Genomic DNA, 54,133 nt, shown 5'->3' on the forward strand with positions numbered 1-54,133 from the left:
GAGACAGCTTGAAAGCCGACTGCGCCGAGCCCGGCAGGGACGGGCTCGGGGACGAGCACCGCGACCGCGCCGAGCCCGGCGAGGACGGGCTCTGTGTGAAACACCCCCGAGCCGAACGATCGATCCGCGTGCCAGCGGATCGATCTAGGCGATCGCTCCCCGCTCTGCGAAACGTGGCCACCCTCTCCGGCCGACCGCGCCGAGCCCGGCGGGGACGGGCTCGAAGGAAGATCAGCCGAGGCTCGCGACCCACTCCGAGCTGCCGTCGACGAAGGACTGCTCCTTCCAGATCGGCACCGACGCCTTGATGTCGTCGACCAGTGCCGCGCAGGCTTCGAAGGCCGCCGCTCGGTGGGCCGAGGCCACGGCGCAGGCGAGGGCGAGGTCGCCGACCACGAGGTCGCCGACCCGGTGCACGGCGGCGATCCGGACGTCGGGCCAGCGCTCGGCGATGCGGCGGGCGGAGGCGAGGAGTGCGGCGGGGGCGTCCGGGTGCGCCTCGTAGGACAGCCGGAGCACGCCGCGGCCCTCGTCGTGGTCGCGGACGACGCCCGCGAAGGTCACGACGGCGCCGTGCGTCGGGGAGTCGACCGCCTGCTCGCACTCGTCGACGGTGATGGCCTCGGCCGCGAGCCGGGCGAGGGCGACCGGCTCAGCGGGCATGGTCGCCGCCTCCGAGCTGGTCGAGCAGGTGCCCGATCACCGGGTCGAGCACGTCGATCCCGTCGCGGACGCCGCCGGGGGAGCCGGGGAGGTTCACCACGACGGTGCGGCCGCTGACGCCGGCGAGCCCGCGGCTGAGCACGGCGGTCGGGACGTGGGCGGCGCCCTTGGCGCGCACCGCCTCGGCGAGGCCGGGCAGGGGCCGCTCCAGGAGGGGGGCGGTCTGCTCCGGGGTGACGTCGCTCGGGGCGACGCCCGTCCCGCCGGTGGTCACGACCACGTCGACTCCGCTGCCGATCGCGTCGGCGATCGCCTCGCCCACCGCGTCGCCGTCGGCCACGACGACCACCCGGGACTCCCAGCCGCGGGTGGTGAACCAGGCCTCGAGCGCCGGTCCCGTCCGGTCCTCGTACACGCCGGAGGCGGCACGGGTGGAGGCGACGACCGCCACCGCCCGCCGCGTCACGGGGTTCCTCCGCTCGTCCACGAGCCGCTCCTCCCGCCCGCCTTCGCGAGCACACGGATACCGGTGATCGCGGCACCGCGATCGACCGCCTTGATCATGTCGTAGACCGTGAGGGCGGCCACGCTGACCGCGGTCAGCGCCTCCATCTCGACGCCGGTACGCCCGGTCGTGCGCACGCGCGCCTCGATCCGGACGCGGCCGTCCTGCGGCTCGAGGTCCACGTCGACGCCGTCCAGCGCCAGCGGGTGGCAGAGCGGGATGAGGGTCGAGGTCGCCTTCGCGCCGAGGATCCCGGCGATCCGCGCCACGCCGAGCGCTTCGCCCTTGGGCAGCTCGCCCTGCTCGAGGAGCCGCACCACCTCGGGCGAGGTCTCGACGTAGCCCTCGGCGACGGCGGTGCGCGCCGTGACCTCCTTCGCGCTCACATCGACCATGTGCACGGCTCCGTCGCCGCGCACATGGGTGAGCCGATCGCTCTCAGTCATCGATCCTCCAGATCTCGACCGTGTCGCCGGTCGCTGCGTGGTCCGTCCCGACGGGGACGTGGATGAGCACGGTGGAGCGGGCGTAGGACGCCAGCAGGTGCGAGCCGGGCCCGCCCACCGGGTGCACGAGGCCCTCGTCGTCGAGGACTCCGCGGCGGATCTGGTGCAGGTGCGCGGGCGAGTCGAGCGCCGTGCCGAGGCGCGCACGGAGCCGCGGCCGCTCGGCGGGCGTCCGTCCCGCGAGCGAGCGCAGCACGGGCCGGAGGAACACCTCGAACGAGACCAGGGCGCTCACCGGGTTCCCGGGAAGCGAGACGACCGGCAGGTGCAGCCCCTCGGCCACGCGCACGAGACCGAGGCCCTGCGGGCCGCCCGGCTGCATCTCGACGTGGCCGAACTCCGAGCCCGCCGGGCCGAGCGCGTCGCGGACGACCTCGTAGGCGCCCGCGCTGACACCGCCGACCGTGATCACCAGGTCGGCCGCGCCCGCGTGCTCCTCGAGCAGCGCCAGGAGGTCCTCGGCCCGATCGCTCGTGCAGGCGGCGACGACGGGCAGCGCGCCCGCTTCGCGGACGGCCTCGGCCAGCAGGGCGCCGTTCGCGTCGTGGATCTGCGCCTCCTCGAGGACGGCGCCTGCGGGACGGATCTCGTTGCCGGTGGGGACGACGAGCACCCGGAGTCGCGGCAGCACCTCCGCTTCGGTCAACCCGAGGGAGGCGAGGAGTCCGTAGTGGGCCGCGCGGAGGACCGTGCCGGCCGGGAGGGCGAGCTCGCCGCGGCGGGCGTCGCTGCCCCGGGCGCGGACGAAGGTCGCCGGCACCACCGGATGCGCGAAGGCGACGCTGCCCGCCGCGGGGAAGCGCGGAGGATCGACGCGCTCGACCGGGACGACGGCGTCGGCTCCCTCCGGCAGCGGCGAGCCGGTCATGATCGGTGTCGCCGTGCCGGGCTCGTGCCGCGGCGCCCGGTCGCCCGCCGGGATCGGCGCCGAGACGGGCAGGGCGACGGGATGCTCCGGCGCCGCCGCGTCGAGGTCGGCCGCCCGCACCGCGAAGCCGTCCATCTGCGAGTTGTCGAAGCGCGGAAGGTCGAGCGGGGAGTCGACGGAGCGGGCGAGGACCCGCCGGTCGTACGCGCCCGGATCGGCGGCGACGGCGGCCGGCTCCAGGCTCAGCGTCTCGCGGGCGCCCCGCGTGGCCAGCGGCGCGAGCAGCGCCCGCACCCGGGCGGCGTGCAGGTCGATCGAGGTCATCGTGTCCTCTCGCGAGCGGCGGAGCCCGACCGGCGGCGGGACCGAGTCCATCTTGCCGGGTCGCGCCCGGTTCCGCGGCGTAGTGTGAGCGGATGAGCACAGCACTGGGGATCCCGGGCTTCCGGCCCCGACAGCGCAGCGCGGTCCTCCCGGCCGACCGCCCCGCCACCCCGCTCCTCCTGGACACCTACGGGCGCGTCGCGGACGATCTGCGGATCTCGCTGACGGACAAGTGCAATCTGCGCTGCACCTACTGCATGCCGGCGGAGGGCCTGCCGTTCCAGCCGCCCGCGTCCCTCCTCAGCCGCGAGGAGATCCTCCGCCTCGCGCGCATCGCCGTGGAGCAGTTCGGCGTCCGCCAGATCCGCTTCACCGGCGGCGAGCCGCTCCTGCGCAAGGACCTCGTCGACATCATCCGCGACGTCGCCTCCCTCGACCCGCGCCCCGAGATCTCGCTCACCACGAACGCGATCGGCCTGTCGGGTCGGGCGGCGGCGCTCGCCGACGCGGGTCTGAACCGCGTCAACGTCTCGCTCGACTCGATCTGCGCCGAGACCTTCGCGAAGGTCACCCGTCGCCCGTTCCTCGACCGCGTGCTCGCGGGCATCGACGCGCTCGGTCCCGCCGGCCTGGACCAGACCAAGATCAACGCGGTGCTCCTGCCCGGAATCAACGACCACGAGGCCCCGGAGCTGCTCGCCTGGGCCCTCGCGGGAGGCCACCAGCTCCGCTTCATCGAGCAGATGGCGCTCGACGCCGACCACGGCTGGGACCGCGCGACCATGATCACCGCCGCGGACATCCGGGCGCTGCTCTCGGAGCGCTTCTCGCTCAGCCCGCACGCGGCCCCCCGTGACGGCGCCCCCGCCGAGCTCTTCGACGTCCGCGAGGCCGGGGGGTCCGAGGTGCTCGGCCAGGTGGGGATCATCGCGTCCGTCACCGAGAACTTCTGCGACGACTGCCGCCGCACCCGGCTCACCGCCGAGGGAGGTGTCCGCAGCTGCCTCTTCTCGAACGAGGAGACGGACCTGCTCGGCCCGATGCGCGCGGGCGCGGACGACCACGAGGTCGCCCAGCTCTGGCGCGGGGCGATGTGGGCCAAGCCCGCGGGACACGAGATGAACAGGGCGGGCTTCGTGCAGCCCGAGCGCACGATGAGCGCGATCGGCGGATGAGCATGCGGGTCCGCTACTTCGCGGCGGCCAAGGCCGCCCTCGGCCGTGGTTCCGACGAGCTCGACGAGGTGCCCGACCTGGGCGCTCTCGAGGAGAGACTCGTCGCCTCCGCGCCCTCGGCCGCCGACGTGCTCGCACGGTGCACCTACCTGGTCGACGGCGTGTCGACCGCGGACAGGGCCACGCCGCTGCGTCCCGATGCCGCGGTCGACGTCCTGCCGCCGTTCGCCGGCGGCTGACCCCGAAGAGCCCTCCGTGACGAGCCGTCCTCGACCGGACCGGTGCGTCCGCTCCGGGCGGTCCGCAGCAGGTGCGTCCGCGCTTCTGGAGGACGCTGCATCCCGAGGACGGACTGGTCCTGTCCCGCAGCACAGGGACCCGCGGGACGCCTCCCTCGGACCCGCGCGCGACGGGGCAGGACCGGATCAGCGGCCGATCCCGTGCGTCACGGGCACAGGACGTTGGTCATCGTGTCGAGCACGTTGCGGTTCTGCACGTCGAGGAATCCGAACGCCGAGGAGACTCCGGTGGCGACCAGCACGCCGCTGACGAAGGCCCGGCCGTCCCGGGTCACGTAGGCGTCCGGCGCGAAGATGGTGGCGTCGGAGGGCACACCGGAGGCGACGCGGATCTGCGGCTGCGTCTTGTCCGCGAACGCGCCGTACCGGACGAGAGCGCCGTTCTGGATCACGTCCACGACGTCACGGTTCTGTCGATCGCGGTAGGCGTCGGCACTGGTCACCCCGGTGGCGACCAGGATGCTGCTGTTGAAGAGGCGCCCGTCCGGCGTCAGGTGGTACGAGGGCGCCAAGGCCGTCGATCCTGCCGGAACGTTCCTGGCGTAGACCTGGTTCTTCGTGGAGGAGATGTAGCGGACGAGCTCCGAGCCGACGATCACGTCGATGACGTCGTTGTTGCTCTGGTCGCGGAAGGAGTCCGCGCTCGTCACTCCGGTGGTCACGAGGGCTCCGCCGGCGCGCCGCAGCTCGCCGTTCGGTGTGACGTAGAAGGCGGGCGCAAGGACCGTCGATCCGGCCGGCACGCCGCTCCCGATGGCCTTCGGCGCGGCCTCTCCGGTGACGAAGCGGTAGAAGACGCCGTCGACGACGAAGTCGGCGACGTCGCGGTTCTGCTCGTCGCGGAAGCCCTGGACGCTGGTGACGCCGCGCGCGATCCGCCCCCCGCCGTGGTAGAGCTCGCCCGACTCCGTCAGGTAGTACCGGGGTCCGACGGCCTTGGCTCCCGAGGGCACGTTGCCGTTCGACTCCGTCGTCGTCCGTCCGCCGTCGGTGACGTACCGGACGGCGGTCCCCGTGGTCGCGGTGGTGCTCGCGGTCGCCGTCGCGCCCGCGGCGCCGGAGACGGCGGAGAGGGTGATGCCGTTCTGCGCCACGTTCCCGGCCGTGACCGGGATGCTCACGCGTCCGTCCGCGCCGGTCGTCGCCCTGACGGTCTGCGCGCCGCCGCTGGTCAGGCCGGCGGGGAGAGTGATGGTGACCGTGTCGCCGGCAGCGGGAGCGCCGTTGGTCGTGGCGAGGACGGAGACCGTTCTCGTGGTGCAGGCGGGGAAGGAGTACGCCGGGGCGTCGAAGGCGAGGGTGAGGCCGGTGGACGCGGCGGCCGCGGGGGTCGCGACCGCCGCGGCGACGACGGGGACGGACCAGGCCGCACCCGTCATGATCGTCCGCCGGGCGGGCCCCCCGCGGGTCGAGTCGATCCGCGGGGGGAGGGAGCGCGAGTGCGCTGCCGTCGGGTCCAGGGAGTTGGTGTCCGTCATGGTGTTCCTTTTCTTTCTTACGTGCGAGGGGTGGTGGACGCGCCGATCCTGCCGAACGTCCGGCCTCCGGTCGACGCGGAACGGGCCGCGACGAGGTTCCATGCCCGACCGTGGACGTTCCGTCGCGCCGCCGGACCGGGGGAGCCGCTCAGGCCGTTTCCTCTCCGGGAGCCCGTCCGGCGCGGGGGATGCGGCGGCGCACGTCAGCCCGCGTCGTCGATCCGGCGGAGGGTCCGCTGCATGTGGATCCGCGAGCTGAATCCGGCCGACCGCGCCACGCGGTCCAGGTCCGTCGCCGCCCGCGGGCCGAGCTCGTCGAGGAGGCGCTGCGCCTCGAAGGCCCGCGCGCGCTCGATCCGCTGACGAGGGGTGGTGCCGGCGGCCGAGAACGCCCGGTGCAGGTGGCTGACCGACACGCCGAGACTCTCCGCGAGCGTCTCCACCGTGAAGGAGCGGTCGCGGTAGTGCCGCTCGATCAGGCGCGTGCCGTTCGCATACACGGCGGCGGGGGACCGGTCCTCCCGGTCGGAGGAGGGCAGCAGCGCCGAGAAGGCCGAGGCCAGGAGGTGCTCGCTCGCGATCTCGAAGTGCTCGAAGGCCGCGTCCGAGGGCTCGACGCCGAAAGTGAGGACGGTGTTCGCCGCACCGGTGAGTGCGCGCCAGTAGGCCTCGGGGAGGGCGAGGACCCGGTCCGTGAGCGAGGCGAACTCGCTCGCGCGGAGCACCGAGGGGCGCAGCTGCCACTCGAAGCGCGCCCACGGACTGAGCGCCGCCGCGTACTGCACCGTCGAGGCGCGGGTCACGAGAGCGCTGCCGGCCGGGAGCCGGTGGTCGCGGCCCCGGGCGGAGAGGCGGCCGGTCCCGTCGAGGCTGAAGAGCACGCGGAGCCTTCCGGGATGGGGGAGGACCTCGAACTCCCCGGTCTGCAGCCAGGCGCGGCTGAGGCTGAGGCGCGGCGAGACGATCGCGTCGCAGACGGCACCTCGCGGCAGGGGGCGCCGCGGAATCCAGCCGAGCCGACGCAGCCGCCTCTCGGCGGGACTCCAGACCTCGGGCATCACGCCTCCGCGCCGGGGTCGAGCGGGTCGGGAGGATCGAGCAGCGCCGCCTGCCGCGCGGAGTGCGGTGAAGGCGTCGGCATGGGTGCTCTCCTCGGAACGGTGGCCGCGAGCACGCCACCGCCGATCAGCTTCGGACACTGCTCCGCCCTGATCCGCGGAGAAGGACGGATCCTCTCCGCTGCGAGCACCGAACATCCCGGGTCGCCGATCGGCAGGGCGCTGGGTGCGCCTCACCCCACCCGTTCCGCGGCGCACGCGGCCGCGGCACGGGTCACCGCTCCCGCCACGACGCCATCCCGCCGTCGAGCGAGTCGGACGCCACGCCCGCCGCCGCCGCGCGCTCCGCCGCGAGACGCGATCGGACCCCGGAGGCGCAGTGCAGCACGAGCGGACCGGCCGGCAGAGCGACGGGGTCGAAGCGCGACATCGGCATCCGCACGGCACCGGGCACCGCGACGGACCGGTCCTCGTCGTCCTCGCGGAGGTCGACGACGGTCGGGGGCGTCGGCCCGGCCAGCCGCTCCCGCAGCTCGGCCGCCGTGATCGAGCCCGCCGCGGCCCGCCGCTCCGGGACCGGCGGCACCCGCCGCTCGAGAGGGAGCTCGGCCCAGGAGGAGTCGAGAGCGTCGTGCACGAGCACGCGACCGAACAGCGGCTCGCCCGCCCCGGTCACGAGCTTGACGACCTCGGCCGCCATGGCCGAGCCGATCAGCGCGCAGAGCGCGCCCAGCACGCCCACCGTCGAGCAGCTGTCGCCCGCGTCCTCGGCCTCGGGGTGCAGCGCGCGCAGGGTCACCCCTCCGCCCGGGGCGCCGGCCCAGAAGGTCGAGAGCTGCCCGTCGAAGCCGAGTGCCGATCCCCACACGTGCGGGATCCCGGCGCGCGTCGTCGCGTCCGAGGCGAGGTAGCGCGCGCCGAAGGTGTCGAAGCCGTCGACCACGACGTCCCAGCCCGCCACCAGGGCGTCGACGTTGGCCGAGGTCAGCGACACCGGGAAGGCCCGGGCGTCGATGCCGGGGGAGAGCCGCCGCGCGGTCGCCGCCGCCGACTCCGCCTTCGACCGGCCCACCGAGGAGTCGTCGTGCGCCGTCTGCCGCGCCAGGTTCGAGAGCTCGACGACGTCGCCGTCCACGATGCCGAGCCGCCCGATCCCGGCCGCGGCGAGCGCCGTGATCACCGGCGAGCCGATGCCGCCCGCGCCGAGGATCAGCACGCGCGCGTTCCGGAGGCGCCGCTGTCCGAGCTCCCCGAGGGGCGCCAGGCGGATCTGCCGGGCGAACCGCTCGCGCTCGGCGGCGGTCAGCGGCGGTCCGGGCTCGACGAGCGGGGTCATGAGAGCTCCTTCCTCCACTGGCCCTCGTGGGCGACGGGGGTGAAGCCGACGGCCTCGTTCACGGCGAGCATCGGTCGGTTCTCCTCGGCGTTCCAGGTGTAGACGGCCCGGCAGTCCGGGGCGGTCCCCACCGCATCGCCGATCGCGGTCAGGGCGAGGAAGTCGCTCCAGCCGTCGGCGCCCACGGCCTCGGGGATCGCGAGCTCGCGGATCCGGAGCGCCGGGTCGGAGGTGCGGTTCACCACCCCAGTGTGCACGTCCCGGCGCCCGCGGCGGCCTCCTGCGCCTGTTCCGGTGCGGGATCGCGGCGGTCCGTCGGCCGGTCGGGGCTCCGCCTCCCGGCCCGGCCGCGGCCGTCGGCTACCGTGGAGGCGTTGTGGACGGGAGCGAGGCGGCCGGGTGTACCTGAAGAGCCTGACCCTCAAGGGGTTCAAGTCCTTCGCTCAGCCGACCACGTTCGCCTTCGAGCCGGGGGTCACCTGCGTCGTCGGCCCCAACGGCTCGGGCAAGAGCAACGTCGTCGACGCGCTCGCCTGGGTGATGGGGGAGCAGGGGGCGAAGACGCTCCGCGGCGGCAAGATGGAGGACGTCATCTTCGCGGGCACCTCCACCCGCGGACCCCTCGGCCGCGCCGAGGTCGCGCTCACCATCGACAACTCGGACGGCGCCCTGCCGATCGAGTACACCGAGGTGACGATCACCCGGACCCTCTTCCGCAACGGCGGCAGCGAGTACGCGATCAACGGACGCGGCTGCCGGCTGCTCGACGTGCAGGAGCTTCTGAGCGACTCCGGTCTCGGGCGCGAGATGCACGTCATCGTGGGGCAGGGACAGCTCGACGCCGTGCTGCACGCGACCCCCGAGGAGCGGCGCGGGTTCATCGAGGAGGCCGCCGGGATCCTCAAGCACCGCCGCCGCAAGGAGAAGACGCTCCGCAAGCTCGAGGCGATGCAGGCGAACCTGACCCGCCTCTCCGACCTCGCGGGCGAGATCCGGCGCCAGCTCAAGCCCCTCGGGCGCCAGGCCGAGGTCGCACGGCAGGCGCAGACGATCGCCGCCGTGGTGCGCGACGCCCGGGCGCGCCTGCTCGCGGACGACGTGGTCGCGCTCCGGACCGCTCTGGACGGCTTCGCCCGCACCGAGAGCGAGCGGCACAGCGAGCGGGTGGTCCTGCAGCAGCGGCTCGAGCAGGCGACGCTCCGGCGAGCGCGGATCGAGGCGGAGGCGGTCGGCGACGCGGTCGACGACGCCCGGCGCACCTCGTTCGAGCTGGAGTCGGTGCAGGAGCGGCTGCGCAACCTCTCGGCCCTCGCCGGGCAGCGGCTCGCGATGCTCGAGCTCGAGTCCGAGCAGCCGCAGATCCAGCCGCGCGTGACGCCGGCGCAGGTGGAGGAGGCGCGGGTCGAGCTGGAGCGCCTGCGGCAGGCCGTCCTCGACGCGGAGACGGCGTGGGTCCAGGCGCAGCGCACGACCGTCGCCGCCCGCTCCGCCCTCGACGCGGTCGACGAGGAGATCGCCGCGCAGGCGGCCCTCGTCTCGCGCTACGACCTCGAGCTCTCCACCCTCTCGGGGCAGGCCGACACCGCCGCCTCCCGTCTCGCGTCCGTCCGGGGCGAGGTCCTGCGCGCGCAGAACACCCTCGACGCGGCCGACCGGCGGAAGGAGGCGGCGCGGCGGGCGCTCGACGCTCTGGAGGCCGAGCTGGACGACGCGGGCCGCGGCCCCGACGGCGGCCTCGATGAGGGCTACGAGCTCGCCCAGTCCGCGGTCTCGGCCGCCGAGGGCGGGATCGAGCGGCTGCGCGAGGAGCTGCACGCCCTGGAGCGCGAGCGCGAGGCGCTGGCCGCCCGCACGGGTGCCCTGTCGCTGGCCCTCGACGTCTCGGACGGCTCGGCCGAGCTGATCGCCGCCCGGATCGAGGGGGTGCGCGGCCGGGTCGCCGAGCGGATCCAGGTGCGGCCGGGCTCCGAGGCCGCGATCGCCGCCGCCCTCGGCGCGGTCGCCGACGCCGTGCTGGTCGAGTCGACCGCCCGGGCCGACGCGGCACTGGACGCCGCGCTGGAGCGCGACCTCGGACGCGTCGAGCTGCTGGTCGCCGACGCCGCCCGGCCGCACGTCGCTCTCACCGTTCCCGAGGGGGCGGAACGCGCGGGCGACCTCGTCACGGCGCCGGCCGGGGTCCTCTCGCTCCTCGAGCGCGTGCTCGTGGTCGAGGACCTCGCCGCGGCGCGGCGCCTGAGGGAGCGCATCGATCCGGGCACCGTCCTGGTCACCCGCGACGGCGCGACCGTCTCCGACGCCGTGCAGAGCGCCGGCTCCGGCGGGCAGCGCAGCCGGATCGAGCTCGTCTCCGAGCGCGACTCGGCCGCCGCCCGGCTGGAGGAGGTCGAGGGTGGGATCGACCGGCTCCGCTTCGAGCTCGCCGAGCAGACCGGTGCGCTCCGCGGCGCGAAGGAGCAGGCCGCGAGCGCGCTCTCGGCCCTCCGCGAGCACGACGCCGCCCGTGCCGCCCACACCGAGCGGCTCGGCGGCGTGCGCGCCCAGCTCGAGGCGGCCACCGCCGAGCACGGCCGGGGCTCGAGGGCGCTGGCCGTCGCCTCGGACCGGGTCGGCGACGCCGAGCGCGCGGCCCAGGAGGCGAGGTCGGCGCTCGACGCCGCGCGCGCCCGGCCTCGGCCGGTGCTCGACGCGAGCGCCCGCGACGGTCTGCAGCGCGACGTCGACACCGCACGCGAGCGCGAGATCGAGGCGCGGCTCGGCGTCGAGACCGCCAAGGAGCGGGTGCGGGCGGAGCAGTCCCGCGGGGAGGCGCTGGCCCGCCAGCTGGCCGCCGACCGCGCCGCCGCCGACGAGGCCGCGCGCCGCGCCGTGATCCGCCGTCGCCAGCGCGACGCCGCGGCCGAGGTGACCGCCGCGCTCCCCGCCGTCCTCGCCTCCGTCGACCGCTCCGTCCAGCAGGCCCGGGCCGAGCTCGTCGCGGCCGAGGCGGTGCGCTCGCAGCAGAACGCCGAGCTGCAGGGGCTCCGCCGCGAGGAGGGGAGCGTGCGCGACCGGCTCCAGTCCGTCACCGAGAGCGTCCACGGCCTCGAGCTGCAGATCTACGAGAAGAGGCTGCAGCTCACCGGTCTGCTCGAGCGCGCCGCGTCCGAGCTCGGGCTCGCCGAGGACGTGCTGGTGGAGGAGTACGGTCCCGGAGTCGGCGTCCCCGACGAGACGGACGAGGAGCAGGAGCCGCGGCCCTACGTCCGCGAGGAGCAGCGCCGCCGCCTCGAGAAGGCCGAGAAGCAGCTCGGGCAGCTGGGCCGCGTCAATCCGCTCGCGCTGGAGGAGTTCGCCGCGCTGGAGCAGCGGCACGCGTTCCTGACAGAGCAGCTGGCCGACCTCACCGGGACCCGGCGCGACCTGCTCACCATCATCGAGGAGCTCGACGAGACGATGCAGACCGTGTTCGCCTCCGCGTTCGACGACACGCAGGCGGCGTTCGCGGACGTGTTCCCCGTCCTCTTCCCCGGCGGCACCGGCAGCATCCGCCTGACCGACCCGGAGAACCTGCTCACCACCGGCATCGAGGTCGCGGTGCGGCCGGCCGGCAAGAAGATCGAGCGGCTGTCGCTCCTCTCCGGAGGGGAGCGCTCGCTCGCGGCCGTGGCGTTCATGGTCGCCATCTTCAAGTCGCGGCCGAGCCCCTTCTACATCATGGACGAGGTGGAGGCCGCTCTCGACGACGCGAATCTCGGCCGACTGCTCAGCATCTTCGAGGACCTGCGCACCTCGAGCCAGCTGATCGTCATCACCCACCAGAAGCGGACCATGGAGATCGCGGACGCCCTCTACGGCGTGTCGATGCGGCAGGACGGCGTCTCGGCCGTCGTCGGCCAGCGCGTCGCCGCGCCCCCGGCCTGAACCCGCCTCCCCGACCGCTCGGAGGCGCGCCCGCCGGTAGCCTGGACCCATGGCAGAACGCACCTCCTGGTCGCTCGGCCGCGCACTGCGCGGCCTGTTCGAGAAGCGCACGATCGACGACCAGACCTGGGACGACCTCGAGACGGCGCTGATCACCGCCGACTTCGGCCCCGACATCACGGAGGAGATCGTCGACGACCTCCGCGCCAAGGTGGCCCGATACTCCACCACCGACCCGCGCGACCTCCAGCGGATGCTCCGCGAGTCCCTCGAGGAGCGCCTGTCGAAGTACGACACCACCCTCAAGCTCAGCGAGCGCCCCGCCGTGATCCTCGTGGTCGGCGTGAACGGCGTCGGCAAGACCACGACCATCGGCAAGTTCGCCAAGTTCCTCCGCAACTACGGCCGGAGCGTCGTGGTCGGCGCGGCCGACACCTTCCGCGCGGCGGCGGTCGACCAGCTCGCCACCTGGGCGCAGCGCGCCGACGCCCAGATCGTCCGCCCGCAGCAGGAGCGCCAGGATCCGGCGTCCGTCGCCTTCCAGACCGTGCAGTTCGCGAAGGACACCGGCGTCGAGATGGTCATCATCGACACGGCCGGCCGCCTGCACACCAAGGGCGGGCTGATGGACGAGCTCACGAAGATCAAGCGCGTCATCGAGAAGCAGGCCCCGATCTCCGAGATCCTGCTCGTGCTCGACGCGACGACCGGTCAGAACGGGCTGAGCCAGGCCGAGGCGTTCATCGAGCACGCGGGCGTCACCGGCCTGGTCATCACCAAGCTCGACGGCTCCGCGAAGGGCGGCTTCGTCCTCGCGGTCCAGGAGCGCACCGGCATCCCGATCAAGCTCGTCGGCCAGGGCGAGGGCATCGGCGACCTCACCGGCTTCACCCCGCACGTCTTCGCCCAGCAGCTCGTCAGCTGAGCGGCCCCGCCCGGGACGACGCGCCGGCGCCGTCCCGGTGGCGGGCTACACGGCCTGCGAGAAGCCCAGTGCCGCGTCGGCGAGGTGGCGCAGGTGCTCCGGGACCGGCAGCCCCTTCGACTCCATCGAGCGCGCCCAGAGCCGGCCGGCCCGGTAGGAGGAGCGGACCAGGGGCCCGGCGAGGACGCCGAGGAAGCCGATGTCCTCGGCCTCCTCCTTGATCGCCACGAACTCCTCCGGGTGCACCCAGCGGTCCACCGGCAGATGCCGCGGCGTCGGGCGGAGGTACTGCGTGATGGTCACGATGTCGGTGCCGGCGTCGTGGAGGTCCTGCAGCGCCTGCGAGATCTCCTCCCGCTCCTCGCCCATGCCGAGGATGAGGTTCGACTTCGTGATCAGCCCCGCCTCCCGGCCCTGGGTGAGCACGTCGAGCGAGCGCTCGTAGCGGAAGGCCGGCCGGATGCGCTTGAAGATCCGCGGCACCGTCTCGACGTTGTGGGCGAACACCTCCGGCTCCGCGTCGAACACCCTCTGCAGGTGCTCGGCGCGGCCCGTGAAGTCCGGGACCAGGATCTCGACCCCCGTGCCCGGAGCCTGGGCGTGGATCTGGCGGATGGTCTCGGCGTAGAGCCAGGAGCCCTCGTCCGGCAGGTCGTCGCGGGCGACTCCGGTGACGGTCGCGTAGCGGAGGTTCATCCGCGCCACGGACTCGCCGACGCGCCGGGGCTCGTCCGCGTCGTAGTCCGCGGGCTTCCCGGTGTCGATCTGGCAGAAGTCGCAGCGGCGGGTGCACTGGGCGCCCCCGATGAGGAAGGTCGCCTCGCGGTCCTCCCAGCACTCGAAGATGTTGGGGCAGCCCGCCTCCTGGCAGACGGTGTGCAGCTCCTCGCTCTTCACCAGCGACTGCAGCTGCAGGTACTCCGGGCCCATCGAGGCCTTCGTGCGGATCCACTCGGGCTTGCGCTCGATCGGCGTCTCGGCGTTGCGGATCTCCAGCCGCAGGAGCTTGCGGCCGCCGGCCTCGGCGCTCACGCGGCGACCTCCTCGATGCGGGCGGAGAAGGCGGGGGCCGCCTCCGAGAAGCGCGCCGCCACCCGCGCCCGCACCGCCTCCATGGGCGGAGCCTCGCCGCGCTCGCGCTCGAGCGTGGTCACTCCGGCGTCGGCGATGCCGCAGGCGACGATGCGGGCGTAGGGCTCGAGGCTGTTCGAGACGTTGAGGGCGAAGCCGTGCATCGTCACGCCCGAGGCGACGCGGATGCCGATCGCGGCGATCTTGTCGGCACCGCCGTCCCTCGGGATCCACACTCCCGAGCGCCCGTCGACGCGCCGCCCCTGCACGCCCAGGTCGTCGAGAGCGGCGATCAGCACGCCCTCCAGCGAGCGGACGTAGGCGACCACGTCGACGGGCTCGCCGAGCCGCACGATCGGGTAGCCGACGAGCTGGCCCGGGCCGTGCCAGGTGATCCGCCCTCCGCGGTCGACGTCGACCACGGGCGAGCCGTCGTCCGGGCGCTCGTGCGCCTCGGTGCGCTTGCCGGCGGTGTAGACGGAGGAGTGCTCGCAGAGCACGAGGGTGTCCGGCCTCGAGCCCGCCACCACCTCGGCGTGCAGGCGGCGCTGCAGCTCCCAGCCGTCGGAGTAGTCCAGGGGGTCCGCGGAGTCGCCCGCCACCAGTGTCTCGATCACCGGGCCACCCTAACCCTGTTCTTGGACCCGGACCAGTTAATCCGCTCCGCGGTGATCGCGTCGATCGCGAGCCGATCGGCGGCCGCGCCCGCCGACCCTCCGGGCCTCCGGTAGAATTCCGGGCATCATGGCTACTTTCGGCACCCTCTCCGATCGACTCGTCGAGACCTTCAAGAACCTCCGCACGAAGGGCAAGCTCTCCGCGTCGGACGTCGACGGCACCGTCCGCGAGATCCGGCGGGCCCTCCTCGACGCCGACGTGGCGCTGGAGGTCGTGAAGGAGTTCACCGGCAAGGTGCGCGAGCGCGCCCTCGGCGACGAGGTCAACAAGGCGCTCAACCCGGCCCAGCAGGTCGTCCAGATCGTCAACGAGGAGCTCGTCGCGATCCTCGGCGGACAGTCGCGCCGGCTCGAGTTCGCCAAGCGCCCGCCGACCGTCATCATGCTCGCCGGCCTCCAGGGCGCGGGCAAGACGACCCTCGCGGGCAAGCTCGGCAAGTACCTCGGCAAGGACGGCCACACCCCGCTGCTCGTCGCGGCCGACCTCCAGCGCCCCAACGCCGTTCAGCAGCTGCAGGTCGTCGGCGAGCAGGCCGGAGTCGCGGTCTACGCGCCGGAGCCGGGCAACGGCGTCGGCAACCCGGTCAAGGTCGCCCAGAACGCGATCCGCTTCGCGACCGACAAGCAGTACGACACGGTCATCATCGACACGGCCGGACGCCTCGGCGTCGACGCCGACATGATGAAGCAGGCCGCCGACATCCGCCGCGTCACGAACCCCGACGAGGTCCTGTTCGTCATCGACGCGATGATCGGCCAGGACGCGGTCGCGACCGCCAAGGCCTTCCAGGAGGGCGTCGACTTCACCGGCGTCGTCCTCTCCAAGCTCGACGGCGACGCCCGCGGAGGCGCGGCGCTCTCGGTCGCCTCGCTCACCGGCCGCCCGATCCTCTTCGCCTCCACGGGTGAGTCGCTCGACGACTTCGAGCAGTTCCACCCCGACCGCATGGCGAGCCGCATCCTCGACCTCGGCGACGTGCTGACGCTCATCGAGCAGGCCCAGTCCGCGTTCGACGAGGACGAGGCGCGCAAGATCGCCGAGAAGATCATGGGGGACACGTTCACCCTCGACGACTTCCTCGGCCAGATGCAGCAGCTGCGCAACATGGGCTCGATCAAGAAGATGATCGGCATGCTGCCCGGCGCGAAGGGCATGCGAGAGCAGCTCGACCAGTTCGACGAGCGCGAGATCGTGCGCACCGAGGCGATCATCCAGTCGATGACGAAGGCGGAGCGGGTCAACCCGAAGCTGCTCAACGGCTCGCGGCGCCTGCGCATCGCCCGCGGCTCCGGCATGACGGTCACGGACGTCAACCAGCTCGTCCAGCGCTTCGAGCAGGCCGCCAAGATGATGAAGACGGTCGCCAAGGGCGGCATGCCCTCGGTCCCCGGGATGGGCCCGGTGCCCGGCGCCGGCTACCAGGGCCGCCCGAAGCCGCAGAAGAAGAAGAGCAGCAAGTCCGGCAACCCCGCGAAGCGCGCGGCCGAGAACGCGGCGATCACCTCCGGGCCCCGCCCGGGCGATGCGGGCGGCTCCGGCTTCGGCCTGGGCGGCGGCGCCGGCAAGGGCGCCCAGCCCACGCCGGAGGAGCTCGAGCAGCTGCAGAAGCTCCTCGGGCGATGAGGCGGGTCGCGGCCGGACGCGCGGGCGGGATCCTCGTCCTCGCGGCCGTGCTCGGGCTCACCGGCTGCGCCGAGGGCTCCGGGGTCGCCGCGATGACGGCGCCCTCCCCGGAGGACCTGGTCGGCCGCTGGGTGACGGGCGTCTCCTACGACGCGCCCGACGTTCCGTTCCTCCTGATCGCGGAGGACGGGACCTGGACGGGCTCCGACGGCTGCAACGGCGCGCAGGGCGAGTGGTCGATCGACCAGGAGGGCGCCCTCACCGTCTCGGCCGGGCCGAGCACGCTGATCGCCTGCGACGGCGTCGCACTGCCGATGATCTTCTCGGAGGCGGCGATGGCCTCGATCGACGGCGGACGGCTCCGCCTGTTCGACGACGAGGGGGCCACCGTCGTCAAGCTCGCCCGCTCCACGAGCGACGAGGCGCCCTCGGCGTCGCCGGACCCGGCGGGGGAGTAGCGCGCCGTCCCTCCGGGGGCCGCAGCGGGGATCCCCGTGAGGCGCACCGCTCGCTAGCGTGAGGGCATGACAACCGCACACGCGCGCCCCGTCCGCATCGGCGTCCAGATCGCACCGCAGCACGTCCCCTACGAGGTCATCCGCGACACGCTCGCCGAGCTCGAGGACCTCGGCGTCGACATCGCCTTCAACTGGGACCACTTCTTCCCGCTCTCGGGAGAGCCGAACGGCCTGCACTTCGAGGGCTGGAGCATGCTCGCGGCCTGGGCCGAGCAGACCAGCCGCATCGAGTTCGGCCCGCTGGTCACCTGCAACAGCTACCGGAACCCCGACCTCCTCGCCGACATGGCGCGTACGGTCGACCACATCAGCGCCAAGGGCGCCGAGGGCCGTCTGATCTTCGGCATCGGCTCGGGCTGGTTCGAGCGCGACTACGAGGAGTACGGCTACGAGTTCGGCACTCCCGGCTCCCGCCTCGACGAGCTCTCCGAGGCGATGCCGCGCATCCGCAGCCGGTGGTCGATGCTCAACCCGGCGCCCACCCGCGACATCCCGGTGATGATCGGCGGCGGCGGCGAGAAGAAGACGCTGCGGATCGTCGCCGAGCACGCCGACATCTGGCACAGCTTCTCGGACGTCCCGACGCTCGAGCGCAAGCTCGGCGTGCTCTCGGAGTGGTGCGGCCGCGTCGACCGCGACCCGGCCGCGATCGAGATCTCGACCGGCGCGAGCGTGCGCGGCGGTGTCGGCGACGCCTCCTTCGACGTGCTCGACCAGCAGTACGACCTGGGCGCCCGCCTGTTCACGCTCGGCATCACCGGTCCGGACATCGACCTCGCGCCCGTGCGCGACCTGCTCGGCTGGCGCGACGGCCGGAACAGCACCGCGCGCTGACCCGGTGGGGCGCCGTCAGGGCGGCGCCCCGCGTCGGAGTCAGGCCGCCGGCGCGTCCGTCGCCTTCTGGCAGGTCGGCACCGCCCGGGCGAGGCCGGACTTCTCGGCCGCCACCTCGAACGCGTCAGCCAGGGCGCGCTGGCCCTCGACGGTGGGATGCACGCCGTCCTCGCCGAGCAGCCCGTCCTCGCGGAGGGGGTCCGGGTACTCGAGCGCACCGCCGCCGGCGGCCGTCACGGCCTCGACCAGCGCCGCGTCGTAGTCGTCGAGATCGGAGGGGCGCGGGTCGGGGCCCCAGACCGAGTCGAGCGCGATGAGCCGGGCCGAGGGCGAGGCGGACACGATCGCGTCCACTGCCGGCCCGATCGCGGCGTCCACGTCCTCCGGATCCCAGCCGAGATCATTGCTGCTGGCGATCAGCACGATCGCGTCGGGCCGAGTGTCGGCGATCTCCTCCGCGCGGTCGCCGATCGCGACGCCGCAGTCGCCCGGCTCGATGAAGCCGCCGCCGTCGCAGCCCAGGTTCGTGACCTCCCAGCCGAGGTCGTCGCCGACGAGTGCGGGCCAGGCCTGCTCCGGGTCGACCGTCAGACCGCGCACGATGCTGTCGCCGACGATCGTCACCCGGGAGCCGACGGGAAGAGAGCCGCCGATCGAGAGCGGCAGCGGATCGGCGGTGACGGTCGGGAGGGGAGTGGCGGTGCCGGCGGGGGACGCGGTCGCCGGGCCGGTCGTCGTCGAGGACGAGCAGCCGGCGAGACCGAGGGCCAGTGCGCCGATCGCGGCTGCGGCGAGGAGGGCGGGACGCGTCATGAGCGGGGATCCCGGAGCCCGTCGCGCAGCTCGCCCGCGAGTGCCCGGACCACCGCCTTCAGGTCGCCGTCGTTCGCCGCGGCCGTCCGCAGCTGGCGCTGGTAGCTCGCTCCCGCGACCAGGATCAGCTCGACGTCGCCGAGCTCCTTCACGCAGTCGAGACGCTCGGCGACCGGTGCGAGGGTGACGAGCAGGTCCCGGATGTCGTCGGTGACCAGCCGCTCCGCTCCGGCGGCGTCGAGGATGATCTCGGCGTCGAGTCCGTAGCGGGCCGCGCGCCACTTGTTCTCGCGCACGTACCAGGGCTGCATCGTCGGAAGGTCCTCGCCCGCGTCCAGCCGCGACGAGAGGTGCTCGACGAGGCACTGGATCAGCGCGGCGACCGCTCCGATCTCCTCCGCGGAGGAGAGGCCGTCGCACGCGCGCATCTCGAGAGTGCCCCACTGCGGCGAGGGGCGGATGTCCCAGCGGACCTCCGTGTGGTCGTCGATGACGCCGGTGCGCATCATGTCGTCGACGTACTCCTCGTAGTTCGCCCAGGCACCGAACTGCGGAGGCAGGCCCGCCGTCGGCAGCTGCTGGAACATCAGCGCGCGGTTCGAGGCGTAGCCCGTGTCGACTCCGCCCCAGAACGGGCTCGACGCCGAGAGCGCCTGCAGGTGCGGGTAGTAGTCGAGCAGGGAGTTGAGGATCGGCAGCACCTTGTCGCGGTGCTCGATGCCGACGTGCACGTGGATGCCCCAGATCATCATGTTCCGGCCCCACCACTGGGTCCGGTCGATCAGGCGGTGGTACCGCTCCTTGTCCGTGATGGCCTGGTCGAACCACTGCGCGAACGGGTGCGTGCCCGAGCACACGAGGTCGAGTCCCATGGGGTCGGTGATCTCGCGCACCTGCCGCAGCTGATCCTGCAGGTCGGCGACCGCGTCGCGGACGGAGGTGTGCACGCCGGAGACCAGCTCGACCGTGTTGCGCAGGAGCTCGCCGGTGATGTGCGCGTGCGGGGCGCCGTCGTCGCTGCGGAGCGCCTCCAGCACCACATCGGCGACGTTGGCGAGATCGCCCGTCTGCCGGTCGACGATCGCGACCTCCCACTCAATCCCGAGCGTGGAGCGGTCTGATGCGGCGAAGCTGATCTCCATGGCGTGGTCCTCATCGGATCCGGGCGTCCGCCGATCGGGACGCGCCTCGCCATCCTGCCACCTGCGGCCGGGGCGGACGCAGAGCCCCGGCGGCGGCCTTCGGGGTCCCGCGCGGCCCGCTCCCGCGAGGGTGCCGCTGGTCGGCGGCGTGCCGGGCCCGCACCGGGGCGGTTTTTCTGGCAGAATGATCCGTCGGGTCCGAGGCGGTCGACCCTCTACTCACCGCCGACGAAACCCCCTCGAGCTTCCGCCGGGTGTGCCCCCACGCTCACGGCTCAGTTCATCCATCATCGACCGGACACCGGTCAACGACCACACAGGAGAATTGTGGCTGTCAAGATTCGTCTGAAGCGCCTCGGCAAGATCCGGGCGCCCTACTACCGCATCGTCGTCGCCGACTCGCGCACCAAGCGCGACGGCCGCGTGATCGAGGAGATCGGCAAGTACCACCCGACCGAGCAGCCCTCGTTCATCCAGGTCGACTCGGAGCGCGCGCAGTACTGGCTCGGAGTCGGCGCGCAGCCGACCGAGCAGGTCGCCGCGATCCTCAAGCTGACCGGCGACTGGGGCCGCTTCAAGGGCGACGCCGACGCCGTCAGCACCGTCCAGGTGAAGGAGCCCAAGGCTCCGTTCGTCGTCGACGCGAAGAAGAAGCCCGTCCTCAAGCCGAAGTCCGAGGCTCCGGCCAAGGCCGCCCCGGTCGAGGACACCGCCGACGAGACCTCCACCGAGGCGTAGTCAGTGCTCGCTCCCGCCGTCGAACACCTCGTCAAGGGGATCGTCGAGAACCCCGATGAGGTCAGTGTCGTGGCCACGAGCTCCCCGCGCGGAGAGGTCCTCGAGGTGCGCGTGCACCCCGAGGACCTCGGCCGCGTGATCGGACGCTCCGGTCGCACCGCCAAGGCCGTCCGCACTCTCGTCGCCGCGCTCGCCGACGGGCGCCGCGTGCGCGTCGACGTCGTCGACACCGATAAGTAGAGGTGTCGGTCACCGGACCGGGCACGACGCAGCTCCGCGTCGCCCGACTCACCAAGGCACACGGGCTCAAGGGCGCCATCAAGCTCGAGCTCTACACGGACGAGCCCGACAAGCGCTTCACCCCCGGATCCACGTTCACGCTGCAGGTCCCGCGCACCTCCGAGTGGCACGGCAAGAAGCTCGAGCTCGTCGAGCTTCGCTGGTACAACAGCCACCCCGTCGCATTCTTCCGAGGCGTCGACGACCGCAACGCCGCTGAGACCCTCCTGAAGGCGATCCTCTGGATCGACGAGGAGGTGCAGACCCAGCCGGGCGAGGACGACTCCTGGTACGACTACCAGCTGGTCGGCATGAAGGTCGTCCGCGACGGCGTCGAGGTCGGCACCGTCCGCCGCGTCGACCACTTCCCCGCGCAGGACCTGCTCATCGTCGGCACCCCCTCCGGCGAGGTGATGGTGCCGTTCGTGAACGCGATCGTCCCCTCCGTCGACGCCGCGGCCGGGATCGTCACGGTCACGCCTCCGATCGGCCTGTTCGAGGAGGCCCCCGAGGAGGAGCCCGCCGCGGTCGACCTCAGCGGTGTCGACCTCGCGGACCCGGCGCTGAGCGCGCCTGCGGACGCCGACGCGCCGGACGCGTCCGCTGACGCGGACGCCGCTCTCGAGGAGCCCGCCGACGACGAGACCTCGGCCGCCTCCGACGCCGCCTCCGAGGAGGAGCCCCGGTCGTGAGGATCGACATCGTCACGATCTTCCCGGAGTTCTTCGGCGTGCTCGACATCAGCCTGCTCGGCCGTGCTCGGCAGAGCGGGCTGATCGAGCTCGGCGTGCACGACCTGCGGGACTTCACCCACGACCGCCACCGCACCGTCGACGACACGCCCTACGGCGGCGGCGCCGGCATGGTGATGCGACCGGAGCCGTGGGGCGAGGCGCTCGACACGATCCTCGACGGCGCGGACGACCCCGTCGTGATCTTCCCGTCGCCCGCGGGCGAGCTGTTCACCCAGGCGACCGCCCGCGAGCTCGCGGAGGAGTCCACCCTCGTCTTCGGCTGCGGCCGCTACGAGGGCATCGACCAGCGCGTCGTGGACCACACCGCCGAGCGCGCGCGGGTCCGGCTGATCAGCCTCGGCGACTACGTCCTCAACGGAGGAGAGGTCGCCGTGATGGCGATGATCGAGGCCGTCGGACGCCTGGTCCCGGGCGTGGTCGGCAATCCGGCGAGCCTGGTCGAGGAGAGCCACTCCGACGGGCTGCTCGAGTACCCGAGCTACACCAAGCCGGCCTCCTGGCGCGGCCTCGACGTCCCTCCGGTGCTCCTCAGCGGCAACCACGGGGCGATCGCCGCCTGGCGCCACGAGCAGAGCGTCGAGCGCACGCGCCGCGTCCGCCCCGAACTGCTTCCCTAGCCCCTCGCCGCACGGTCACCGGGCCGCGAGGGCCAGGTGCCGGTCGCGGAGGGCGAGGAAGAGGGGGAACGCGAACGCGAGGGCGATGAGCGGCGCGAGCAGCACCAGGATCCACACGCGGCGCATCCCGATCCGGCGGCCCTCCACCACCATGAAGGCGACGGCCGCGATCGCGACGACCAGCAGGTCGGTCGAGAACGACGACACCCACGGCCCGCCTGCGGCGAGGCCGGCGAGTAGGTCCGCGCCCTCCTGCATAGCCCTCACGTTCCAGGTCCAGGTCCCGATCAGCCCGGCGAGGGCGAGGACGAGGTAGACGATCCCGAGCGGCGTCCAGCCGCGGTGCAGCCGGCTCATGCGCGGGCCTCCGTTCGTGCGAGGGTGAGGATCGTCCCTCCGGCGAGGGCGACCACGGCCACAGTAGCGACGGCGAGGGTCAGCGCGTCCGGTGCGGTCAGCGCCTGACCGCGCAGCGCCTGCCAGCAGGTGAGGGCGACCGCGGCCGCCCAGCCCGCCGAGGCCAGCGCGACGAGCCGCAGCCGGGTGGATCCGGGGCGCAGGACGGGGATCCGGGCTGCCAGCCCTCCGAGCAGCAGCGCGAGCAGCGGGAGCCCCTGCAGAGCGTGCATCCCGACGAAGTGCGGGATGCGCAGATCGCCCCCCGTGGTGCTCCAGCCCAGGAGGGGGAGGCCGGGTCCGCCGTCCGCGACTCCGACGGCGTGCGCACCGACGACGCCCTGGTAGTCGCTGATCTGGCCGGGCGAGGGCCCCGTCATCAGGAACGCGAGGGCCATCCCGACGAGCCCGATCACGAGTCCGGCGCGGACGGCGAGCGTCAGCGCAGGGTCGCCGAGCGGCACCCGCGCCAGGAGGGCGGCGAGGACCAGCGTCGCCAGCCAGACCACCATGATCGAGACGGCCATCGAGGCCCAGAGCGCGGCGTGCAGGGGAGTGGAGACGTCGAAGTGGCTGCGCTCGCCGACCAGGGCGGCGCCTCCGATCACGACCATCTCGACCGCCAGACCGACCGCCGCGACCGTGCCCAGCGCTCGGGCGAGGCGGCGCCGGCGGGGCACGAGCCCGATCAGCCAGGCGAGCGTCACGGCGTACAGCGCGATCGAGAGGCAGAACTTCAGCGGCTTGCCCCAGAGCGGCTGTCCGCCGAGCTCGCGGGGATCGACGACCAGCGCGATCGCGCAGAGGAGGGCGCCGACCGCCATCGCGCCAGCGAGCACCAGGAGCGGCCGGTGCGGAGCAGCTGAGGCCGTGCGCGCGGGCGTCTCGGTCGCGGCGCTCATCGGGGCACCTCCGTCGAGCCGAAGCGGCTCTGCGTCTCGCGCGCCTGGGCGACGCGCCGGAGCGACTGCAGCACCACGTCTCCGAGCGCGGTGCCGACGGCGGCGACGGCAGCCTGCTCGCTCACGCTCTCACGGGCCTGCAGTTCGTCGAGGTCGGCGGAGGCGACGAGGGCGGCGGCGCGGGCGTAGGCCTCGAGCCAGCCGGCGCTCATCGGTCCGGTGGAGAGCTCGAGCGCGTCGAGCGCCCGTGCCGCCGTCGCGACGGCAGGGTGGCCGCAGTGGTCGGAGCCCGCGGCCTCGGCGATCCGCCGCGTCGACGCCTCGGTGGCGGACGCGGTCGAGTCGGTGCTCACGGAGACCACGTCCTGCGCCACCTCGAACGCTGCTGTCGGACCGACGCCCGCGTCGAGCGCGGCCGTGATCCGCTTCGCGCCGGCGATGCCGACGCCGCCGCTCTCGATGAGCGCCCGGAGCAGCGTCAGGCGGGCGACATGGGCGTCCCCGTACTCCGCCCGCTGGGGGCCGGCGGCGTCGCCCGGCGGCAGCAGCCCCTCCCGGATGTAGTACTTGATCGTGGGCAGGCTGACGCCGCTGCTGCGGCTGAGCTCCGAGATTCTCACGTGGACAGTATCGCTATCGGATAGCTGTACTGTCCATCATTCGGTCAGTCCCGCGCGGAGAGGACGATGTTCCCCGTCTCGGTGATGGCGATCGTGTGCTCCATGTGGGCGCCGCGAGAGCCGTCACGGCTGCGGAGGGTCCAGCCGTCCTTGTCCGTGTAGATCTCGTCGGTCGTCTGCAGGAACCACGGCTCGATCGCGATGACGAGGCCCGGGCGGAGCGGGTAGCCGCGGCCGGCGCGTCCGTCGTTGGGGATGTGCGGATCGCCGTGCATCGTGCGGCCGACGCCGTGGCCGCCGAAGTCGGTGTTGATGGACAGGCCCTCGGCGTGTGCGACGGCCGCGATGGCCGCGGAGATGTCGCCGATCTTCTTCCCGGGCTGCGCGGCGGCGATGCCGGCCTCGAGCGCGCGGGTGGTGGTGTCGATGAGGGCGAGGTCCTCCTCGCGCGGCGTCCCGACCACGACGCTGATGGCCGAGTCGGCGACCCAGCCGTTCACGGAGGCGGCGAAGTCGAGGGTCAGCAGGTCGCCGTCCTTCAGCCGGTAGTCGAAGGGCAGGCCGTGCAGCACCGCGTCGTTGACGGAGGTGCAGATGACCTTGCCGAAGGGGCTGGCGCCGAAGGAGGGGTGGTAGTCGATGTAGCAGGACTCGGCGCCGGCCGTGCGGATCATGTCGTGGGCGAGCCGGTCGAGCTCCAGCAGGTTCACGCCGACCGCGGCGGCGGCGGAGGTGGCCTTCAGTACCTCGCCGACGAAGCGGCCGGCGGGACGCATCTCCTCGATCTCGGCGGGGGTGCGTAGCTCGATCATCCTGATCCTCTCGGGGTCCGCTGAGCCGTCGCTCAGAGGTGGTGGGTACGGTCGGTGCATGCGCACGCGACGGGCATTCGGTTCCTGGCAGTTCCCGGCGGCGATCGTGCTGCCCTTGTGGATCCTCCTCGGCTACGGGGTCTTCGGAGGATCGAGCGGCTGGACCGTGCTCGGCCTGGTGATCGCCCTCCCCATTCTGGCGGTCGCGCTGGCGGCTGTGGCCGCGATCGTCGCATTCCGGGTGACCGTTCGGCCCACGCGCACTCCCGCGTGGGGCGACGTGGCCGTGGTCGGCGCCTGGCACCTCTCCCTGATCGCCTTCGGCTTCTTCCCGCCCGGCGCCTGGGCGCTGGGTCTGCTCTCGGTGGTCCTCGGAGTGGCGGCCTTCTGGCACTCGGCGTGGCGGTTCCTCGCCGACGCGAGGGCCACTCTCCTCGCCTTCTCGGAGGCGGCGTCCGTGCAGGCCGAGGGCGCTCACCGCCCCGTCGCCGGCGAGGGCTTCGACCCGGAGCGCCCGCAGAACGGGCAGACCATCGTCCTCTGAGGGTCGGGCGTCCCGAGAGGCGCTGTCCCCTGCGAGGCCCCGCCCTGCTCCACAGCTCGGCCCTCTCGACGGATCCGCCCTCTGCGCAGCTCTGGCCTCCGGGCGACTCTGCCCTCCTGACGACTCTGCCCTCCTGACGACTCTGCCCTCCTCATGACTCTGCCCTCCTAACGAGCCTGCTTTGACTCGGATCGACGCGGCATGGCAGAATGAGCGCTTGTGCCTCGCGCAGGCTCTGCCACAGGGGAGCCGCGACGACGTGGGCACGACCGACTTCCATCAACGAAACGGTGTTCGACCTGTGGCGGGCACGGAGAGCGATACAGCATGCACATCCTCGATTCCGTCGATGCGGCGTCCCTCCGCAGCGATGTCCCGGACTTCCGCGCCGGCGACACCGTCAAGGTCCACGTCAACATCGTCGAGGGCTCCCGCTCGCGCATCCAGGTCTTCCAGGGCGTCGTCATCGGCCGCTCCAACGAGGGCGTCCGCGAGACCTTCACCGTCCGCAAGGTGAGCTTCCAGGTCGGCGTCGAGCGCACGTTCCCCGTGCACTCGCCGGTCATCGACCACATCGAGGTCGTCACCCGCGGTGACGTCCGTCGCGCGAAGCTCTACTACCTGCGCAACCTGCGCGGCAAGAAGGCGAAGATCAAGGAGAAGCGCGACGCCTGAGCGGCATCCGCACGACTTCTCGGGAACCCCGGTCCACCTATGATGGACCGGGGTTCCTCCCTTTCTCGGGGGCGATTCGTCCGGGGAGTCCACCCGGTGATGCACAGTAGGGGCGACGGTGAGCGATGACAGACAGCACGGCCCCGGTCCGCCTCCCCGGAGGCGAGGACCACGCCCGCCACTCGGCGGATCCGTCCGAGAAGCGCCCGCGCAAGCGCCGGGGAGTCCTGCTCTTCCTCCGCGACGTGCTGATCATCTTCGTGGTCGCGGTGCTCGTCTCCTTCCTCGTGAAGACCTTCCTGATCCGCTCCTTCTACATCCCCTCCTCCTCGATGGAGCAGACGCTCGTCGAGAACGACCGGATCCTCGTGAACGAGCTCGTACCCGGAGTGGTGAAGATCTCGCGCGGCGACGTCGTCGTCTTCCGCGATCCCGGCGGATGGCTCTCGCCGAGCTCCGAGCCCTCCGTGCCGCCGTTCCAGGCCGCGGTCGACTCCGCCCTCGCACTCGTCGGCCTCACCGCTCCCGACAGCAACGACCACCTCATCAAGCGCGTCATCGGCCTGCCCGGCGACCACGTGACCTGCTGCACGCCGCTCGGCCAGGTCGAGATCAACGGCAACCCGATCGACGAGCCCTACGTGAAGCTGCCCGACGGGGTGCAGGCCGTCTCGGCCACCCCCTTCGACGTCGTCGTGCCCGAGGGCTCGCTCTGGGTGATGGGCGACAACCGCTACAACTCCGCCGACTCCCGCTACAACACCGACAAGCCGGGCGGCGGCTTCGTGCCGATCGACAACGTCGTGGGCCGCGCGATCCTCGTGACCTGGCCCGTGCAGCAGTGGGCGTGGCTCGACGACTACCCGTCGGTGTTCCGCGGAGTCGACACCGAGGCCTCCGAGGAGGGCTCGGACGACGCGCAGAGCGGGCAGGGCTAGGTGGTCGTCGCCGAGCCGACGCTGACGCAGGAGCGGCGCCTCTTCCGGCAGGGCTACGAGACGGTCATCGGCTGCGACGAGGTCGGCCGCGGCGCTATCGCCGGCCCGGTGTCGGTCGGTGTCGTGTCGATCGGCAGCCGTTGCGGGCGCTTCCCCGAGGGGCTCCGCGACTCCAAGATGCTCGCTCCCGCCCGCCGCGAGGCGCTCCTGCCGGGAGTCGCGAAGTGGGTCTCGGCCTGGGCGATCGGCGAGTCCTCGGCGGACGAGATCGACGAGACCGGGATCATCGCGGGCCTCGGCCGCGCTGCGTCGAGGGGCATCGAGCGCCTCGCCGACCAGGGCGTCGACCTCGCCACCGCCGTCGTCCTCCTCGACGGCGCCCACGACTGGCTGACGCCCGCGCTGGGCGAGTGGGCGGCCGAGCTGACGATCGTCACCCGCGTGAAGGCCGACCGCGACTGCGCCGCCGTCTCCGCCGCCTCCGTGCTCGCGAAGGTGGGCCGGGACGGTCAGATGGTGCGCCACCACGACGACTTCGCCGACTACGCCTGGGACAGCAACAAGGGCTACGGCAGCGCCGCGCACTGGGCGGGGATCGAGCGGGTCGGCCCGTCCCCGCTCCACCGGGTGACCTGGCTGTCGAAGTCGCGGGAGAGCGTCGAGGAGCCGCTCCCGGCGCTCGGGCCCGTCGGCTCGGCGTAGGATTGTCCAACGATGGATGAGGACGAATTCGAGGACTACGACCGCGAGGTCGAGCTGGCACTGTACCGGGAGTACCGCGACGTCGTCTCGCAGTTCTCGTACGTCGTCGAGACCGAGCGCCGGTTCTACCTGGCGAACGAGGTCGACCTGGTCCGCCGCGACACCGAGCACGACTTCTACTTCGAGCTGACCATGCGCGACGTGTGGGTCTGGGACGTCTACCGCTCCGACCGCTTCGTGAAGTCGGTGCGCGTGCTGACCTTCAAGGACGTCAACGTCGAGGAGCTCTCCCGCAAGGAGTTCGAGCTCCCCAAGGAGCTCGCGCTCGACGAGTAGCCCTCTGTCGCGGCAGGCTCCGGACCCCTTGCTGGTCGAGTAGCCGCTTCCGACGGCGCATCGAGATCCGGTGCCCGGAGCCCCACCCCGCTCCGGAGCTCTCTCGGATCCTCGGCTCCGCGGGTCTCGTCTTCACGCGGCGCGCATTCCTCCTGCTGGTCGCGTAGCGGTCCCGGCGCCGTATCCAGACCCCGGACCGACGTCCCTCCCCACGCACCTCCTCGGCCGTCTTCTCCCCGGATCCCCCTCCCGGCCGTCCGACGCTCCTCTCTGCTCCTGCACGCTTCCGGCAGGAGGACGCATGGACAAGGACGAACTGGGGCGGCGCGGCGAGGAGATCGCGGCGGCGCACCTGAGAGACAACGGATTCGAGATCCTCGACCGCAACTGGCGGGTCCGCGAGGGCGAGCTCGACATCGTGGCCCGCGACGGGTCGGCACTGGTCGTGGTGGAGGTGAAGACGCGCTCGTCGACGCGCTTCGGACTGCCGGTCGAGGCCATCACGCGGGCCAAGGCGCAGCGCCTGCGCCGACTCGCCTACGCATGGGCCGACGAGCACCACGAGCGCTCCCGGCATCTGCGGATCGACGCGGTCGGCATCGTCGCTCCCGGGGGAGTCCCGTCGCAGATCCGGCACCTGCGGGCGGTGGCTTGATGGGCCTGGGGAGGACCTCCGCGGTCGGTCTCGTCGGCTTCGCGGGAGCCGTGGTCGGGGTGGAGGCCCACTCGGCCGACGGCACCCCGGGCATGGTGATCATCGGCCTGCCCGACGCCGCGCTCGCGCAGGCGAAGGAGCGGGTGCGCTCGGCGGCGATCAACTCCGGCAGCACCATCGCCGAGTACAAGATCACCGTGAACCTCTCGCCGGCCGCGATGCCCAAGCACGGCTCCGCCTTCGATCTCGCCATCGGGCTGGCCGCGCTCGCGTCGCTCCGTGAGGTCGATGCGGAGTCGGTCGCCGCGGTCGTCCATATCGGGGAGCTCGGGCTGGACGGCCGGCTGCGCTCCGTCCCGGGCGTGCTGCCCGCGGTGCTCGCGGCCGCCCGCGAGGGCAGGCGCCGCGTGATGGTCCCCGTCGAGGACCGCCTCGAGGCGGAGCTGGTCGACGGCGTCGAGGTGATCGCGGTCTCCTCGCTGGCGGCGGCCGCCGTCTGGCACGGAGCCGAGTGGGAAGTGCCGGTGCTCCCCGAGGCCGCGCCGCCGTCTGCGACGGTGTCCGAGCCGGAGGCCCGCCTCGACCTCTCCGACGTGGTGGGGAACGAGGAGGCGGCCGAGGCGATGGTCGTCGCGGCGGCCGGCGGGCACCACGTGTTCCTGCTCGGGCCTCCCGGCGCCGGGAAGACGATGCTCGCCTCGCGCTTGCCGGGCATCCTCCCCGACCTCGATGACGACGCAGCGCTGGAGGCCACCTGCATGCGCTCGCTGGTCGGAGCGCCGACCGGTGGCGCGCTGGTGCGCAGACCGCCGTTCGAGAGTCCGCACCACTCCGCCTCGTCCGCAGCGATCGTCGGCGGGGGCAGCGGCCGCATCCGGCCCGGCGCGGTCGCCCGCGCCACCCGGGGAGTGCTGTTCCTCGACGAGGCCCCCGAGTTCTCGTCCGTCGCCCTCGATGCGTTGCGCCAGCCGCTCGAATCCGGCGTGATCCGCATCCACCGCGCGAACGCCGTCGCCGAGTTCCCCGCGCGGGTGCAGCTCGTCCTCGCGGCGAACCCGTGCCCGTGCGGCCGCTTCGGCATCCCCGGAGAGACCTGCACCTGTGCTCCCTCGGTCCGCCGCCGCTACCTCGCGCGGCTCAGCGGACCGCTGCTCGACCGCGTCGACATCCGCCTGACGGTCCGCCGCATCAGCGCGGCTCAGCTGGCCGCACGTCGAGACACGTCCGGCATGTCGACGGCTGAGGCCCGCGCCCGTGTCGCCGCGGCGCGGTCCCTGGCAGCGGCTCGCCTCGCCTCCACTCCGTGGACGCTCAACTCGGAGGTCTCCGGCGCCTGGCTGCGCTCGGACCCGGTGCGCCCGACCAGTGCCGAGTCCCGCACGCTCGACCGGGCTCTGGAGCGAGGTCTGGTGACCATGCGCGGCTACGACCGGGTCCTGCGCCTGGCCTGGACGCTCGCGGACCTCGACGCAGCCGACCGGCCGTCAGCAGCCCACCTCGCGCGCGCGCTCGTCCTCCGTGGGGGTGCCGCGTGATCCGGCCCGACGCGCTCTTCGACGCCGCGGAGCTCGATGCTGTTCGCCGACTGCTGCCGAGCGGCGCAGCCGATCCGGACTCGGCTGCCGACGGCGAGCCTTCGGGTGAGTCCGGCTGCGCTCGGAGCGCACTCGTCGACGCTGCTGCCCGGTGCGGCTGGAACTCTCTGACCGAGCCCGGCGACTCCGTCGCCGCCCTCCTCATCGCGAGGGCCGGCGCGGCCGAGGCCTTCGCCCACGTCGTGTCCTCGTCGTCCGCGGAGGAGATCCTCGCGCCCCCGCATCGCGCTCCCTCCGACGAAGGAGGCGCGGCGCTCGCGCCCCTCGACTCCGAGGTCGCCGCCCTCCAGTCGGGGCTGGCGCGCTGGCGACCGCGCCTGGACCGCAGGCTCCTGTTCCGCCGTCTCGAGATCGCCGAGCGCCTGGGCGCCCGGCTGCTCCTGCCCGGGGCTCCCGTGTGGCCCGAGTCGCTCGACGACCTCGGGCCGCACGCGCCCCTCCTGCTCTGGCTGCGCGGTGATCCCGCCGCCTTCGATCCGCCGCACCGCCTCGCCCTCGTCGGCGCCCGCGCTGCGACCGGTTACGGCGAGCACGTGGCCGCCGAGCTCGCCGCGGGCGTCGCGGCGCGAGGCGTCTCCGTCGTCTCGGGCGGTGCCTTCGGGATCGACGCGGTCGCCCACCGCGCCGCCCTCGGCTCCGGAGGCCGGACGGTCGCCTTCCTCGCCGGGGGAGCGGACCGCCTCTACCCGACGGCTCACGCCGACCTCCTCCACCGCATCATCGCCACCCCCGGTTGCGCCGTCGCGACGGAGGTCCCGCCCGGCACCACGCCCACCCGCTGGCGCTTCCTGCAGCGCAACCGCCTCATCGCCGCTTCGACGTCCGCCACCGTCGTCGTCGAGGCCGGCGCCCGCTCCGGCTCCCTCAACACCGCAGGCCACGCCGCCGCCCTGGGGCGCCCCCTCGGTGCGGTCCCGGGCCCGGTCACCAGCGCCTCCTCCGCCGGCTGCCACCGGCTCCTCCGCGAGTACGCGGCGACCTGTGTCACGTCGCCGCCGGACGTGCTCGAACTGCTCGGAATCGGCGAGCCGAAAGTCGAACCTTCGGAGCGCTCCGCCGCTCAGAGCAGGGTTCTCGATGCCCTACTGAGCCCCTGCGCTCACCAAGCCATCGACGTCGCGCGTGAGATTGGCCTCTCGATCGGAGAAACCATTGCGATCCTGGGCTCCCTCCTCGTTGAAGGCATCGTCGATCGCACCGAGGACGGCGGATGGAAGCTCTCGTCTACTTGAGCCCACTTAAGGGGAGTGGCGTCGCCGATCTGTTAGCTGTCGCGGCGGTGGGCGGGCACCATGTGTTCCTGCTCGGGCCTCCCGGTGCCGGGAAGACGATGCTCGCCTCGCGCCTGCCGGGCATCCTCCCCGACCTCGATGACGAGGCGGCGCTGGAGGCGACCTGCATGCGCTCGCTCGTCGGAGCGCCGACCGGTGGCGCTCTGGTGCGCCGGCCGCCTTTCGAGAGTCCGCACCACTCCGCTTCGTCCGCGGCGATCGTCGGCGGCGGCAGCGGCCGCATCCGTCCCGGCGCGGTCGCCCGCGCCACCCGCGGAGTGCTGTTCCTCGAAGACGTAAGAAGTAGCAAAGCACACCACGCCCTGAGTGGGTCGGAGACGCCCGAAAAGGGTCGTCGTGGGGTGGGTGCCGCTCGGATGTTCCGCGACGTCAGGCAGCTAAGAGACGATTTCGGTGCGCCGCGACGCCACCATGGTCGCGGCAGAGGTGATCACTGCTTGATCCTCGACCTTAAACGGGACTCCGCTTGCGCGGGTGGAATCGTCGATAAAGGTGCTGAGGTCAAACTGGTCTTGCATGTACTTCTAGTATCTCAAACGGGGGTAGTTAAGTCTGTTGTAATTTCTGCGGTTTACGTTCTACTCCCCATGCTTCTTACTAATGCGCAGGCCGACACATCCCGTGCAGGTCACCAACTAGAAGGAGTGTGATCCCAATGGGATTCCGCCAAATTCGCGTCAGCGACCTCACTGGTGCGGAAGCAACCGAGGACGAGATCGTCACGATCGTCGTCCGCAGCCACCCCGATCTCGATGAGCCGAAGCAGTTCGACGCTCTCCCGATCGAGGTCAAGGATCTCAAGCCCGCCGCCAACCTGGTGTCGCTGGAGATCCGCAACGGGCAGACGACCGAGATGGTCGTCACCCTGGCCGAGTTCAACAAGCTCGCGCCGAACATCAACGCCGTGCTGGAGAACGCCGATGGCCTCAAGGGCCGTCGCAAGGGCTACAAGCCCAGCTCCTGACCGGTCCACCGACGCCCGTATCTCCCGCTTGAGCGACCCGACTGCTCGCGGGGGGTACGTGCCCTTTCAATTCCTGACGAAGATGCGGATCAAATTGACAACGGCACCGCCGATAGTCGCGACCACCCCCACTCGTCGCCAGGCCTCGTTGTTGCGCTCTTTGTCGAACTCGTTCGTGGACATGGTTTCCTTCCCTCAGCGACCATCGAGCCGTACTTGTGTGGACGTCTCGTTTCTGCCCTCTTCCCTGTAATCACAATACCGAGCGTTCAAGCAGCACCCCGGGCCAGGACGAATCAACTTGACTTCGCCTTCCGCCGCTAACAGGCCCTATAGGCCCCTATAGTGCGCTGTGGTATGCAGGGGTCGTCGTCGAAAGATCTCGCACCTTGTCCTGGCATGTCTTAATCCCGGGCGTGTCGCAAAGAAGAAGCCCCGCTGGCTGCGGGGCTCTTCACGTTCAGGGGAGCGGACGTACTCGGGTTCGCTCGACCTCCGGCCAGCGCTCCTTCAGGCTCAGCACGGACTGGTACGCGGACTTCCAGGTGTCGAACGGCATGTTCATGTCCTTCCAGTCGGTCGCGTCCTTCAGCCACACCTCGGCGGTGAACCGCGAGCCTCGGATGACGAGGTCGACGAAGTACTCATCCACGTCGCTCAGGCCGTCCTCGTTAGTGCGGGTGAGTCCAGTGAGGACGATCGAGCCGCGGAGGAACGGGCTGGTGCTCACGTTGGGCGAGTGGGCCAGGAGCAGCCACATCGCGTGCTGGTTGAAGGGCTTGTTGTTGAGCGCGGCCTCGTCGTTGATCCAGAGGGTCGCTCCGGGTTCGATGAGGTCGAGGATCTCGAACCAGCCGTCGACGAGTGAGTGGATCTGCTCTGCGCTGGTGAGGTCGCAGAGGTAGGGGTCTTCGGTTGCCGGTAGTACGAGCGCGGTCGTCATGACGCCTCCCTGATCGTGGATGTTCAGCGCGACCGGTCGGTCACGCAGTCGCACAAGCGATCAGGCGGTCTTTGACCACCTCAGTTGATCCGTCTCCTCGATGTGGTGGGTCCGGCACAGGTAGCGGAGGTTGCTCACCACGAACTTCAGCTCCGGGTGGGAGCCGCGCTTCTGGATGTGGTCCACGTCGAGGTTGGTCGTGACAGTGCAGCCTTCCCGGCTGCAGACGCGTCCGAAGTTCTTATCGAGGTACGGGCGCGCCACTTCATCGCGGAACGTCGCCCAGAGCCGAGCCTGCTTCCCCTGCTGGGGTATGGGTTTCGCTCGTGCGATCGTGCAGCTTCGACAGCGATTCTGGATCGCGTTGTAGACGGTGATCGCCGTACCGCATCCCTTGCACTTCCTCACTACAGATCCGGTTGACTCACGCATGGAGCGCTCCGTCACCCTGCTTCCGACTACGCAGGAGCAGCGTGCGATCTGTCAGACCAGCGAGGGAGAGCTGAGCGAGTGCAGCGTGCGCGTGGAGCCCGAGCGACCGGATCAGCTCGTCGAGCGCCTGGTCGGTCGTGTCTTCGTTCTCCTCAGCCCAGGCCCAGAAATCTGGACTGGCCTCAGCTTCGTCTAGACCGATGCTCCGGTCCTCACGCAGGAGGTTCACCCAGCCCACGCGCTCAACGAGTTCAGCGTGATGCTCCTGGATGCGGGTGACGTGCTCAGCGCGTGTCTCGGCCGGCTGCACGGCGTAGAGCGTCTCCAGCCCGAATAGAGCAGGGTCTCTTGGGTGTGAGGGAGTGGTTCGTTCGATGATTGTGTCCTCCTAGTTCCGCGCACCTGCGAGGTATGCGCGGAACTAGGAGGTCGACGGATCGGTGGGTACCCGTCGACCAAGACTGGAACGTACGACAAGGGGAACTTAGATCGCACGTCCATCCGGACCGTCCGGTCCCCGCCCCTCAACACGGGCGGCGACGATGAACGAGCCGGATGGATCAACGACTGCATCGCGGGGCGACGATTCGAACGTCGCAGTTGGGAGAGCTATTGGAGAGGAAAATCCCCACGCAGGACCTCTCGGTCACCGCTCTCATCGGCCTAAACTTTGGCCTAGCGTTCTTCCTTCACGCTTCCCATGTGCATTATCTGTCGTTGAATTGGTTGTGAAAGGTGCGAGACGGCTGTTCTATTATCGTTGCGAGCACTAAACGTCTGCCACGGTATTGACGCTCACCGCCTAAATAGTGCGTCGAAACACACTTTGATATTCGCACTTCTACTCAGTGTGGTCAATACTGATTTGGCCTGCTCTTACAATCTGGTCGGTCGCCGAGAACACCTGGCGCACGTCGACTTCACTGGGCTCACCGCCTCGTAGCCAGTGCTGCACGTACGCGCGACTCTCGCTCGCGTCCATGTGGCTCTCAGCACCTAGCTGGTGCAGCGTGAGGTAGGCGGTGGACTCTGCCTGGAACTCATTGATGCCCTGATGCATCGCCTCACGGTCGTCCTCGTCGTCCGACGCGTCCTCGGCGTGACCCGCGACCACGTGGCCGAGTTCGTGCACCTTGGTCTTGAACGGATATGGAGCAACGGGGGAGACCGCGATCGTGCGGTCGTAGGCGTAGCCCATGACGTTGCCGTTGTAGAGGCGGAACGGTTCCTCCGTGATGTCCAGCGTCTCGAGGGCTCGTGCTTCGTCCCAGTTCGGTGGCACGTACGGAGGCAGCTCGCCCTCGCCGGCCACCTGTGCATAGTGGAAGAGCGCACGCACAACCTTGAAGCGGCGCATCATCTTCGGTTTGTCAGGTTCGGAATCGTGAGCTGGCTCAGCCTGCTCGTCACCCTTCAACTTGATGGTGATGGGTCGGAGGATCGAGTACGCCCGCTCGCCCTTCTTCACGTGGTAGCCAAGCTCCTGCCACCGCTTGAAGGTGGCGACGGGCTCCGGTGGGCAGCCCTGTATGGCTAGGAAGCCGATGTTGCGCACGGAGTACGGGTGGAATCGGCTGTAGCTGTCTCCGAACGATCCCTCGACGGTGAGGATCGACTCCAGCAGCTCAGCATTGCTCGGGACGTCAATGGGCGGCTGACGCTCGCTCATGCGTCCCACCCGCAGCGCTCACCGCCGTCGCATGGGTGGTGTGCTCGTTGGCGTGGGCAGCGTCCGATGTCGTGGAGGACGCGGTGGAGGAGCGCGATCATCGCGCGGCTCGTGGTTGTAGTTGGTAGTTGTGGTTCATGTCACCTCCTTCGGAGTCGTTGATGCGGGTTGTCAGCCCTATTGTGTGACCGTGGACTGGATTCAGGACGTACTTAATCGCACGAGCTGGCTAGAACTCGTTGCTGCATTCGTCAGCGTCGTGGTCTCGGTGATGATCGCCCTGCGGCTCCAACGGCGCGACTTCCTGAAGAGAGAGCACGAGTCTCGAATCGCAGAGGACGCGAGGATCGCGGAGCGAGCAAGAGAACGTCGACGGGAGTTGATGGCGCGAGCCTTTGATCTCACAACTCGTGCTACGGAACTCTCTCTAATGGGTCATCTCGGGCGCGATGTCACGCTCGATCGCGAGGTCTTCATAACCCAGGTCCGGAACGTCTCACGACTCATTGAGGCGGAGGGTGATTATGTGGACAGGGCGGTCGGGGACAAGTTTCAGAAGTGGGTCGTGAAGCTCGCGTCTTACCAGGTCGGTCTCAGTACACGACCGGATGATGAGCGCCTCGCAAACCTGTCATACCACTTGGAAAAGTCATCCTCCGGTGTCTGCGCGAAGATGCTGGACTGGTACAGGGGAACTGCGACGCCTTGGGAGTGGAAGAAGCCATACTAGGTTCGCGACCCGTACCAAACGGCGGGCGTACGACACGTGTTAGTGCCCCGCCGCTCGATGCGAGTCGCGACCTGTGGAAAAGTGGTCGGGCCCATCGTAGTTGACGGCGTCGCCCGATCCTGCTGTGCGATGCATACAAGGCCACGAACGCGTGTTGCTGTCCAACTTTTGAACTAATTGACAAGGTGCAGTTCTGTGGTCTGGCTAACGTCGCTCCTGCGACCCCTGGTGCGAACGTCGCAGAAGATATGTTGGGCGACTCGACGCTATTCCGACTAAATCTTTCTCTCGACCCAGTCGTCGATCTCAATCTCATCATTGCGGATGAAGGTCAGGTCGTTCGTTGAGGGCATCTCGTCCTCAAGTTCGGCAGCATATGTCTCGGGATCATCGTCACCAATTTCCCGCTCGATTTCTCCATATATTGTCATCTTCACCTGAAATGCGTATGTGGCCATACGACCTCCTTGTGTTTAAATGGTTCTATCTATGCACGACCGCTACGACATCGAGGAGATCCTCTACTACGCCCAGAAGGGCATGTCAGCTCGCTTCATCAGGGAGGAGCTGGGGCTCTCGATCTCGGAGCGTCAGGTGCAGCGTCTGGTCGCAACCCGTCTGGGCCGACGACCGACGCGTCAGGCGATACAGCGGCCTGACTCGCTTCGTGACCGTGTGGTTGCCTACATGGAGTCGCAGGGACTCGATCGGTACTACTGCACTGCGTGTGAACGGCGCCGGCTGGAGCCTGGCTTCATCCGCGCGCTGAACGCTGACCGATCCCTCGACGTCCTGGTGTTCGTGTGCCGCCACTGCTCTGTGGCGAGTGACGTCTAGGCGGCGGTACTCTTCCGGCGTCGCGACCTCGCTCCACCGATCCGGCCCGCCACTCTCGCCAGCTCACGGTTGGCCGCGAAGCCTCCTGTGTTGCCGTTGCGTCCGCCTTTGCTGCCGATCCGCTTGTAGAAGTCCGGATCGTTCGCGAGGTTCTTCGCAGCGGCTTTCTGGCCGCCCGCCTTGGGCCCCGCCATCAGCGGTTACCCCAAGGCCAGGTGCGCTTGTTCTTCTTCGCCATGATCATGTGCCGCTGGGCGTCGAGGCGGTCGTTGAGATCGCTCACCGCATCTTCGAACTCTGATCGTGGGACGTACTTCTCGTTCATCTGGAGGTCGACGCCGAGCTGTGCTTCAGCGGGGTCGACGACGGCAGTCTTCACGCCACGCGAGCGGGAGACGGGCTTGAGGCCGGCCTTCTGCGCGTCGTGGAACTTCCGGTCCTTCGCGTTGGCGATGAAGGAAGTGCGCTGCTGCTTCGCGAGGACGAACCCTGGCCACGTCTTCGTCCGCTTCACTGTGCGGATGGTCTGGGTCGAGACGTGGTGGAACTCCGCCATCTCAGCGACGCTCCTGCGTCCGTCTCGTATGTCTCGTGCGATCGAATGGAACTTGATCTTGGTTAGCTTCTTACTCACTTGGTGGTTCCTTGGGCTGTGCCCGTTAGTTGTCTTGGTGCCAGCAGTTTGAGCAACTCGGCTCGTGCTGGTTGGTGCTCGCAGTCGGCGCAGAGGCCGTCACTGTCGAGCGTGGTGCTGCGGTTGAGACACGCACGGCAGGTGCCCACCGTCTGTGCCGCGCGCTCCAGGATCTCCCCCTCAGAGTGCATCTCCCGCTCACGGTCGCTGAAGTACCCGAAGACCTGCATCACTGCGCGTCCTCTACGTCTGAATCGGACCGCGCGTCAATCTGGTCGGCGATGGCTTCGATGCTTTGCCGCGACAGCAGGGCCATACTGACCCAGTTGCCTTCAACCTGTAGCTCTACCTTGTAGAGGCCGTATGGTCCTGACGGCGATGCGTCATCTAAACGGCTCACTGCGCGTCCTCTAGCTCACCAAGCTTGTCGATGATCGCTGAGGCGTCAGCGCTGCTCTTGACCTTCTCGAGGGTGTTCGCCACCCACTCTTGGTCCTTGCCCTTGCGTTTCGCCAGCGTCTCGATGAGACCGATCTGTTTCTCGCTGGCGGCCTTCGTCATTGACGGGGTCCGGGTGGTGGGTAGCTTCGCCTCCTTGCCCGCGTCTCCGTCATCGTCCTCGCCTTCGACAGCGATGCCGAGGGCGGCGCTGAACGCATAGCGACGGTAGTAGGTGATAACGGACCCGACGTCTTGAGGGGAGACCCCTTCGATTGGAACGGGGATGCGAGTCTCCTCACGCTCACCTGACTCGTGGCGGATGATCGTCTTGAGGTAGGTCGAGCCGTTGTCGGCCTCGTCGATTGGTTGCGTGACTGAGAGCTTGTTCTTTTTCAGGTGTGGCTGTGCCGTGGCCTCTACGGTGGCAAGGTCCGCGTACTTGTACTTGCGGCTCCCTGCTTGACCGGAGGATGTGCGCTTGACCACAGGCATATCGCCGCGAAATGCGACGAGCGCTGCGGCTAGCTGATTACCTTCGTTGGTCCCTTCTGCCATGAGTATTCTCCTTCTTCAGTTGTATTAGTATCTGTCGCAGCTCCTTCCTCTTCTCGATCGCGAATGAGCCGTTCCGGACGCTGAGGTTGGCGAGCAGTGTGACGACCGAGATCTTCTGTCCGGTTCGTTCTGTCTCTCGCTGTCCTAGCTTCTTGAGTGCCGCTCGCATGAGTGGATCCCATTGATCTGTTGCTTTGACTTTTGTTGCTCCGCTGCCGTAGCTAGCGCGGTCGATTTTCCAGGTGCCTTCTTCCATGTAGTCGTTTCCTAATGATGTCCCCCTTGTTTGATGTGTTGAGCTTATGGTGCCGGTAGCAAGTTCATGTAGGCAGAGGCTCTACTCTCTTACCACTTGACGAAACGTCTTCTGCCGTAGAGGTAGCAACACTATTACTACCAGCACTACTACGCTCAAATGTTGATGTACACGGATGATCGGCTGTCGGACTCACTTGATGTCCCGCGTTCTTCCTGTGTCTCATTATGCGCTTATGTTCCGAATAGTCAATACTTATACTAGACGGAATGGTATGGGGTTATCCACAGTTCAAAGGAGTCGCTTTAGAGTCGCTTCCCGAGGTGTGGGGATGGCCGTGGCGGAGATGTGCGCTTCGGCTCACGTAGGATCTGCGTCCTGGCAGGGATCCGCGCCTTGTTGACAGGCGTACTGTCGTGTCTCATAGTCACTTCCATGATTCTCCTCGACCGCGACCGCCAAATCGTCCTGTCAGTTGGACGTTTCGGCCAGCTTGCGGCAGGACACATACGAACGATGCACTTCCTGGTTCGTCTGACACGCCCATGTACCGGGCGCTCAACCGGCTCGTCGAGACGAAGTTCCTGGCACGCCTGGAGCGCCGCATGATCGGCGGCACGGGAGCGGGGAGCGGCCAGTACGTCTACCAGCAGGGCGGCAGGGGTGGGCGCTGTGCGGGCGTGAGGGTGCTTACTGGCCTTTCAGGGCGGTCAAGCTGCACACGATGGCGATTGCAGACGCCTACGCGGCCCTCCTGGAGTATCAGCAGAGGGGCCGGCTACGGATCGACAACTTCGAGACGGAGCCCGACAGTCACCGGAAGGTCGGCAACGTCGTCGTGCGCCCGGACCTCTTCATCGACATCGCGGACATCATGAAGCGCCGCAACCTGTCGTTCTGGGTGGAGATCGACATGGGAACCGAGCGCCAGGCTCAGATCAACGAGAAGCTCGCGGGCTACATGGCGGCGCTGGAGGCTGCTGAGTCGTTCGTGCCATACGTGCTGTTTATCGCACCGGAAGAGGAGCGAGCGGCGAAGCTGCGGTACTGGATCAAGCAGTTCGGCGCGGGGGAGTCGGAGATGTTCCTCGTCTCAACGACGCACGCTTTCGCACCTTTGATCTTCGGCTAAGTGGCTTTAATAGTATTGACTATTTCTCGGGGTGAGCGCATAATCAGAGTATAACTAAACAGGGACTAATCTTATGCAACACAACCACAAAGCGAGTACAAGAACCGGCGTAGTGCGTTACTTCTATTCAGAGTCGGTCGAGCCAAGACCTTTCAGCATGTTTAGCACCGACGCGGCTAAACGGTCGGCGAACGCGGCGTGGGCCGATCGAGCCCTGGTCTGGGGTGCGTCTCGTGTCGACCCTTGGGGAAACCTAATTCCCATAAAAGTGGAAGTATGATCGTCAACCCGAAGACCGGTGATATCTTGGATTTGTCGCCACTCAAGCGAACGCCATCCGGTCCGGCCACTAGGCGAGTTGATCAGCGACACGGTCGTCGGAGCAAGATTGTTGAGGCGTACGTGGCGGTCTCAGGTTTTGCTGTCGCCTCTAGCGTCTTCTGGTTCAGCCTCATCGGGTGAGTGTGAGGGGCTCTTACTTCCGTGAGTCCGTCTGAAGCCCCAGTTCTTCGCGTGTAACTGCGACTGGTATCGCTTTCGCTTCAACCCTTCGGCACGCTCGGCATCTATGGCGCTCTGCGGACGCGGCACACTCGGTGGCACTGTGTACCACTTGATCGCGCCTTTCATGTTTTCGCCCGCCTTCATGTAGCGCATTATGGCGTAAGTGAGGCGGAATGACCATAGCGATCTTGACTTAGTCGGCGCGGTGATTCAGAGTAAGGAACACGAAGCTCTCAGTTCAAGATTGCTTCGTCCTAAGTTTAGCCTGTAGGGGGTTGCAATCTAAACGCGTTCCTTCATAATAGAACGTGAACTGAGAGCTAACCGTCCTACCAAGGGCGGTTCTTTTGTAGTCTTGGGAGTCCCTGACTGTTGGCTTCCGTGCAGACGTAAAATGGCACGGTAAAACAGCTCAACGTTTTCGGCTATCGTAAAGCCTGCTTTGTACTGATGGGATCAAAGAGAAACAACCTGCGTACCTTCACAATCCGGTTTCGTGTCAAGGTTCCCGAAAATATCTTCGGGAACCTAAGCGGGGGAGTTGCTACTCAAGCTATCCCTGATGAACCGACCGACTGCACCCCACTCAGGGAATGCTTCAGTACTAACTCCCCGAGCCTGTTTCGCGCTCGACAGGGGGCCTATTTGCTTTGCTTGCTTTTTCCACGCGCTTGATTCGCCTCAGGCGCCTTCGTGCGGTCCTTCTCGCCGTTTGCCTTCGCATCCCACGTACTTCGCTGTCCACGTACGCGCGATAAGCGTCGCCATTCATCAGGTGAGAGGTGCGTCCGGTGAACGCACCGAGGGTAGCTGCAAAAGCGATGAGGAAACCCACGGCGGTCAGGAGGTTCTCTGCGATCGAAAAGTATTGGAAGTCCGTCCATTTCAGAAGAAGAACCGTGGCGAGAGCTACAAAGAGAGGGACAGCCAGCCAGGTGAAGATCTTCTCGTGCACTGGGATTAGCTCGTGGTAATCGTTTAGACGCTTCGCCTGAAAGTCGACCCGACGCTCAAATCTGGTCCTCTGCTCGCCGTCCGGAAGATCCTTCAGCAGCGCAAGGTCGTTCTTCAGTCGTCGATTCCATCGAATTGTTGGGATCGCGAAGGGGACGAGGGCGATGACGGCCGCGGTGAAGAGCGGGAGTGACAGGAAGGACGCAACTGCCTTGATCGTCTCCACCGTTGTCATGCGACCACCGTAGGTCACGCCGCGTCTCCTCGCGCTCGAACATACGTTCGACTACGGTCTGACGCTATGGGATCGAACCGACGCTACGAGGACCACTACGACCGCCTGACGCAGCAGCGCGTGGCGGAGGCCGCAGTACGTCCCGTACCGGTGTCCCTCACCAGCGAGGAGCTCGACGTTGCCAACCACCCCGTGCAGCGGGGGCCGGCGGTGCCTGTACAAGCGTGGGTGCGCTTCAAGGAGCAGCCCGTCATCACGGACGCCTTCGCCGTCGAGCGGAACGACCGGGCCGTGCACGTGGAGTGGAGCATGTCGGACGGGACGAAGCTCGATGCGTGGGTGTGGGCGAACGCCGTGCGGAGAGTGTGAGCGCTAGATTCAAGCCGTGAAGCTGAGTGCGAGCGCATACACGGTGCTGATTCTGTCCCTCGTCAGCGCAGCGTTGACCGGGTGCGCTGCGGACGATCAGGGGTCTACGGAGACGACCTACTCGGGGCCCAGTCAGTTGGACGAGCCATACACGCCGCCAACTGCGTCGTCGAATCTGAGCGTGGATCCCTATGCGTTCCAGCCGTCGCAGTCCACCCCGGAGTGTGATCTCGCTTTCTACAACGTGACCGACAAGGTTTATGGGTCGGCTGATGCCGACAGCGCCTTGGTCGGAACTGCCTTCGCGTGCGAGTCTCTCGACGATTGGGCCACGTCAGCTCGTTCGAATTCTGAGGCCTACGGTGTAAACGAAGAGGCTATGGATGACGAGTTCCTCACTTGGGCAGTGGTCGCGCTTTGCGAGCCCTCAGATTCCGCGCCAGCAGTTCGAACGTTGAAGGTCTGCGCTCAGGCGCTCGAGAAGGGTATTATCCGTGGCTAACCGTGAGTTCGGAACTTTCCCTTTTGTTGCTTGCTGCGTGTTTGCTCTGACTCTTTCGGGTTGCTCAGTCGGGGTGCCTGAGTCTGAGGCGTCACCGAGAAGTACTGCCGTGACCGAGACTAAGGAGCCAGCGATCATCTACGGTGAAGCGCCTATTGACAATAGCTGCGGTGATGCGATGCTTGCCGCGGCCGTCGTCGGCAGTGATGCCGGGAACACCGAGGAACTTATATCTACGGTAGCCATCTGCTACTCACCGATCTACTGGGTCAACGCAGCAAGGGCTTATCCTGAAGCGCTCGGTCTCGCAGAGCCCACGGATGAAGCGCTTGTTCAAGCGTTCTATGACATCTGTATTGAGTCAAAGAAGGAATATGTGATCGGTGCCTGCTATTCCGACGGGGCTGATAAGCTTTTCGAGGCAATGGGCGTCGACTTTTAGGACAGAATAGTATTGACTATTCATAACGTTCGTGCTTAACTTAAGGCAGTCAAATAAACAGGAACACAAACATGACTGACCTAATAGCAATAACAGACTATCGAACGCCGACCAAGATCACGTTCGTCACAGTCAAGTAAGCATAACTAAACAGGAACTACCAATATGAGCAACACGCAACACGAAGACAAGTTCATTCCATCAAAGCAACCGAACTGGTTCCAGCGCATCCTGGCCTCACGAGTCCTCCCATGGTTCCTCGTCACGATCTTCGCCACCGGCGTCGCTGGCATCATCACCGGCTGGATGCTCCGCAGCGAGAACATGGCGCAGGTCAACCAAGCCGTGGCCTCCGCGTCTTTAGAGCAACGCCAGTAGAAGCCGTCTCTACCGCGCCCGACACCAAGACGGCACTCGAACCGCCCGTTGAGCTCATCGAGCCACAGGCGACGCCTCCGCAGGTCGTAGAGGCATCACTAGCACCGAACGGCTGTGAGCCGTACCGACCTCTCGTCGAGCAGTACGCCTGGGACGCCGATGTCGCCCTCGCGGTCATGCGAGCCGAGAGCGGCTGCGACCCGAGCGCGGTTGGCGACCTGAGCCTCACGTACCAGGGGAGCGGCCGGCGCGAGGGGATGAGCTGCGGGCTCATGCAGGTCCGCGTGCTGGCCGGGCGACCGGATTGCGACGCGCTGCTGGACCCGGCAACCAACGTGGCGAATGCGTGGCGCATCTACGAGGCGCGCGAATCGTTCACGCCGTGGTCGGTCTATACCAGTGGCAAGTATGAGCAGTTCCTATAACGCAAGAATAGTATTGACTATTTGAGACCGTCGGCGCATAGTGAAATCACAACTAAACAAGGAATACCTCCATGGTCACATCACAGAGCTACATCGTCGTCGGAGTCATCTTCGCCCTCATCTTCATCGTCACTGGCATCGCCGTCTGGTTCGATCGCAGGCACGAGCGATGAGCCGCGAGACTAAGTTCAGGGTCTGGCAGCCAAAGGAACGAAGGATGCTGTTCAACTGCGGTGTTCAACGACCAGTGGGCGGATACCTTTGGGGATTCGGCGTTCCGGCCGGCGCTGGTGTGGATGACATCGAGCACTATGGTCGCCATGACTCGGTCATGCAGTTCACCGGCCTCCAAGACAAGAACGGCGCAGAGATATACGAGGGCGACATCTTGCTCGGCGCGTACAACGCTGTCTACGACTACGCTCGTTGGTCAGTGTCGTTCCGCGATGGTCGCTATCAGACCGATTGTGTTGCGCTACATCAGAAGGACGACGGCTTCCGCGACATCAGCCACGGCGGGTACTCCAATCCGTACCTCGACGGGAAGACGTGTGCGTCCTTCGAGGGCATCGGTAACATCCATGAGAACCCGGACCTCCTCGCGTGACCGACCACCTCGACACCCTCCGCTCCGCCCTTCACGTGCGCATCAAGCTCGCGGCCGACGCTCGGCGCGCTGCTCGCATCAAGCCGTCGTCCTGCGCTCACACGTGGGAGACGTTCAAGCAGACCGTGACGGCCGAGAACGTCGGCTTCACGGGCACGGCGTGGTTCGTCGTGCGCGGGTGCAGGCGCTGCAAGGCGAAGGTGCTGGTGGACTACGTGGTGGAGGGCGGTCGCTAGGCTCGCGCTGTGACGATGTGGTGGCTCTTCCGTTCGATCCGACGGCTTCAGCGGGCCCTGAGCTTGGCTTCGTTCCTCACTCTCTGGTCGATGGCAGCCCTATGGGACTTATGGTGGCGAGGAACCCTGCAGAACATTCAATGGTTCAACTGGGGCTCGGTAGCCGATTGGATGGCGGGAATCGGCACGGTTGCGGCGTTTGGGATTGCTGCGGGGGCGCTAGTCAGAGATCATCGGCTAAGGCAGCGATCATTCGCGGATAACGTGAGCGTGTGGATTCTCCGCCGCGAGACTAGATCTGAAGGCGGCAGAGGTGCCGTGACGCAGATCATCGTAACCGCGCATGTGTTCAACGGTAATACGTCTCCGATCCCGTACGGTTCGTTTCTCGCTACGCCCGATAGGTATAGCATTTCGAACGTCCCCTTCGGAGCAAAAAGGAGCAAGAAGACGGGGGTGAAAATCTCTAGGGAGGCACCTCGCGGACTTGCAGCGGGTAAAGGATTCGACATTTCCTGGACGTACGACAAACTCGCGGCGGACGCACCATTCATTGTTCGCTTTCAGGACAATTCTGGCCAGATCTGGTTCAAGAGCATCAGCAGCGGCAAGTACGTGAGCGAAGGTGAGGCAAAGGAGCGCTTTCCTCGTGGTTTTGCCGCTGTCATTCCTACCAAGCCAAATTCTGATTTAGATGCGCTCCTGGCGGTACTTGAGCCCGCGAAAGACTAAGGCAAGCCAGTTGCGCGCGCCGACAGACGCGGTGTTTCAACAGTTGCGCTCTGGTCGCTTCGTCCGCTAGGTTCCGAGCAAACCCGAGAGGACGCCGCGATGCGACGCACGTACGGAACCGCGCTCGCGGCTGGGACCGCGCTGATCCTGCTGGCCGGATGCTCATCAGGCGATGCGCCCGCTCCTACCGAAGAAGACGTGGCCTCGCAGTACGTCTCGACCGAGCGCCCTGCGATCCTTGACATGTTGACGCCTTCTGCCACCCCAACCCCCAGCAGCACGAACGCCATCCCGCAGCAGTACTCCATCAACGAGCCGATCGCGAACCCAGCGGGGTATACGGCTGACTTCATGGTCGATTACGTCGGGGCGACGTGGAGGTCGGACATAACCACTTCGGCGCCTGGCTACACGTCATTGAGCCGTGGCGCCGGTGATTATGTGCAGGTGGAGAATACGACTACGGGGCGAACCAACCCGATGCGAGTCGCGGTCGTTCTGACGTCTGCTTACCCGATTGATTCTCCGGCATGCTCAACCGCGCTTCAGCGCAACTTGAATTGGACGTTTACTAACGACACTCGCTGCTTCATCAGCCAGGGTCAGTACGTCATGTCCACCGGTGACCTAGTAGTGGATGAGTTCCAGACTCTGGCTCTGACGGATGGTACCGTCGCAAAATTTGAGGACGTTCCCGAGGAGTCCGCGGATTCTGTGCTCGCTTCGTTGAACGCACCGCTTGGTTATGCCGTGTTGGCTTTCGACTCAGACCTGCATCCTAAGCTCTGCGGAACGACGGGCAGTGTCGGTGAGAGCAATCCGGTCGCGTACCAAACGAGCCCCGAGGTGTGCGGCTAGCTATTCACAAGCGGCCCTCGTTGTGTCATAACTAGAGCCATATGGCGGACCCCGTCCAATCAGGCGACCAACAGGCAAGAGAAATGCCGAAGAAGCTCCTCAAGTCAGGGGTCGATCCTTCCGTAGGCGCGGCCACCCAGTTCAAGCCTGGTGTCTCAGGCAACCCTGCCGGGCGTCCAAAGGGTTCGATCAGCCTCAGCCAGCGCATCCAGCAGATGCTCAACGACGAAGAGTTCGAGGCCTGGCTGCCCGACGCGAAGACTGGCTTCACCGAATTCAAGGGCGCGCCGGCCATCGCCATCATCAAGGCGGCGATCATCCGTGCAGCTACCGGTGACCTCAAGGCGGCGGACTGGCTCGCGAAGTACGGCTATGGCACGAAGATCGAGCTGACTGGCGAGGACGGCGGTCCCGTGAAGGCGCTCGTCGAGTTCATCGACCCGTCTGGTGAGATAGCGAAGGCCTCCGAGTGACGAGGAGGTGCGCGAAAACACGGCGTTTCATCCACGACGCAGGAATCCTGACGTCACGAGACGCATAAGTGGACGGCAACCCGGCCGTCCACATCAAGTTCCTCGCTGAGTTCCGCGAGCTGTTCAACCCGTCCTGGCGCAACATCGTCTTCTACGGTGGCCGCGGTTCGGGCAAGTCGCAGCACGTCGCCCTGGCGCTCATCCTGCGGGGCCGGCAGTCGAAGTTGCGCATCCTCTGCACCCGCGAGATCCAGAACACGGTGAAGGACTCCGTGCACAAGCTCCTCAAGGACATCATCGATCGCTACGGCTTCACCGACTACGAGGTGACCGACAAGACGATCCGCAACAAGCTCACCGGCACGGAGTTCATCTTCAGCGGGCTGCGACACAACGTGAACGAGATCAAGTCGATGGAGGGGATCGACATCGCATGGGTCGAGGAGGCTCAGAGCATCAGCGAGGCCAGCCTGAAGGTGCTCGCTCCGACCATCCGGAAGCCGGGCAGCCAGCTCATCTTCACGTTCAACAGACTGAACGAGCTCGACGCCGTGTACGTGCGATACGTGATGAACCAGCCAGCAAAGACGTACTGCCGGCAGGTCAACTACGACGTCCTCGAGCGGGCCGGTCTACTGCCCGACTCCCTGAAGCTGGAACTGGAGGCCGACAGGGCGAACCCATCGACCTTCGCGCATGTCTGGCTCGGGCAGCCGATGGACCAGGCGGACAACGCGATCATCGGGCGCACGGCCATCATCACCGCCATGGAGCGCACGGTCTCGGACGAGGGTGCGGTCGAGGTTGGAGCCGACATCGCGCGCATGGGCAACGACCGAACCGTCTTCACGAAGCGGAAGGGCCTCAGGCTCGTCGAGTCGAAGGAGTACACCAAGCTCCGGACCACGGAGGTCTGTGACAAGCTCGAAGCGTTCGTGGATCACGACAAGACGATCCTCATCAAGATCGACGACACGGGCGTGGGTGGGGGAGTCACCGACGAGATGATGCTGCGCGGCTACCTGGTGCTGCCGATCAACTTCGGTGCGAGCGCTCGGGACGTCGACCACTACCCGAACCTCATCTCGGAAGCGTGGTTCTACCTAGCGTCGATCACCGAGACGATCTCGCTCGACATGGACGCTGACCTCCTCATGGAGCTGTCTTCGCGCCAGTGGAAGATGGACACCAAGGGCCGGCGGGGTGTCGAGAGCAAGGCCGACTACAAGAAGCGCGGCTATCGATCGCCGGACAAGGCAGACGCATTGATCCTTGCGTATTACTCACGCATCGTGGATCCAGTCGATGATCCGGATGACGATGACGAGGATGGCGAATTCGCAGGATTGATGGACGAGAGCTTTTAGCGTACATTCAAAAGCAGATGGGAATACTGAAGCGTAAAGAACTACTGAAGGAAGTCGGAGAATCCGGCACTTCTATTGCTTCGGGCCAGATCATTGGCGAGGACTACAACTGGAAGCTCCAGGGCGAGCGAGCCCTCGCGGTCTACGACGAGATGCGCCGCAGCGACGCCACTGTCTCTGCCGCCCTCGACGTCGTCAAGTACCCGGTCATCAGCACTGAGTGGGACATCGACCCAGCCAGCGACGACCAGGCTGACATCGACGTCCGCGACTTCGTCAAGGAGTGCCTGTTCAACATAGTCGACTGGAGCAAGTTCCTCGACGAGGCGCTGACCTACCTCGACTTCGGCTTCGTCGTCTTCGAGATGGTGTTCGAGCCGCGTGTCGTCAACGGGGCCACCCGCATCGCGTTGACCAAGCTCGCCTACCGCAAGCAGACGACAATCCAGCGCTGGCTGACCGAGGACGAGCAGCCCGGCGTCACCCAGGTGACCAACAAAAACCGTTTCTCGATCGCGCAGCAGAAGCTCATGCGAATCACCCACAAGCAGGAGGGTGACAACTACGTCGGCCGCTCACTGCTCCGTGCCGCGTACAAGCACTACATCAAGGACAAGCTCTACAAGATCGACGCGATCGGCCATGAGCGTCAGAGCCTCGGTGTCGTCGAGATCACCACGCCGACCGGCGCGACCAAGGCCGACAAGGACAAGCTCCGGCGTGCAGCCCGCAACCTCCGTGCCAACGAGTCGTCCTACATCGAGCACCCGGACGGCTACATCGTCCAGTTCATGGACATGAAGGCCGCGACCCTCAAGGACGTCGAGCCGAGCATCAACCACCACGACCGCCAGATCATGAAGAACGTCCTGGCTCAGTTCCTGGAGATCGGCGCCGCTGGATCGAGCGGGACCAAGGGAGCTTCGGAGGACCACAGCCGGCTCTTCGACATGGGTACGCAGAACGTCGCCTACAGCGTGCGAGACGCGCTCCAGGCTGTCATCCACACGCTGGTCGACCTGAACTTCACCGGACGGGACTACCCGACGATGCGCGCCGGCAAGACCGGGGACGAGAACTTATCCCTCATCAGCGAGGCTGTCACGAAGTACGTCACCGCTGGTGCACTTCACCCACGGGCTGAGGACGAGAACAGCGTGCGCAAGTCGCTCGGTTGGGCCGAGGTCGAGCAGGAAGAGCTCGAGGAGCTGTACGAGAAGAAGGAACCGGTCGCCGTTGTGCCAGCCGTTCCAGCCGAGGACGTCGAGGTGAAGGCCACCGCCAAGGAACTGAAGGCGCTCCGAGCGAGCGTTGAGGCTGCGCTCTATGAGCCGACAAGCAAGGCTGCTTAGCGCCCACGCCCACCTCACCGCCGCGATCCGCGAAGGCGAGCAGTGGGAGGCAAGCTATAAGGCGTCGCTGGCCACGTTCAAGCGGCTGATCCGCGAGGAGGCCGCGCTGCAGGCTGATGTGAACGGGTACCTGCTCGGGCTGTCCGAGCGCATCCCTCAGATCGTGAACCTGTTCGAGGTAGAGCTACGGTCCATCCAGGCCGACGCCGTACCTCCTGAGAGCGACGACGTCTGGAAGATCGAGATCGCGCTCCTGACGGCTGCCGTCCGGGACCACCTCGTCGAGCTGGCTGTGATGGGCGCCAACGCAGGGGAGGAGATATACCTCAGGCCGCTGGGCTTCACCACGCTCAGCGAGTCGATCCAGAGGGCCGCCGACAAGTACACCGCCGGCCTCGTGTCGGGCGTCACTAAGACCACCCGTCGCTACATCCAGCAGTCGATCCGCACGAGTATCGCGCAGGGCGAGGACCTGGACGCCATGGTGGCGCGCATCCGACTGCGGGTGAGCAACCCGATCCGCGCCGAGATGATCGCGCAGACCGAGAGCGTCAGCGCGTACCAGCGCGGCATCGAGGACTTCGCCGTCTCGTCGGGTGCCGAGAGCAGCACGTGGGACGCGCTCCTGGGCGCCTGCCAGCTCTGCCGACCTCTAAACGGCGTGACGAAGCCACTGGGGGCGCTGTTCACGCTCGGCAACGGCGCCGAGGTCTCGATGCCACCAGGCCACACCCGATGTCGCTGCGGCCGCATCATCAACTACCCGAATTAGCGTTGACAGAAATGAGACGTGTCTTCATATTGAGGGCATATGGCAAAAGCGGTACAACGACTAATCAAGATCTCGGCAGATGCCGATGGCAATGGACCGTCCAGCATCCACCTGATGAGCGCCGGCCACTGGCACACGCCGTGGCACGGTGCATTCGAGATGACGAGCGACGATCTTGCCGACATGGTCACGAACTTCGAGGCCGGCGTTGGCCTCGTCGCGGAGAACAAGAACCGCGCACCGCTGAACTACGGCCACGACATGGGCGGCAAAGCCGCAGTGTGGATCACTGGCCTGTTCCTCGAGAACGACGGCACCGAGCTGTGGGGGAGCGTCAAGTGGACGCGGGAGGGCGCTCGCTCTCTCAAGGAAGAGGAGTACGCGTACATCTCGCCTGAGTGGAACCCGCGGGACTTTCCGTGGGAGAACCCTGAGGTCGAGGGTGAGTTCGTCGATAACGTCTTCACCGGCGCGGCGCTCACCAACATCCCATTATTCAAGAAGCTGAAACCCGTCATGGCGTCTCGCGACGCTGGCGGCAGCGATAAACACAACGAAGGAGAATCTATGGACCTAGCCACACTACGTGCCAAGAAGGCAGACGAGTTGACCGACGAGGAGAAAGCATTCCTCGCTGAGCACAAGACAGAACTCACCGACGACGAGCGCACAACGTTCGGACTCGTCGATGCAGAAACCGAAGAAGAGAAGACCGCTCGCGAGGCTCAGGAGAAAGCTGACGCAGACGCGAAGGCTGAGGCTGACCGCAAGGCAGCTGAGGAGGCCAAGAACGTTCAGGCGAGCGCTCATGGGCTCACAGCGTCACAGATCCAACAGCTACAGGCCGACGCGAAGGCTGGCCGCGAGGCACAGCAAGAACTGCTGAAGACACGCCTCACAGCGTCCGTCACAGCACACATCGAGCGCGGGGCGATCAAGAGCGACCAACTCGACAGCGCCGTCAGCATCCTGATGGCGTCGAGCGACGCACAGCGCACGAGCCTCACAGCGTTCCTCGAGGCGCTCCCTACCAACACGCTCATCGCATCTGCGGAGAAGGGTGACGGCGGCGAGCCAGTCGCGGTCGAACTGACCGACGAGGACAAGAGCCTCGGCAGCGACTTCGGCAACACGCCGGAAGAGATCGCTGAGTACAAGAAAAAAGAAGCAGCCGCAGCGGCTGGTAAATAGGAAGGATCAAGTACATGGCTAACTTAACAGCATCACGTCCAGACCAAAGGCAAGAAGGCATCCTCGTTAATGTTCCTCTGGCTGCGTCTACGAAAGTCTTCGCCGGAAGCAACGTGAACTACAACGCGGCAGGCTTCGCAAAAAAAAGCATCCGACACGGCAGCAGAAGTGTTTGCCGGCGTCGCGATGGAGACCAAGGACAGCGCAGGTACGCAGGACGTCGACAAGTACGTTCGTGTCTGGAAAGAGGGCGTGTTCTCAATGAACTGTACTGGCGCTACTCAGGCCTGGGTGGGCCAGCTCGTACACAGCGTGGACGACAACCTCGTTGCCCTAGCTGCGACTACAACCAACGACGTTGTCGTGGGCCGAGTGGTTCAGTTCGTATCAGCAACTGAAGTGCGCGTAAAAATCTATGGTCTAGGGAAGGAATCCACTAGATGACAGTTATCACCAAGGAGTTTCTACAAGGACTCAACACGAACATCAACATCTCATGGCAGAAACGCTTTGACAGTGCTCCAAACGCGGACCTGTGGAAACAGATCGCGATGCCCGTCAACAGCAAGAACATCAGCGAGAAATACGCATGGCTCGGAGCCGTTCCAAGTCTTCGCGAGTTCAAGTCTGAGCGCATCCCTGGCTCACTAAGCGTCTTCAACTACGAGATCACGAACAAGAAGTTCGAATCGACCCTCGACGTCGACCGCGACGCACTCGAAGACGACCAGCCCAACCAGATCATGCTGGCCGTCAACGCACTGTCTACCAAGGCTGCGCAGGCGTACACCAAGCTGATCACCGCAGCGTTCAAAGCTGGGTTCAGCACACCGATCTTCGACGGCAACAACTTCATCGACACGACTCACGTAGTGAACGGTGTCAGCACCGGCTCGAACTACCTCGGCACAGCGAAGGACCTGACCGGCGCGAACACTGACGCCGCTGAACTGCTCTTCGCCAGACAGACAGACGACAAGGGCGACCCACTCGGCTATGGCGGTACACACCTGATCGTTGGTCCGTACAACTACGCAGCGGCGAACGCCCTCGTGAACGTACCGACTCTTGCCGGTGGTGCAGCGAACCCGTACTACCAGCGCTACCAGATCGTGAAACTGCCGTACCTCAGCGTCACGGACAAGATGTGGGCTCTCGCTGACCTGAACGAAGGCCTCCTTCCGTTCGTCATGCAGATCCGCACCGCCATCACGCTCGTGGCGAAGACCGACTTGAACAGCGACCGCGCGTTCGACAAGGACATCTTCACCTGGGGTACACGTGCACGTCACAACGCCGGCTACGGCAACCACCAGCTCATCGTTGGTGCGGTAGCGAACTAGGCGGCTGACCATGGCTGACTACAAGGTCACACTCCCATGGGACTTCCCATACGACCAGCGCACCCGCGCTGGCGTCACGGTAACGAAGGCGTACGGCTACGAAGGCCCGCTGACCGCTGAGCAGGCCGACGAGATCGAGGCTGATGGCCAGTTCGTCGTCGAGCAGATCGAAGCGGCAACGCAGGACGATCCGAGCACGAAGCCTCTCACCAAGGCTGAAATGCTGGCGCAGGCTGAGGCCGACGGGTTGACGCTGATCGTCACAAAGGACAACACCCGTGACGAGATCGTTGCGGCGATCGACGCGGCGACGCAGGACTAGTTCTAGAAGCCTGCAAGACGTGCACCTCTCAGGAGGTGCTTTTCTTTTCCGTAAAGTCTATTCCTAGATACGGTCGAAGTGATGCGAGAAAAGCGGCGATAGCTTCGTCATAGGCTACGTCTGAGCGCATGTACTCTTCATCAGCACTCCCCAATGCGGCCATAGTCCGAAGTGGAATCCCCTTCCACAGGATATCTTTCGCTCGGTCGGCAACCTCCGTTGGTCCATATACGGACATCTCGTTGAAAGACTTGAACATTGCTTCGATTTCAACATCCGCTTCCGCCTCAAGCCTTTGCTGCTCGACTACGGGGTCTGGAGTGCGCCTGCTGCCCTTCATGCCAAGCTGGCTCATCTGTAGCGCGATGTCACCAAGTCGACGGGCCTTTGTCAACATGCTGAGACCAATCCGACGATAATCCTCTTGATACTTGAGAGCATCCTCGCGTTTTTCGAGACGGTTGGTTTCTGCGGCGCGCTCCGCAGATGCTTGAGCTGCAATAGCGAGAGCTTCTTTGCGGCGAGCGTTATTTGTTATTCCGGCGGTGAGGAGCGTGCTCCCGAGCGTGAGTGCGCCGGTCAGCACTAGAGGCAGTGCATCAGTCAAGCCTGTCGCAAGATTCGTGAGGTTCTGTTCTGATAACAGAAGATCGATGAAACTTGGGCCCGGGGCGCTAGAGGCCGCTGAAAGCATATGACTCCAATTGGTCTTGTGTCGGGCTTTTCGCTGCCTTCATGCTAGCAGCGACGCAGGACTAGGACGCATCAAGCGGACCGAGACCATCCCTCAGTGGGTGCTCTTTTTGTTGAGGAGCGTCACGTCTTCTACACCCAGGTGACTCCGCATATGGCCGATTAGGTTGGATTTAGCGTCGATGAAGTACCTGTCTGCTCGAATCTGAG

General features: G+C 67.5%; 66 protein-coding genes and 1 pseudogene (1 of these 67 cut by a window edge). 40 read left to right on the forward strand and 27 right to left on the reverse strand.

The window, feature by feature from the left end; translation table 11 throughout:
- Positions 1 to 231: 231 nt before the first annotated feature.
- The 4 genes from C5C50_RS03945 to glp are packed head-to-tail and all read right to left on the reverse strand — an operon-like array spanning position 232 to position 2,866.
- Positions 232 to 663: a molybdenum cofactor biosynthesis protein MoaE gene (locus C5C50_RS03945; RefSeq protein ID WP_104226891.1), complete on the reverse strand. Its 432-nt coding sequence runs from the start codon at positions 661 to 663 to the stop codon at positions 232 to 234.
- Entirely contained in the window at positions 653 to 1,150 is a 498-nt protein-coding gene (locus C5C50_RS03950) for a molybdenum cofactor biosynthesis protein B (RefSeq protein WP_244229433.1), read from the reverse strand. Before C5C50_RS03950 ends, C5C50_RS03945 begins: the two co-directional genes overlap by 11 nt.
- The gene (moaC, locus tag C5C50_RS03955) at positions 1,126 to 1,614 is read right to left on the reverse strand and encodes a cyclic pyranopterin monophosphate synthase MoaC (protein ID WP_104232482.1); all 489 of its coding nucleotides are present in this window, start codon (positions 1,612 to 1,614) and stop codon (positions 1,126 to 1,128) included. Before moaC ends, C5C50_RS03950 begins: the two co-directional genes overlap by 25 nt.
- The gene (gene glp / locus C5C50_RS03960; RefSeq protein ID WP_104272942.1) at positions 1,607 to 2,866 is read right to left on the reverse strand and encodes a gephyrin-like molybdotransferase Glp; all 1,260 of its coding nucleotides are present in this window, start codon (positions 2,864 to 2,866) and stop codon (positions 1,607 to 1,609) included. The genes moaC and glp overlap by 8 nt, the downstream gene beginning before the upstream one ends.
- Positions 2,867 to 2,958: 92 nt before the next feature.
- On the opposite strand from glp, the gene moaA reads away from it, so the two are divergent.
- Both moaA and C5C50_RS03970 read left to right on the forward strand, forming a co-directional pair.
- Positions 2,959 to 4,041 carry a GTP 3',8-cyclase MoaA gene (gene moaA / locus C5C50_RS03965; RefSeq protein ID WP_104226889.1) on the forward strand — a complete coding sequence of 361 codons (1,083 nt, stop codon included), beginning with the start codon at positions 2,959 to 2,961 and terminating at the stop codon, positions 4,039 to 4,041.
- Positions 4,038 to 4,280 (forward strand): MoaD/ThiS family protein, encoded by a 243-nt coding sequence (locus C5C50_RS03970; RefSeq protein WP_104223924.1) that lies wholly within the window; start codon positions 4,038 to 4,040, stop codon positions 4,278 to 4,280. Before moaA ends, C5C50_RS03970 begins: the two co-directional genes overlap by 4 nt.
- Positions 4,281 to 4,486: 206 nt before the next feature.
- On the opposite strand, the gene C5C50_RS03975 is transcribed toward C5C50_RS03970, so the two are convergent.
- From C5C50_RS03975 to C5C50_RS17415, 4 genes are all read right to left on the reverse strand, one after another.
- The gene (locus C5C50_RS03975; RefSeq protein WP_104272880.1) at positions 4,487 to 5,818 is read right to left on the reverse strand and encodes a hypothetical protein; all 1,332 of its coding nucleotides are present in this window, start codon (positions 5,816 to 5,818) and stop codon (positions 4,487 to 4,489) included.
- A 203-nt stretch (positions 5,819 to 6,021) separates the two neighbouring features.
- Complete coding sequence (locus C5C50_RS03980; RefSeq protein ID WP_104226887.1) at positions 6,022 to 6,876, reverse strand: AraC family transcriptional regulator; 855 nt, start codon at positions 6,874 to 6,876, stop codon at positions 6,022 to 6,024.
- Between the two features lie 274 nt (positions 6,877 to 7,150).
- Complete coding sequence (locus tag C5C50_RS03985; RefSeq protein ID WP_104223922.1) at positions 7,151 to 8,212, reverse strand: ThiF family adenylyltransferase; 1,062 nt, start codon at positions 8,210 to 8,212, stop codon at positions 7,151 to 7,153.
- On the reverse strand, positions 8,209 to 8,454 hold the full coding sequence (locus C5C50_RS17415; protein WP_181028756.1) for a hypothetical protein: 246 nt from the start codon (positions 8,452 to 8,454) through the stop codon (positions 8,209 to 8,211). The genes C5C50_RS03985 and C5C50_RS17415 overlap by 4 nt, the downstream gene beginning before the upstream one ends.
- A 157-nt stretch (positions 8,455 to 8,611) precedes the next feature.
- Between C5C50_RS17415 and smc the strand changes: the two genes are divergently transcribed.
- Positions 8,612 to 12,115, forward strand: coding sequence for a chromosome segregation protein SMC (gene smc, locus C5C50_RS03995; RefSeq protein ID WP_104272881.1), 3,504 nt, complete (start codon positions 8,612 to 8,614; stop codon positions 12,113 to 12,115).
- 49 nt (positions 12,116 to 12,164) lie between these two features.
- Positions 12,165 to 13,040, forward strand: a complete 876-nt coding sequence (gene ftsY / locus C5C50_RS04000; RefSeq protein ID WP_104223920.1) for a signal recognition particle-docking protein FtsY — start codon at positions 12,165 to 12,167, stop codon at positions 13,038 to 13,040.
- Between the two features lie 45 nt (positions 13,041 to 13,085).
- Here ftsY and lipA read toward each other — a convergent pair whose 3' ends face one another.
- Together lipA and lipB are read right to left on the reverse strand one after the other, a co-directional pair.
- Complete coding sequence (gene lipA, locus C5C50_RS04005; RefSeq protein ID WP_104247634.1) at positions 13,086 to 14,072, reverse strand: lipoyl synthase; 987 nt, start codon at positions 14,070 to 14,072, stop codon at positions 13,086 to 13,088.
- Positions 14,069 to 14,728 (reverse strand): lipoyl(octanoyl) transferase LipB, encoded by a 660-nt coding sequence (gene lipB / locus C5C50_RS04010; protein ID WP_104226883.1) that lies wholly within the window; start codon positions 14,726 to 14,728, stop codon positions 14,069 to 14,071. Before lipB ends, lipA begins: the two co-directional genes overlap by 4 nt.
- Positions 14,729 to 14,855: 127 nt before the next feature.
- Here lipB and ffh point away from each other — a divergent pair, with 127 nt between their 5' ends.
- The 3 genes from ffh (at position 14,856) to C5C50_RS04025 (ending at position 17,764) form a co-directional block, all read left to right on the forward strand.
- A complete protein-coding gene (ffh, locus tag C5C50_RS04015) occupies positions 14,856 to 16,412 on the forward strand; it encodes a signal recognition particle protein (protein WP_104226882.1) in 1,557 nt (518 codons plus the stop codon).
- Positions 16,409 to 16,870 carry an META domain-containing protein gene (locus C5C50_RS04020; protein WP_104272882.1) on the forward strand — a complete coding sequence of 154 codons (462 nt, stop codon included), beginning with the start codon at positions 16,409 to 16,411 and terminating at the stop codon, positions 16,868 to 16,870. The genes ffh and C5C50_RS04020 overlap by 4 nt, the downstream gene beginning before the upstream one ends.
- 66 nt (positions 16,871 to 16,936) lie before the next feature.
- A complete protein-coding gene (locus C5C50_RS04025; RefSeq protein WP_104223915.1) occupies positions 16,937 to 17,764 on the forward strand; it encodes an LLM class F420-dependent oxidoreductase in 828 nt (275 codons plus the stop codon).
- A gap of 39 nt (positions 17,765 to 17,803) precedes the next feature.
- On the opposite strand, the gene C5C50_RS04030 is transcribed toward C5C50_RS04025, so the two are convergent.
- The gene (locus C5C50_RS04030) at positions 17,804 to 18,577 is read right to left on the reverse strand and encodes an SGNH/GDSL hydrolase family protein (protein ID WP_104272883.1); all 774 of its coding nucleotides are present in this window, start codon (positions 18,575 to 18,577) and stop codon (positions 17,804 to 17,806) included.
- Complete coding sequence (locus tag C5C50_RS04035) at positions 18,574 to 19,719, reverse strand: glutamate--cysteine ligase (protein WP_104247632.1); 1,146 nt, start codon at positions 19,717 to 19,719, stop codon at positions 18,574 to 18,576. Before C5C50_RS04035 ends, C5C50_RS04030 begins: the two co-directional genes overlap by 4 nt.
- Positions 19,720 to 20,046: 327 nt before the next feature.
- On the opposite strand from C5C50_RS04035, the gene rpsP reads away from it, so the two are divergent.
- Genes rpsP through trmD form a run of 4 tightly spaced genes read left to right on the forward strand, consistent with a single transcriptional unit; the run spans position 20,047 to position 22,108 of the window.
- Positions 20,047 to 20,457 carry a 30S ribosomal protein S16 gene (rpsP, locus tag C5C50_RS04040; protein ID WP_104223912.1) on the forward strand — a complete coding sequence of 137 codons (411 nt, stop codon included), beginning with the start codon at positions 20,047 to 20,049 and terminating at the stop codon, positions 20,455 to 20,457.
- Between the two features lie 3 nt (positions 20,458 to 20,460).
- On the forward strand, positions 20,461 to 20,697 hold the full coding sequence (locus C5C50_RS04045) for an RNA-binding protein (protein WP_068210678.1): 237 nt from the start codon (positions 20,461 to 20,463) through the stop codon (positions 20,695 to 20,697).
- A 2-nt stretch (positions 20,698 to 20,699) separates the two neighbouring features.
- Positions 20,700 to 21,428 carry a ribosome maturation factor RimM gene (gene rimM / locus C5C50_RS04050; RefSeq protein WP_104272884.1) on the forward strand — a complete coding sequence of 243 codons (729 nt, stop codon included), beginning with the start codon at positions 20,700 to 20,702 and terminating at the stop codon, positions 21,426 to 21,428.
- Positions 21,425 to 22,108, forward strand: a complete 684-nt coding sequence (trmD, locus tag C5C50_RS04055; RefSeq protein WP_104226875.1) for a tRNA (guanosine(37)-N1)-methyltransferase TrmD — start codon at positions 21,425 to 21,427, stop codon at positions 22,106 to 22,108. The genes rimM and trmD overlap by 4 nt, the downstream gene beginning before the upstream one ends.
- A gap of 15 nt (positions 22,109 to 22,123) precedes the next feature.
- On the opposite strand, the gene C5C50_RS04060 is transcribed toward trmD, so the two are convergent.
- From C5C50_RS04060 to map, 4 genes are read right to left on the reverse strand one after another with little or no spacing between them, the layout of a single operon-like run.
- On the reverse strand, positions 22,124 to 22,465 hold the full coding sequence (locus C5C50_RS04060) for a DUF2834 domain-containing protein (RefSeq protein WP_104272885.1): 342 nt from the start codon (positions 22,463 to 22,465) through the stop codon (positions 22,124 to 22,126).
- A complete protein-coding gene (locus C5C50_RS04065; protein WP_104272886.1) occupies positions 22,462 to 23,406 on the reverse strand; it encodes a hypothetical protein in 945 nt (314 codons plus the stop codon). The genes C5C50_RS04060 and C5C50_RS04065 overlap by 4 nt, the downstream gene beginning before the upstream one ends.
- Positions 23,403 to 24,026: a MerR family transcriptional regulator gene (locus tag C5C50_RS04070; RefSeq protein WP_104262841.1), complete on the reverse strand. Its 624-nt coding sequence runs from the start codon at positions 24,024 to 24,026 to the stop codon at positions 23,403 to 23,405. The genes C5C50_RS04065 and C5C50_RS04070 overlap by 4 nt, the downstream gene beginning before the upstream one ends.
- Positions 24,027 to 24,070: 44 nt before the next feature.
- Complete coding sequence (map, locus tag C5C50_RS04075) at positions 24,071 to 24,838, reverse strand: type I methionyl aminopeptidase (RefSeq protein ID WP_104272887.1); 768 nt, start codon at positions 24,836 to 24,838, stop codon at positions 24,071 to 24,073.
- Between the two features lie 58 nt (positions 24,839 to 24,896).
- Between map and C5C50_RS04080 the strand changes: the two genes are divergently transcribed.
- The 10 genes and pseudogenes from C5C50_RS04080 (at position 24,897) to C5C50_RS04125 (ending at position 32,539) form a co-directional block, all read left to right on the forward strand.
- Positions 24,897 to 25,382: a hypothetical protein gene (locus tag C5C50_RS04080; RefSeq protein WP_104272888.1), complete on the forward strand. Its 486-nt coding sequence runs from the start codon at positions 24,897 to 24,899 to the stop codon at positions 25,380 to 25,382.
- Positions 25,383 to 25,709: 327 nt separating this feature from the next.
- The gene (gene rplS / locus C5C50_RS04085) at positions 25,710 to 26,057 is read left to right on the forward strand and encodes a 50S ribosomal protein L19 (RefSeq protein ID WP_104223904.1); all 348 of its coding nucleotides are present in this window, start codon (positions 25,710 to 25,712) and stop codon (positions 26,055 to 26,057) included.
- 125 nt (positions 26,058 to 26,182) lie between these two features.
- Positions 26,183 to 26,995 carry a signal peptidase I gene (gene lepB / locus C5C50_RS04090; RefSeq protein WP_104226871.1) on the forward strand — a complete coding sequence of 271 codons (813 nt, stop codon included), beginning with the start codon at positions 26,183 to 26,185 and terminating at the stop codon, positions 26,993 to 26,995.
- A complete protein-coding gene (locus C5C50_RS04095; protein ID WP_104226870.1) occupies positions 26,996 to 27,697 on the forward strand; it encodes a ribonuclease HII in 702 nt (233 codons plus the stop codon).
- A 12-nt stretch (positions 27,698 to 27,709) separates the two neighbouring features.
- Entirely contained in the window at positions 27,710 to 28,033 is a 324-nt protein-coding gene (locus C5C50_RS04100) for a DUF2469 domain-containing protein (RefSeq protein ID WP_055792576.1), read from the forward strand.
- 301 nt (positions 28,034 to 28,334) lie between these two features.
- A complete protein-coding gene (locus C5C50_RS04105) occupies positions 28,335 to 28,688 on the forward strand; it encodes a YraN family protein (protein WP_104223901.1) in 354 nt (117 codons plus the stop codon).
- A complete protein-coding gene (locus C5C50_RS04110; RefSeq protein WP_104272889.1) occupies positions 28,688 to 30,223 on the forward strand; it encodes a YifB family Mg chelatase-like AAA ATPase in 1,536 nt (511 codons plus the stop codon). Before C5C50_RS04105 ends, C5C50_RS04110 begins: the two co-directional genes overlap by 1 nt.
- Positions 30,220 to 31,515 (forward strand): DNA-processing protein DprA, encoded by a 1,296-nt coding sequence (dprA, locus tag C5C50_RS04115; protein WP_258067641.1) that lies wholly within the window; start codon positions 30,220 to 30,222, stop codon positions 31,513 to 31,515. The genes C5C50_RS04110 and dprA overlap by 4 nt, the downstream gene beginning before the upstream one ends.
- A 26-nt stretch (positions 31,516 to 31,541) precedes the next feature.
- Positions 31,542 to 31,850: pseudogene (locus C5C50_RS17245) on the forward strand (ATP-binding protein); the annotation flags it as partial.
- A gap of 371 nt (positions 31,851 to 32,221) precedes the next feature.
- On the forward strand, positions 32,222 to 32,539 hold the full coding sequence (locus C5C50_RS04125; RefSeq protein WP_146085845.1) for a hypothetical protein: 318 nt from the start codon (positions 32,222 to 32,224) through the stop codon (positions 32,537 to 32,539).
- A gap of 460 nt (positions 32,540 to 32,999) precedes the next feature.
- Here C5C50_RS04125 and C5C50_RS04130 read toward each other — a convergent pair whose 3' ends face one another.
- From C5C50_RS04130 to C5C50_RS04145, 4 genes are all read right to left on the reverse strand, one after another.
- Entirely contained in the window at positions 33,000 to 33,482 is a 483-nt protein-coding gene (locus C5C50_RS04130; protein ID WP_146085846.1) for a DUF3846 domain-containing protein, read from the reverse strand.
- Between the two features lie 60 nt (positions 33,483 to 33,542).
- Entirely contained in the window at positions 33,543 to 33,914 is a 372-nt protein-coding gene (locus tag C5C50_RS16620) for a hypothetical protein (RefSeq protein ID WP_146085847.1), read from the reverse strand.
- Positions 33,907 to 34,224, reverse strand: coding sequence for a hypothetical protein (locus tag C5C50_RS04140; protein WP_104272894.1), 318 nt, complete (start codon positions 34,222 to 34,224; stop codon positions 33,907 to 33,909). Before C5C50_RS04140 ends, C5C50_RS16620 begins: the two co-directional genes overlap by 8 nt.
- A 531-nt stretch (positions 34,225 to 34,755) precedes the next feature.
- Positions 34,756 to 35,583, reverse strand: coding sequence for an ArdC family protein (locus C5C50_RS04145; RefSeq protein ID WP_146085848.1), 828 nt, complete (start codon positions 35,581 to 35,583; stop codon positions 34,756 to 34,758).
- A 190-nt stretch (positions 35,584 to 35,773) separates the two neighbouring features.
- Here C5C50_RS04145 and C5C50_RS16625 point away from each other — a divergent pair, with 190 nt between their 5' ends.
- Positions 35,774 to 36,313, forward strand: coding sequence for a hypothetical protein (locus C5C50_RS16625; protein WP_146085849.1), 540 nt, complete (start codon positions 35,774 to 35,776; stop codon positions 36,311 to 36,313).
- A gap of 275 nt (positions 36,314 to 36,588) precedes the next feature.
- Here C5C50_RS16625 and C5C50_RS04155 read toward each other — a convergent pair whose 3' ends face one another.
- Positions 36,589 to 36,771: a hypothetical protein gene (locus C5C50_RS04155; protein ID WP_104272897.1), complete on the reverse strand. Its 183-nt coding sequence runs from the start codon at positions 36,769 to 36,771 to the stop codon at positions 36,589 to 36,591.
- Between the two features lie 31 nt (positions 36,772 to 36,802).
- Between C5C50_RS04155 and C5C50_RS04160 the strand changes: the two genes are divergently transcribed.
- On the forward strand, positions 36,803 to 37,150 hold the full coding sequence (locus C5C50_RS04160) for a hypothetical protein (protein ID WP_104272898.1): 348 nt from the start codon (positions 36,803 to 36,805) through the stop codon (positions 37,148 to 37,150).
- Here C5C50_RS04160 and C5C50_RS17455 read toward each other — a convergent pair.
- From C5C50_RS17455 to C5C50_RS04180, 3 genes are all read right to left on the reverse strand, one after another.
- Complete coding sequence (locus tag C5C50_RS17455) at positions 37,147 to 37,344, reverse strand: general stress protein (protein WP_104272899.1); 198 nt, start codon at positions 37,342 to 37,344, stop codon at positions 37,147 to 37,149. The genes C5C50_RS04160 and C5C50_RS17455 overlap by 4 nt on opposite strands.
- Positions 37,344 to 37,784, reverse strand: coding sequence for a hypothetical protein (locus tag C5C50_RS04170; protein ID WP_146085850.1), 441 nt, complete (start codon positions 37,782 to 37,784; stop codon positions 37,344 to 37,346). Before C5C50_RS04170 ends, C5C50_RS17455 begins: the two co-directional genes overlap by 1 nt.
- A 396-nt stretch (positions 37,785 to 38,180) precedes the next feature.
- The gene (locus C5C50_RS04180; protein WP_104272902.1) at positions 38,181 to 38,780 is read right to left on the reverse strand and encodes an ERF family protein; all 600 of its coding nucleotides are present in this window, start codon (positions 38,778 to 38,780) and stop codon (positions 38,181 to 38,183) included.
- A gap of 980 nt (positions 38,781 to 39,760) precedes the next feature.
- On the opposite strand from C5C50_RS04180, the gene C5C50_RS04185 reads away from it, so the two are divergent.
- On the forward strand, positions 39,761 to 40,168 hold the full coding sequence (locus tag C5C50_RS04185) for a replication-relaxation family protein (protein ID WP_104272903.1): 408 nt from the start codon (positions 39,761 to 39,763) through the stop codon (positions 40,166 to 40,168).
- 1,108 nt (positions 40,169 to 41,276) lie between these two features.
- Here C5C50_RS04185 and C5C50_RS16630 read toward each other — a convergent pair.
- Entirely contained in the window at positions 41,277 to 41,861 is a 585-nt protein-coding gene (locus C5C50_RS16630; RefSeq protein WP_146085851.1) for a hypothetical protein, read from the reverse strand.
- A 66-nt stretch (positions 41,862 to 41,927) separates the two neighbouring features.
- Here C5C50_RS16630 and C5C50_RS04190 point away from each other — a divergent pair, with 66 nt between their 5' ends.
- The 16 genes from C5C50_RS04190 (at position 41,928) to C5C50_RS04255 (ending at position 53,230) form a co-directional block, all read left to right on the forward strand.
- Positions 41,928 to 42,230, forward strand: coding sequence for a hypothetical protein (locus C5C50_RS04190; protein ID WP_104272904.1), 303 nt, complete (start codon positions 41,928 to 41,930; stop codon positions 42,228 to 42,230).
- Between the two features lie 16 nt (positions 42,231 to 42,246).
- Positions 42,247 to 42,732 carry a hypothetical protein gene (locus tag C5C50_RS04195; protein WP_104272905.1) on the forward strand — a complete coding sequence of 162 codons (486 nt, stop codon included), beginning with the start codon at positions 42,247 to 42,249 and terminating at the stop codon, positions 42,730 to 42,732.
- A 109-nt stretch (positions 42,733 to 42,841) separates the two neighbouring features.
- A complete protein-coding gene (locus C5C50_RS16635) occupies positions 42,842 to 43,174 on the forward strand; it encodes a hypothetical protein (RefSeq protein ID WP_146085852.1) in 333 nt (110 codons plus the stop codon).
- A gap of 165 nt (positions 43,175 to 43,339) precedes the next feature.
- Positions 43,340 to 43,552, forward strand: coding sequence for a hypothetical protein (locus C5C50_RS04200; RefSeq protein WP_104272906.1), 213 nt, complete (start codon positions 43,340 to 43,342; stop codon positions 43,550 to 43,552).
- A gap of 56 nt (positions 43,553 to 43,608) precedes the next feature.
- A complete protein-coding gene (locus C5C50_RS04205) occupies positions 43,609 to 43,977 on the forward strand; it encodes a transglycosylase SLT domain-containing protein (protein ID WP_258067645.1) in 369 nt (122 codons plus the stop codon).
- A 169-nt stretch (positions 43,978 to 44,146) separates the two neighbouring features.
- Positions 44,147 to 44,584: a YopX family protein gene (locus C5C50_RS04210; RefSeq protein WP_104272908.1), complete on the forward strand. Its 438-nt coding sequence runs from the start codon at positions 44,147 to 44,149 to the stop codon at positions 44,582 to 44,584.
- Positions 44,581 to 44,820, forward strand: a complete 240-nt coding sequence (locus tag C5C50_RS04215) for a hypothetical protein (RefSeq protein WP_104272909.1) — start codon at positions 44,581 to 44,583, stop codon at positions 44,818 to 44,820. The genes C5C50_RS04210 and C5C50_RS04215 overlap by 4 nt, the downstream gene beginning before the upstream one ends.
- Before the next feature lie 9 nt (positions 44,821 to 44,829).
- On the forward strand, positions 44,830 to 45,552 hold the full coding sequence (locus C5C50_RS16640; protein WP_146085853.1) for a hypothetical protein: 723 nt from the start codon (positions 44,830 to 44,832) through the stop codon (positions 45,550 to 45,552).
- Positions 45,553 to 45,651: 99 nt separating this feature from the next.
- Positions 45,652 to 46,410 (forward strand): hypothetical protein, encoded by a 759-nt coding sequence (locus C5C50_RS04220; protein ID WP_146085854.1) that lies wholly within the window; start codon positions 45,652 to 45,654, stop codon positions 46,408 to 46,410.
- Between the two features lie 83 nt (positions 46,411 to 46,493).
- Entirely contained in the window at positions 46,494 to 46,883 is a 390-nt protein-coding gene (locus C5C50_RS04225) for a DUF5681 domain-containing protein (RefSeq protein WP_146085855.1), read from the forward strand.
- 68 nt (positions 46,884 to 46,951) lie between these two features.
- A complete protein-coding gene (locus C5C50_RS04230) occupies positions 46,952 to 48,250 on the forward strand; it encodes a PBSX family phage terminase large subunit (protein WP_104272912.1) in 1,299 nt (432 codons plus the stop codon).
- Positions 48,251 to 48,267: 17 nt separating this feature from the next.
- Entirely contained in the window at positions 48,268 to 49,602 is a 1,335-nt protein-coding gene (locus tag C5C50_RS04235) for a DUF935 family protein (RefSeq protein WP_104272913.1), read from the forward strand.
- Positions 49,577 to 50,374, forward strand: coding sequence for a hypothetical protein (locus C5C50_RS04240; protein ID WP_104272914.1), 798 nt, complete (start codon positions 49,577 to 49,579; stop codon positions 50,372 to 50,374). Before C5C50_RS04235 ends, C5C50_RS04240 begins: the two co-directional genes overlap by 26 nt.
- A 114-nt stretch (positions 50,375 to 50,488) precedes the next feature.
- On the forward strand, positions 50,489 to 51,565 hold the full coding sequence (locus tag C5C50_RS04245; protein WP_181133884.1) for a phage protease: 1,077 nt from the start codon (positions 50,489 to 50,491) through the stop codon (positions 51,563 to 51,565).
- Between the two features lie 440 nt (positions 51,566 to 52,005).
- Positions 52,006 to 52,908, forward strand: coding sequence for a Mu-like prophage major head subunit gpT family protein (locus C5C50_RS04250; RefSeq protein WP_104272916.1), 903 nt, complete (start codon positions 52,006 to 52,008; stop codon positions 52,906 to 52,908).
- Positions 52,909 to 52,918: 10 nt separating this feature from the next.
- Positions 52,919 to 53,230, forward strand: a complete 312-nt coding sequence (locus tag C5C50_RS04255) for a hypothetical protein (protein ID WP_104272917.1) — start codon at positions 52,919 to 52,921, stop codon at positions 53,228 to 53,230.
- 28 nt (positions 53,231 to 53,258) lie between these two features.
- On the opposite strand, the gene C5C50_RS16645 is transcribed toward C5C50_RS04255, so the two are convergent.
- Both C5C50_RS16645 and C5C50_RS04260 read right to left on the reverse strand, forming a co-directional pair.
- Positions 53,259 to 53,837: a hypothetical protein gene (locus C5C50_RS16645; RefSeq protein WP_146085856.1), complete on the reverse strand. Its 579-nt coding sequence runs from the start codon at positions 53,835 to 53,837 to the stop codon at positions 53,259 to 53,261.
- A gap of 180 nt (positions 53,838 to 54,017) precedes the next feature.
- Positions 54,018 to 54,133, reverse strand: the final stretch of a protein-coding gene (locus C5C50_RS04260) for a hypothetical protein (protein ID WP_104272918.1). The gene runs 430 nt beyond the window's last position; the window shows 116 of its 546 coding nt (coding positions 431-546); the start codon falls outside the window, past its right edge; it ends in the stop codon at positions 54,018 to 54,020.

Origin of the sequence: Rathayibacter sp. AY1D9, assembly GCF_002932395.1 — a bacterium.
Lineage (GTDB): Bacteria > Actinomycetota > Actinomycetes > Actinomycetales > Microbacteriaceae > Rathayibacter.

Bases quoted from the DNA above. Each gene is read 5' to 3' on its own strand.
- C5C50_RS03945 (WP_104226891.1), bottom strand. From the start codon at position 663: ATGCCCGCTGAGCCGGTCGCCCTCGCCCGGCTCGCGGCCGAGGCCATC.
- moaC (WP_104232482.1), bottom strand. From the start codon at position 1,614: ATGACTGAGAGCGATCGGCTCACCCATGTGCGCGGCGACGGAGCCGTG.
- glp (WP_104272942.1), bottom strand. From the start codon at position 2,866: ATGACCTCGATCGACCTGCACGCCGCCCGGGTGCGGGCGCTGCTCGCG.
- moaA (WP_104226889.1), top strand. From the start codon at position 2,959: ATGAGCACAGCACTGGGGATCCCGGGCTTCCGGCCCCGACAGCGCAGC.
- C5C50_RS03970 (WP_104223924.1), top strand. From the start codon at position 4,038: ATGAGCATGCGGGTCCGCTACTTCGCGGCGGCCAAGGCCGCCCTCGGC.
- C5C50_RS03975 (WP_104272880.1), bottom strand. From the start codon at position 5,818: ATGACGGACACCAACTCCCTGGACCCGACGGCAGCGCACTCGCGCTCC.
- C5C50_RS03980 (WP_104226887.1), bottom strand. From the start codon at position 6,876: ATGCCCGAGGTCTGGAGTCCCGCCGAGAGGCGGCTGCGTCGGCTCGGC.
- C5C50_RS03985 (WP_104223922.1), bottom strand. From the start codon at position 8,212: ATGACCCCGCTCGTCGAGCCCGGACCGCCGCTGACCGCCGCCGAGCGC.
- ftsY (WP_104223920.1), top strand. From the start codon at position 12,165: ATGGCAGAACGCACCTCCTGGTCGCTCGGCCGCGCACTGCGCGGCCTG.
- ffh (WP_104226882.1), top strand. From the start codon at position 14,856: ATGGCTACTTTCGGCACCCTCTCCGATCGACTCGTCGAGACCTTCAAG.
- C5C50_RS04020 (WP_104272882.1), top strand. From the start codon at position 16,409: ATGAGGCGGGTCGCGGCCGGACGCGCGGGCGGGATCCTCGTCCTCGCG.
- C5C50_RS04025 (WP_104223915.1), top strand. From the start codon at position 16,937: ATGACAACCGCACACGCGCGCCCCGTCCGCATCGGCGTCCAGATCGCA.
- C5C50_RS04030 (WP_104272883.1), bottom strand. From the start codon at position 18,577: ATGACGCGTCCCGCCCTCCTCGCCGCAGCCGCGATCGGCGCACTGGCC.
- C5C50_RS04035 (WP_104247632.1), bottom strand. From the start codon at position 19,719: ATGGAGATCAGCTTCGCCGCATCAGACCGCTCCACGCTCGGGATTGAG.
- C5C50_RS04060 (WP_104272885.1), bottom strand. From the start codon at position 22,465: ATGAGCCGGCTGCACCGCGGCTGGACGCCGCTCGGGATCGTCTACCTC.
- C5C50_RS04065 (WP_104272886.1), bottom strand. From the start codon at position 23,406: ATGAGCGCCGCGACCGAGACGCCCGCGCGCACGGCCTCAGCTGCTCCG.
- map (WP_104272887.1), bottom strand. From the start codon at position 24,838: ATGATCGAGCTACGCACCCCCGCCGAGATCGAGGAGATGCGTCCCGCC.
- C5C50_RS04080 (WP_104272888.1), top strand. From the start codon at position 24,897: ATGCGCACGCGACGGGCATTCGGTTCCTGGCAGTTCCCGGCGGCGATC.
- rplS (WP_104223904.1), top strand. From the start codon at position 25,710: ATGCACATCCTCGATTCCGTCGATGCGGCGTCCCTCCGCAGCGATGTC.
- lepB (WP_104226871.1), top strand. From the start codon at position 26,183: ATGACAGACAGCACGGCCCCGGTCCGCCTCCCCGGAGGCGAGGACCAC.
- C5C50_RS04100 (WP_055792576.1), top strand. From the start codon at position 27,710: ATGGATGAGGACGAATTCGAGGACTACGACCGCGAGGTCGAGCTGGCA.
- C5C50_RS04105 (WP_104223901.1), top strand. From the start codon at position 28,335: ATGGACAAGGACGAACTGGGGCGGCGCGGCGAGGAGATCGCGGCGGCG.
- C5C50_RS04110 (WP_104272889.1), top strand. From the start codon at position 28,688: ATGGGCCTGGGGAGGACCTCCGCGGTCGGTCTCGTCGGCTTCGCGGGA.
- C5C50_RS04130 (WP_146085846.1), bottom strand. From the start codon at position 33,482: ATGACGACCGCGCTCGTACTACCGGCAACCGAAGACCCCTACCTCTGC.
- C5C50_RS16620 (WP_146085847.1), bottom strand. From the start codon at position 33,914: ATGCGTGAGTCAACCGGATCTGTAGTGAGGAAGTGCAAGGGATGCGGT.
- C5C50_RS04145 (WP_146085848.1), bottom strand. From the start codon at position 35,583: ATGAGCGAGCGTCAGCCGCCCATTGACGTCCCGAGCAATGCTGAGCTG.
- C5C50_RS04155 (WP_104272897.1), bottom strand. From the start codon at position 36,771: ATGGCCACATACGCATTTCAGGTGAAGATGACAATATATGGAGAAATC.
- C5C50_RS04160 (WP_104272898.1), top strand. From the start codon at position 36,803: ATGCACGACCGCTACGACATCGAGGAGATCCTCTACTACGCCCAGAAG.
- C5C50_RS17455 (WP_104272899.1), bottom strand. From the start codon at position 37,344: ATGGCGGGGCCCAAGGCGGGCGGCCAGAAAGCCGCTGCGAAGAACCTC.
- C5C50_RS04180 (WP_104272902.1), bottom strand. From the start codon at position 38,780: ATGGCAGAAGGGACCAACGAAGGTAATCAGCTAGCCGCAGCGCTCGTC.
- C5C50_RS04185 (WP_104272903.1), top strand. From the start codon at position 39,761: ATGGCGATTGCAGACGCCTACGCGGCCCTCCTGGAGTATCAGCAGAGG.
- C5C50_RS16630 (WP_146085851.1), bottom strand. From the start codon at position 41,861: ATGACAACGGTGGAGACGATCAAGGCAGTTGCGTCCTTCCTGTCACTC.
- C5C50_RS04190 (WP_104272904.1), top strand. From the start codon at position 41,928: ATGGGATCGAACCGACGCTACGAGGACCACTACGACCGCCTGACGCAG.
- C5C50_RS04200 (WP_104272906.1), top strand. From the start codon at position 43,340: ATGAGCAACACGCAACACGAAGACAAGTTCATTCCATCAAAGCAACCG.
- C5C50_RS04210 (WP_104272908.1), top strand. From the start codon at position 44,147: ATGAGCCGCGAGACTAAGTTCAGGGTCTGGCAGCCAAAGGAACGAAGG.
- C5C50_RS04220 (WP_146085854.1), top strand. From the start codon at position 45,652: ATGCGACGCACGTACGGAACCGCGCTCGCGGCTGGGACCGCGCTGATC.
- C5C50_RS04225 (WP_146085855.1), top strand. From the start codon at position 46,494: ATGCCGAAGAAGCTCCTCAAGTCAGGGGTCGATCCTTCCGTAGGCGCG.
- C5C50_RS04235 (WP_104272913.1), top strand. From the start codon at position 48,268: ATGGGAATACTGAAGCGTAAAGAACTACTGAAGGAAGTCGGAGAATCC.
- C5C50_RS04240 (WP_104272914.1), top strand. From the start codon at position 49,577: ATGAGCCGACAAGCAAGGCTGCTTAGCGCCCACGCCCACCTCACCGCC.
- C5C50_RS04245 (WP_181133884.1), top strand. From the start codon at position 50,489: ATGAGCGCCGGCCACTGGCACACGCCGTGGCACGGTGCATTCGAGATG.
- C5C50_RS04250 (WP_104272916.1), top strand. From the start codon at position 52,006: ATGACAGTTATCACCAAGGAGTTTCTACAAGGACTCAACACGAACATC.
- C5C50_RS04255 (WP_104272917.1), top strand. From the start codon at position 52,919: ATGGCTGACTACAAGGTCACACTCCCATGGGACTTCCCATACGACCAG.